General features: G+C 71.6%; 55 protein-coding genes and 1 pseudogene (1 of these 56 only partly in view). 34 read left to right on the top strand and 22 right to left on the bottom strand.

Features of this window, described 5'->3' with window-relative positions; all coding sequences use genetic code 11:
* Positions 1–503 carry the 3' portion of an MFS transporter gene (locus ACWGKQ_RS00765; RefSeq protein WP_453289685.1) on the top strand. It extends 937 nt beyond the left edge of the window, so the window shows 503 of its 1,440 coding nt (coding positions 938–1,440); its start codon lies beyond the left edge, outside the window; the stop codon is at positions 501–503.
* 50 nt (positions 504–553) lie between these two features.
* On the opposite strand, the gene ACWGKQ_RS00760 is transcribed toward ACWGKQ_RS00765, so the two are convergent.
* Genes ACWGKQ_RS00760 through ACWGKQ_RS00750 form a run of 3 tightly spaced genes read right to left on the bottom strand, consistent with a single transcriptional unit; the run spans position 554 to position 2,717 of the window.
* Entirely contained in the window at positions 554–1,243 is a 690-nt protein-coding gene (locus tag ACWGKQ_RS00760; RefSeq protein WP_453289684.1) for a hypothetical protein, read from the bottom strand.
* Entirely contained in the window at positions 1,240–2,271 is a 1,032-nt protein-coding gene (locus tag ACWGKQ_RS00755) for a metallophosphoesterase family protein (RefSeq protein WP_453289683.1), read from the bottom strand. Before ACWGKQ_RS00755 ends, ACWGKQ_RS00760 begins: the two co-directional genes overlap by 4 nt.
* A complete protein-coding gene (locus ACWGKQ_RS00750) occupies positions 2,268–2,717 on the bottom strand; it encodes a cupredoxin domain-containing protein (RefSeq protein WP_453289682.1) in 450 nt (149 codons plus the stop codon). Before ACWGKQ_RS00750 ends, ACWGKQ_RS00755 begins: the two co-directional genes overlap by 4 nt.
* Before the next feature lie 179 nt (positions 2,718–2,896).
* Between ACWGKQ_RS00750 and ACWGKQ_RS00745 the strand changes: the two genes are divergently transcribed.
* From ACWGKQ_RS00745 to ACWGKQ_RS00735, 3 genes are all read left to right on the top strand, one after another.
* A complete protein-coding gene (locus ACWGKQ_RS00745; protein ID WP_453289681.1) occupies positions 2,897–3,499 on the top strand; it encodes a sigma-70 family RNA polymerase sigma factor in 603 nt (200 codons plus the stop codon).
* A 25-nt stretch (positions 3,500–3,524) separates the two neighbouring features.
* Entirely contained in the window at positions 3,525–4,307 is a 783-nt protein-coding gene (locus tag ACWGKQ_RS00740; RefSeq protein ID WP_453289680.1) for a zf-HC2 domain-containing protein, read from the top strand.
* A gap of 178 nt (positions 4,308–4,485) precedes the next feature.
* Positions 4,486–4,908: an ATP-binding protein gene (locus tag ACWGKQ_RS00735; protein WP_453289679.1), complete on the top strand. Its 423-nt coding sequence runs from the start codon at positions 4,486–4,488 to the stop codon at positions 4,906–4,908.
* Between the two features lie 524 nt (positions 4,909–5,432).
* Here the strand turns inward: ACWGKQ_RS00735 and ACWGKQ_RS00730 are convergent.
* Complete coding sequence (locus tag ACWGKQ_RS00730; RefSeq protein WP_453289678.1) at positions 5,433–5,852, bottom strand: DUF3151 domain-containing protein; 420 nt, start codon at positions 5,850–5,852, stop codon at positions 5,433–5,435.
* 97 nt (positions 5,853–5,949) lie between these two features.
* On the opposite strand from ACWGKQ_RS00730, the gene ACWGKQ_RS00725 reads away from it, so the two are divergent.
* The 11 genes from ACWGKQ_RS00725 (at position 5,950) to ACWGKQ_RS00675 (ending at position 18,022) form a co-directional block, all read left to right on the top strand.
* Entirely contained in the window at positions 5,950–7,131 is a 1,182-nt protein-coding gene (locus ACWGKQ_RS00725) for a M23 family metallopeptidase (protein ID WP_453289677.1), read from the top strand.
* Positions 7,132–7,296: 165 nt separating this feature from the next.
* Positions 7,297–8,139, top strand: coding sequence for a tryptophan 2,3-dioxygenase family protein (locus ACWGKQ_RS00720; protein ID WP_453289676.1), 843 nt, complete (start codon positions 7,297–7,299; stop codon positions 8,137–8,139).
* A complete protein-coding gene (gene kynU, locus ACWGKQ_RS00715) occupies positions 8,132–9,331 on the top strand; it encodes a kynureninase (RefSeq protein ID WP_453289675.1) in 1,200 nt (399 codons plus the stop codon). The genes ACWGKQ_RS00720 and kynU overlap by 8 nt, the downstream gene beginning before the upstream one ends.
* A gap of 173 nt (positions 9,332–9,504) precedes the next feature.
* A complete protein-coding gene (locus tag ACWGKQ_RS00710) occupies positions 9,505–10,380 on the top strand; it encodes an alpha/beta hydrolase (protein WP_453289674.1) in 876 nt (291 codons plus the stop codon).
* A gap of 153 nt (positions 10,381–10,533) precedes the next feature.
* The gene (locus ACWGKQ_RS00705; protein ID WP_453289673.1) at positions 10,534–11,547 is read left to right on the top strand and encodes an alpha/beta hydrolase; all 1,014 of its coding nucleotides are present in this window, start codon (positions 10,534–10,536) and stop codon (positions 11,545–11,547) included.
* 7 nt (positions 11,548–11,554) lie between these two features.
* A complete protein-coding gene (locus ACWGKQ_RS00700; protein WP_453290000.1) occupies positions 11,555–12,745 on the top strand; it encodes an acyltransferase family protein in 1,191 nt (396 codons plus the stop codon).
* Positions 12,738–14,147 carry a sensor histidine kinase gene (locus tag ACWGKQ_RS00695; protein ID WP_453289672.1) on the top strand — a complete coding sequence of 470 codons (1,410 nt, stop codon included), beginning with the start codon at positions 12,738–12,740 and terminating at the stop codon, positions 14,145–14,147. The genes ACWGKQ_RS00700 and ACWGKQ_RS00695 overlap by 8 nt, the downstream gene beginning before the upstream one ends.
* The gene (locus ACWGKQ_RS00690) at positions 14,144–14,830 is read left to right on the top strand and encodes a response regulator (protein WP_453289671.1); all 687 of its coding nucleotides are present in this window, start codon (positions 14,144–14,146) and stop codon (positions 14,828–14,830) included. The genes ACWGKQ_RS00695 and ACWGKQ_RS00690 overlap by 4 nt, the downstream gene beginning before the upstream one ends.
* A 116-nt stretch (positions 14,831–14,946) precedes the next feature.
* On the top strand, positions 14,947–16,314 hold the full coding sequence (locus ACWGKQ_RS00685; protein WP_453289670.1) for a sensor histidine kinase: 1,368 nt from the start codon (positions 14,947–14,949) through the stop codon (positions 16,312–16,314).
* A complete protein-coding gene (locus tag ACWGKQ_RS00680) occupies positions 16,311–16,985 on the top strand; it encodes a response regulator (RefSeq protein WP_453289669.1) in 675 nt (224 codons plus the stop codon). The genes ACWGKQ_RS00685 and ACWGKQ_RS00680 overlap by 4 nt, the downstream gene beginning before the upstream one ends.
* A gap of 194 nt (positions 16,986–17,179) precedes the next feature.
* The gene (locus ACWGKQ_RS00675; protein WP_453289668.1) at positions 17,180–18,022 is read left to right on the top strand and encodes an MHYT domain-containing protein; all 843 of its coding nucleotides are present in this window, start codon (positions 17,180–17,182) and stop codon (positions 18,020–18,022) included.
* Positions 18,023–18,200: 178 nt separating this feature from the next.
* Here the strand turns inward: ACWGKQ_RS00675 and ACWGKQ_RS00670 are convergent.
* Both ACWGKQ_RS00670 and ACWGKQ_RS00665 read right to left on the bottom strand, forming a co-directional pair.
* Positions 18,201–19,343 (bottom strand): annotated as a pseudogene (locus ACWGKQ_RS00670) (MFS transporter); the annotation flags it as partial.
* 2 nt (positions 19,344–19,345) lie between these two features.
* The gene (locus tag ACWGKQ_RS00665; RefSeq protein ID WP_453289667.1) at positions 19,346–20,086 is read right to left on the bottom strand and encodes a GntR family transcriptional regulator; all 741 of its coding nucleotides are present in this window, start codon (positions 20,084–20,086) and stop codon (positions 19,346–19,348) included.
* A gap of 340 nt (positions 20,087–20,426) precedes the next feature.
* Between ACWGKQ_RS00665 and ACWGKQ_RS00660 the strand changes: the two genes are divergently transcribed.
* A complete protein-coding gene (locus ACWGKQ_RS00660; protein ID WP_453289666.1) occupies positions 20,427–21,632 on the top strand; it encodes a cytochrome P450 in 1,206 nt (401 codons plus the stop codon).
* On the opposite strand, the gene ACWGKQ_RS00655 is transcribed toward ACWGKQ_RS00660, so the two are convergent.
* From ACWGKQ_RS00655 to ACWGKQ_RS00645, 3 genes are all read right to left on the bottom strand, one after another.
* Positions 21,629–22,318 carry a hypothetical protein gene (locus ACWGKQ_RS00655; RefSeq protein ID WP_453289665.1) on the bottom strand — a complete coding sequence of 230 codons (690 nt, stop codon included), beginning with the start codon at positions 22,316–22,318 and terminating at the stop codon, positions 21,629–21,631. The genes ACWGKQ_RS00660 and ACWGKQ_RS00655 overlap by 4 nt on opposite strands.
* Positions 22,319–22,524: 206 nt before the next feature.
* A complete protein-coding gene (locus ACWGKQ_RS00650) occupies positions 22,525–24,096 on the bottom strand; it encodes an ABC transporter permease (RefSeq protein ID WP_453289664.1) in 1,572 nt (523 codons plus the stop codon).
* Positions 24,093–24,989, bottom strand: coding sequence for an ABC transporter ATP-binding protein (locus ACWGKQ_RS00645; RefSeq protein ID WP_453289663.1), 897 nt, complete (start codon positions 24,987–24,989; stop codon positions 24,093–24,095). The genes ACWGKQ_RS00650 and ACWGKQ_RS00645 overlap by 4 nt, the downstream gene beginning before the upstream one ends.
* A gap of 73 nt (positions 24,990–25,062) precedes the next feature.
* On the opposite strand from ACWGKQ_RS00645, the gene ACWGKQ_RS00640 reads away from it, so the two are divergent.
* From ACWGKQ_RS00640 to ACWGKQ_RS00625, 4 genes are all read left to right on the top strand, one after another.
* A complete protein-coding gene (locus tag ACWGKQ_RS00640; protein WP_453289662.1) occupies positions 25,063–25,563 on the top strand; it encodes a GbsR/MarR family transcriptional regulator in 501 nt (166 codons plus the stop codon).
* A gap of 170 nt (positions 25,564–25,733) precedes the next feature.
* A complete protein-coding gene (locus tag ACWGKQ_RS00635) occupies positions 25,734–26,564 on the top strand; it encodes a peptidoglycan-binding protein (protein WP_453289661.1) in 831 nt (276 codons plus the stop codon).
* A complete protein-coding gene (locus ACWGKQ_RS00630; protein WP_453289660.1) occupies positions 26,561–27,487 on the top strand; it encodes a DUF2690 domain-containing protein in 927 nt (308 codons plus the stop codon). Before ACWGKQ_RS00635 ends, ACWGKQ_RS00630 begins: the two co-directional genes overlap by 4 nt.
* A gap of 219 nt (positions 27,488–27,706) precedes the next feature.
* Complete coding sequence (locus ACWGKQ_RS00625; protein ID WP_453289659.1) at positions 27,707–28,180, top strand: peptidoglycan-binding domain-containing protein; 474 nt, start codon at positions 27,707–27,709, stop codon at positions 28,178–28,180.
* A 161-nt stretch (positions 28,181–28,341) separates the two neighbouring features.
* Here the strand turns inward: ACWGKQ_RS00625 and ACWGKQ_RS00620 are convergent, their stop codons facing one another.
* Positions 28,342–29,865 carry an APC family permease gene (locus ACWGKQ_RS00620; protein ID WP_453289658.1) on the bottom strand — a complete coding sequence of 508 codons (1,524 nt, stop codon included), beginning with the start codon at positions 29,863–29,865 and terminating at the stop codon, positions 28,342–28,344.
* Positions 29,866–30,025: 160 nt separating this feature from the next.
* Between ACWGKQ_RS00620 and ACWGKQ_RS00615 the strand changes: the two genes are divergently transcribed.
* Positions 30,026–31,408, top strand: coding sequence for an ethanolamine ammonia-lyase subunit EutB (locus tag ACWGKQ_RS00615; protein WP_453289657.1), 1,383 nt, complete (start codon positions 30,026–30,028; stop codon positions 31,406–31,408).
* Positions 31,405–32,193: an ethanolamine ammonia-lyase subunit EutC gene (eutC, locus tag ACWGKQ_RS00610; RefSeq protein ID WP_453289656.1), complete on the top strand. Its 789-nt coding sequence runs from the start codon at positions 31,405–31,407 to the stop codon at positions 32,191–32,193. Before ACWGKQ_RS00615 ends, eutC begins: the two co-directional genes overlap by 4 nt.
* On the opposite strand, the gene ACWGKQ_RS00605 is transcribed toward eutC, so the two are convergent.
* On the bottom strand, positions 32,171–33,016 hold the full coding sequence (locus tag ACWGKQ_RS00605) for a diacylglycerol kinase family protein (protein ID WP_453289655.1): 846 nt from the start codon (positions 33,014–33,016) through the stop codon (positions 32,171–32,173). The two genes, eutC and ACWGKQ_RS00605, sit on opposite strands and share 23 nt — an antisense overlap.
* A 197-nt stretch (positions 33,017–33,213) precedes the next feature.
* Here ACWGKQ_RS00605 and ACWGKQ_RS00600 point away from each other — a divergent pair, with 197 nt between their 5' ends.
* The 4 genes from ACWGKQ_RS00600 to ACWGKQ_RS00585 all read left to right on the top strand — a co-directional run bounded on the left by ACWGKQ_RS00600 (position 33,214) and on the right by ACWGKQ_RS00585 (position 39,433).
* Complete coding sequence (locus tag ACWGKQ_RS00600) at positions 33,214–34,497, top strand: adenylosuccinate synthase (RefSeq protein ID WP_453289654.1); 1,284 nt, start codon at positions 33,214–33,216, stop codon at positions 34,495–34,497.
* Between the two features lie 163 nt (positions 34,498–34,660).
* Positions 34,661–36,493 (top strand): bifunctional metallophosphatase/5'-nucleotidase, encoded by a 1,833-nt coding sequence (locus tag ACWGKQ_RS00595; protein WP_453289653.1) that lies wholly within the window; start codon positions 34,661–34,663, stop codon positions 36,491–36,493.
* A 382-nt stretch (positions 36,494–36,875) separates the two neighbouring features.
* Positions 36,876–38,054, top strand: a complete 1,179-nt coding sequence (locus ACWGKQ_RS00590; RefSeq protein WP_453289652.1) for a DUF3500 domain-containing protein — start codon at positions 36,876–36,878, stop codon at positions 38,052–38,054.
* Entirely contained in the window at positions 38,051–39,433 is a 1,383-nt protein-coding gene (locus tag ACWGKQ_RS00585) for a HupE/UreJ family protein (protein WP_453289651.1), read from the top strand. The genes ACWGKQ_RS00590 and ACWGKQ_RS00585 overlap by 4 nt, the downstream gene beginning before the upstream one ends.
* On the opposite strand, the gene ACWGKQ_RS00580 is transcribed toward ACWGKQ_RS00585, so the two are convergent.
* Positions 39,396–40,250: a helix-turn-helix transcriptional regulator gene (locus ACWGKQ_RS00580; protein ID WP_453289650.1), complete on the bottom strand. Its 855-nt coding sequence runs from the start codon at positions 40,248–40,250 to the stop codon at positions 39,396–39,398. The genes ACWGKQ_RS00585 and ACWGKQ_RS00580 overlap by 38 nt on opposite strands.
* Before the next feature lie 146 nt (positions 40,251–40,396).
* On the opposite strand from ACWGKQ_RS00580, the gene ACWGKQ_RS00575 reads away from it, so the two are divergent.
* Entirely contained in the window at positions 40,397–41,032 is a 636-nt protein-coding gene (locus ACWGKQ_RS00575; protein WP_453289649.1) for a YbhB/YbcL family Raf kinase inhibitor-like protein, read from the top strand.
* Between the two features lie 11 nt (positions 41,033–41,043).
* Here ACWGKQ_RS00575 and ACWGKQ_RS00570 read toward each other — a convergent pair whose 3' ends face one another.
* Together ACWGKQ_RS00570 and ACWGKQ_RS00565 are read right to left on the bottom strand one after the other, a co-directional pair.
* Positions 41,044–41,640: a hypothetical protein gene (locus ACWGKQ_RS00570; RefSeq protein ID WP_453289648.1), complete on the bottom strand. Its 597-nt coding sequence runs from the start codon at positions 41,638–41,640 to the stop codon at positions 41,044–41,046.
* Positions 41,641–41,649: 9 nt separating this feature from the next.
* Complete coding sequence (locus ACWGKQ_RS00565; protein ID WP_453289647.1) at positions 41,650–42,102, bottom strand: hypothetical protein; 453 nt, start codon at positions 42,100–42,102, stop codon at positions 41,650–41,652.
* Positions 42,103–42,213: 111 nt separating this feature from the next.
* Between ACWGKQ_RS00565 and ACWGKQ_RS00560 the strand changes: the two genes are divergently transcribed.
* A complete protein-coding gene (locus ACWGKQ_RS00560; protein WP_453289646.1) occupies positions 42,214–42,609 on the top strand; it encodes a hypothetical protein in 396 nt (131 codons plus the stop codon).
* Positions 42,610–42,660: 51 nt separating this feature from the next.
* On the top strand, positions 42,661–43,011 hold the full coding sequence (locus tag ACWGKQ_RS00555; RefSeq protein ID WP_453289645.1) for a hypothetical protein: 351 nt from the start codon (positions 42,661–42,663) through the stop codon (positions 43,009–43,011).
* Here ACWGKQ_RS00555 and ACWGKQ_RS00550 read toward each other — a convergent pair.
* Both ACWGKQ_RS00550 and ACWGKQ_RS00545 read right to left on the bottom strand, forming a co-directional pair.
* Entirely contained in the window at positions 43,008–43,253 is a 246-nt protein-coding gene (locus ACWGKQ_RS00550) for a DUF397 domain-containing protein (protein ID WP_453289644.1), read from the bottom strand. The two genes, ACWGKQ_RS00555 and ACWGKQ_RS00550, sit on opposite strands and share 4 nt — an antisense overlap.
* Positions 43,250–44,101, bottom strand: a complete 852-nt coding sequence (locus tag ACWGKQ_RS00545) for a helix-turn-helix domain-containing protein (protein WP_453289643.1) — start codon at positions 44,099–44,101, stop codon at positions 43,250–43,252. Before ACWGKQ_RS00545 ends, ACWGKQ_RS00550 begins: the two co-directional genes overlap by 4 nt.
* 187 nt (positions 44,102–44,288) lie before the next feature.
* On the opposite strand from ACWGKQ_RS00545, the gene ACWGKQ_RS00540 reads away from it, so the two are divergent.
* The 4 genes from ACWGKQ_RS00540 (at position 44,289) to ACWGKQ_RS00525 (ending at position 45,894) form a co-directional block, all read left to right on the top strand.
* Complete coding sequence (locus ACWGKQ_RS00540; RefSeq protein WP_453289642.1) at positions 44,289–44,624, top strand: hypothetical protein; 336 nt, start codon at positions 44,289–44,291, stop codon at positions 44,622–44,624.
* A gap of 161 nt (positions 44,625–44,785) precedes the next feature.
* Positions 44,786–45,109, top strand: coding sequence for a hypothetical protein (locus tag ACWGKQ_RS00535; RefSeq protein ID WP_453289641.1), 324 nt, complete (start codon positions 44,786–44,788; stop codon positions 45,107–45,109).
* Positions 45,110–45,184: 75 nt separating this feature from the next.
* Positions 45,185–45,451 (top strand): cupin domain-containing protein, encoded by a 267-nt coding sequence (locus tag ACWGKQ_RS00530; protein WP_362326915.1) that lies wholly within the window; start codon positions 45,185–45,187, stop codon positions 45,449–45,451.
* A complete protein-coding gene (locus tag ACWGKQ_RS00525) occupies positions 45,448–45,894 on the top strand; it encodes a hypothetical protein (RefSeq protein WP_453289640.1) in 447 nt (148 codons plus the stop codon). Before ACWGKQ_RS00530 ends, ACWGKQ_RS00525 begins: the two co-directional genes overlap by 4 nt.
* 112 nt (positions 45,895–46,006) lie before the next feature.
* Here the strand turns inward: ACWGKQ_RS00525 and ACWGKQ_RS00520 are convergent, their stop codons facing one another.
* From ACWGKQ_RS00520 to ACWGKQ_RS00500, 5 genes are all read right to left on the bottom strand, one after another.
* A complete protein-coding gene (locus ACWGKQ_RS00520; protein ID WP_453289639.1) occupies positions 46,007–46,270 on the bottom strand; it encodes a hypothetical protein in 264 nt (87 codons plus the stop codon).
* 168 nt (positions 46,271–46,438) lie between these two features.
* Positions 46,439–47,089, bottom strand: a complete 651-nt coding sequence (locus ACWGKQ_RS00515) for a hypothetical protein (protein ID WP_453289638.1) — start codon at positions 47,087–47,089, stop codon at positions 46,439–46,441.
* A 78-nt stretch (positions 47,090–47,167) separates the two neighbouring features.
* On the bottom strand, positions 47,168–49,615 hold the full coding sequence (locus ACWGKQ_RS00510; RefSeq protein WP_453289637.1) for a dolichyl-phosphate beta-glucosyltransferase: 2,448 nt from the start codon (positions 49,613–49,615) through the stop codon (positions 47,168–47,170).
* Entirely contained in the window at positions 49,612–50,313 is a 702-nt protein-coding gene (locus ACWGKQ_RS00505; protein ID WP_453289636.1) for a GntR family transcriptional regulator, read from the bottom strand. The genes ACWGKQ_RS00510 and ACWGKQ_RS00505 overlap by 4 nt, the downstream gene beginning before the upstream one ends.
* A gap of 214 nt (positions 50,314–50,527) precedes the next feature.
* Positions 50,528–51,883 carry an aminotransferase class III-fold pyridoxal phosphate-dependent enzyme gene (locus ACWGKQ_RS00500; RefSeq protein WP_453289635.1) on the bottom strand — a complete coding sequence of 452 codons (1,356 nt, stop codon included), beginning with the start codon at positions 51,881–51,883 and terminating at the stop codon, positions 50,528–50,530.
* A gap of 216 nt (positions 51,884–52,099) precedes the next feature.
* Here ACWGKQ_RS00500 and ACWGKQ_RS00495 point away from each other — a divergent pair, with 216 nt between their 5' ends.
* Positions 52,100–53,920: a serine/threonine-protein kinase gene (locus ACWGKQ_RS00495; RefSeq protein ID WP_453289634.1), complete on the top strand. Its 1,821-nt coding sequence runs from the start codon at positions 52,100–52,102 to the stop codon at positions 53,918–53,920.
* Between the two features lie 20 nt (positions 53,921–53,940).
* Here the strand turns inward: ACWGKQ_RS00495 and ACWGKQ_RS00490 are convergent, their stop codons facing one another.
* Complete coding sequence (locus ACWGKQ_RS00490) at positions 53,941–55,107, bottom strand: Gfo/Idh/MocA family protein (RefSeq protein ID WP_453289633.1); 1,167 nt, start codon at positions 55,105–55,107, stop codon at positions 53,941–53,943.
* Positions 55,108–55,117 lie beyond the last annotated feature (10 nt).

The following is a 55,117-nucleotide window of genomic DNA, read 5'->3' as shown; positions in this document are numbered from 1 at the left end:
CCCGCTCGGGCGCCCTGGCCGACCGCATCGGCCCCCGCATCCCGCTCACGGTGGGCCCGCTGCTCTGTGCCGCCGCGATGCTCCTGATGCTGCGCGTCGGCGAACACGCGGACTACCTGACCGACGTGCTCCCGGCGGTCCTGGTCCAGGGCGTCGGCATGGTCACCCTGGTGGCCCCGCTCACCGCCTCCGTCCTCGCCTCCGTGGACACGGCCCGGGCGGGTATCGCCAGCGGCATCAACAACGCGGCGGCCCGCGCCGCCAGCCTGCTCGCGGTGGCGGCGCTGCCGCTGCTCGCGGGCATGGGCCCGGAGGCCTACCGGTCGGCGACCGCCTTCGACGCGGCGTTCGACCGGGCCATGCCCATCTGCGCCGGCGTCCTGGTGGTCGGTGCGGCCCTGGCCTTCGCCCTGGTCCGCAGGCCGGCACCGGGCTGCGTACGCCCGGAGTGCCGTACCCACGGGAACGTGACGTCGCCGCCGATCGAGGCGGAGGGCCGTTAGGGCCTGTCGTTTGGATCATGCCGGCGTCGACAGGCCCTAGGGGCTGGCGGCTACTGCCGGCGGCGGAGCAGGGCGGTGCGCAGGTCGTGCTCGGTGATCTGGTCGGCGGGGCGGTGGAGTGTCCAGCGGTGGGTCTCGCCGCCGTCCATGGGCAGCACCTCGACGACGGTGTCCAGCGGTGGGCGGCCGAGTGCGTCACAGCCGAGTTGACGGATCACGACGGCGGTGTCGTCGTCCAGGCCGAGCAGGAAGCGCACGGCGTCCCTCAGTTCGCGCAGGTGAGGGCTCGGCCAGGCGCTTCCCGGGCGTGGTTCCGGGCGTGGTTCCGGGCGCGCGGGAGGTCCCTGTTGTCGTCCGGCCACCACCACGGCCGTCTGCCAGGTCGCGAGGAGCAGCAGCGTGCCGGTTTCGGCGAGGAGGGTGAGGGCAGCCTGCGGCGCGGGCTGCAGACCGCGCTCGGTGAACCCGAACACGCCCACCGTGCGGGAGGCTGTGAAGCCGCCGAGGGCGCCGAGCGCGACGCCGGCCGCGGCGGCCCTCAGCAGTGCGGGCGGCGTCCCCACCAGCAGCAGGGCGGCGAGGGCGAGGGAGGCACTGGCCTGGAGGAGGAACAGGGGGCCGATGACGTGGATGAAGCGGTACCCGTCTACGTAGAGCTGGGCGTGGATGTATCCGCCGGCGGCGAGCGTCGCGGCGGTCGCCCACCGCAGGGCGGGGACCGGGAGCCTTCGGATGTTCATGCCAGCCTCTGATCCTTGATGGCCAGTTCGCGGTCGCCTCGGCGGTAGCCGACGCTGCGGATGCCGAGTGCGTCCTTGAGCTGCCGGGCGGGGACGACCTGCGGGGTGGGGGCGGGGGCCCGGCCCGGTCTGGGCAGGGGGTAGGCGGTGGTGGTGGCGGAGTGGAAGGTGATGTTGCCCTCGGTCTTGGTGAACAGCTGGTGGACGTGCCCGTTGAGACAGGTCACGGAGGAGAAGCGGCGCAGCAGGGCGATGACCTTGAGGGCGTCGTCGGTGCTCCAGCCCCACTTCGGGTACATGGCGAACAGCGGGATGTGACTGAAGACCACGATGGGGGTGTCCGAGGACAGTCCGGCCAGGTCCCTGCGAACGAAGGCGATCTGGTCGTTGCCGAGGTGGCCGAGCTTCTCCAGGCTCAGGGTGTTGACCAGGGCGATGAAGTGCACGCCGTGGGTGTCGAAGCTGTACCAGCCGTCGCCGAGCGTGCCCGCGCCGAAGGCCCGCCGGTAGGCGCGGCCCGCGTCGCCGATGGAGTCGTGCTCGCCGGGCACGGTGAAGACCCGGTCCGTCTTCAGTCCCGACAACATCTGCTTGACCTGGTCGAACTGCCCGGCCGTGGACAGGTGGGTCAGGTCGCCGCTGTGCATGACGAAGTCGGGCCTGAATCCGAGCGAGTTGACCTGGTGGACCGCCTCGGTGAACGAGCCGGCCACGTCCGTGTTCGCCGGGCCCTGGAAGCCGATGTGGCTGTCGGAGACCTGCACGAACCGCAGCGTGCCGCTGCCCGCCGCGGCGGCAGCGGGGGCGGCCGCGGCGGCACCGGTGGCGGCCTCGGCGGTGCCGCCCCGGGAGTCGGCGATGTGGCTGATCACCTCTCCGCCGGCCACGGTCAGCACCACCGCGCCGCCGAACCACCCCGCGTGCCGCATGAGTTGGCGACGCGTCATGCCGTGTTCCCGGTCGGGCCGGCCGGCCTCGCCGTCCGCCGCCGCGTCGTGACTGTCGTAGGAGCTGTCGTAGTCGGTCATCGGGTCACCTCGACGGTGGCGGTCATGAACGGATGGATGGTGCAGAGGTAGGCGTAGGTGCCGGGCTTGGTGAACGTGTGGCTGTAGGTGGCGTGGGTGGCCAGGGCGGCGGAACGCAACGGACCGCCCGATCCGGTGCTGGTGACGGTGTGGGCTTCGGTGTCCTGGTTGGTCCAGGTCACCGTCGTGCCCACCGGCACCTTCAGCGCGGCCGGCGCGAAGGCGAAGTTCTTGATCGCGACGGCGGTCCCGCTCACCGGCGTGCCCGTGCCCGGGTGACTCGCGGGCATGTTCATGGCGGGCATCGACGAGGAGTGCGGCGGCGGTCCGCATGAGCTGAGGAGCCCCACCGTGCCGGCGGTGGCGAGGGCGGCGAGGGCCAGCCCGGCCGCGGCGCGGGGGCGGCGGCCTGGTGCGTGGAGGTTCGGGTGGTGTGTCTCGGTCACGTCTGATCCGTCCTTTGCCGTGTGCGTGGGGGAGATGACGAACCGCGCGTAAGTCGGTTCTTGTCCGGCTCCACGGACGGGAAGGGTCATACGGTTCGGCCTATATCCGCATTTGTTGGATTTCTTCACCGCACCGTGCGCTACAGGACAAAGAAGTGCATATGCGCGATGATCGACTTATGCCGCGGAGTTTCCGAAAGCGTGATCCAAAGGTCGATCCGGATCGCTCCGCGCGCCGTGTCTCTGGTAGAGGAACGCTTTCGACCGCGGATGAGGAGCTGCTGCGCACTCTGTACGCCGAGCACGCGGGGCCCCTGTTCCACTACGTGCTGCGACTGACATCGGGAGACCGGCAATGGGCGGAGGATGTGGTGCAGGAGACGCTGCTGCGGGCGTGGCAGCACCCCGCCGCGTTCGAGCCCGCACGCGGCCCGGCCCGGGCATGGCTGTGCACGGTGGCCCGGCATCTGGTCATCGACGCCCACCGGGCCCGGCAGGCCAGGCCGACCGAGGCCGGCGGCGAGGCGCTGGAGCGGGCCGCCCAGCAGACACCGGGCGAGGACGAGATCGAGCAGGCACTGCAGAGCTGGGCGGTTGCCGACGCCCTGCGGGCGCTGTCCCCCGATCACCGTGCGGTGCTGCTGGAGACCTACTACCGGGGGCTGACCATGGCGGAGGCCGCACAGGTGCTGGGCATTCCGCTGGGCACGGTGAAGTCGCGGACGTACTACGCCTTGCACGCGCTGCGGCTGGCGCTCCAGGAGCGGGGGATCGAACCGTGACCGTGGTGTGCGGGAGGTGGCGACCTTGAGTGCGGAGCACGACGACCTCCGGCTGGCGCTGGGCGGATACGTCCTGGGCACGCTGCCTGCGGCGGAGACGGAGCGGATGCGCGTCCACCTCGCGGAATGCGACGAGTGCCGGGCCGAACACATCCGGCTGGCCGGGCTGCCCGCGCTGCTGGCGACGGTGACCGCGGCCGAGGCCGAGGCCGCGGGCCGGGCGATGCCGGCGGCCGACGCCGACCTGGCCGACCGGCTGGTGGCCCAGGCGGCCGAGAGCGCGCAGGTCCCCTCGCCGGAGCCGCCTCGGGTGTCGACACCCCAGGTGGGTGTACTGGAGAGCCTGCTGCAGCGGGCCGCGGCCCGGCGGCGCAGGAGCCGGCGTCTGCAACTGGCCGGGGCCGCCGCCTCCCTGACGTTCGTCGCGGCTGCGGTCGGCGGCACGTGGCTGGCGGCCGTCGGATCCGTGACCAGCGAGGCGACGCCGCCCGGGGCGACCGCGCCGACCGCCTCGCGTACGTTCTCCGGAAGCGATCCGGCCACCGGCGTCTCCGCCTCGGTGAAGGTCTACCCCTCCGCCTGGGGCAGTGTCCTCCAGGTCCACGCCAAGGGGGCGCCGGCCGGAATCACCTGCCGGCTGCAGGCCGTCGGGCCCGGCGGCGCCAGGTCGGACGGCGCCACCTGGCGGGCCGGCGAATACCCTCCCGGCACCACGGTCCCAGGGGCGGTCGCCATGTCCCCGGGGGACATCGAGCACTTCGAGATCCTCGCGGGCGACGGCCAGAAGCTGGTCACCATTCGGGCGTGAGGCCAACCGTCCCGGCCCTCAACCGACTTGGCGCGTGGAAATACCGACAAAAGGTGTGAATGGCTTGAACCGTTGGGTGTGCGTCGTCCGTGGAACTGAATGAGCGCGCCCATGCAGGACCGGTACACCGACCGCCCCGACGTCCGCACCTCCACGGAAGAGCCAGAAGACCATGTTCGTGACCGATTCGCCCCACCCGGGTTCACTGCCCGGCCAGCCCTGCCACTACCAGGCGCTGCTCACCCTGCCCGCGCAGGAGGCACACGTCTCCGCCGCCCGTCACTTCGCGGCGGATCTGCTGGAGACCTGGAGCGTGCCGGCGAGCGAGCGGGACTCCGCCGTTCTCATCGTCGACGAACTCGCCGCCAACGCCGCCCAGTACGGCCGCGAGCGCATGACCCTGTCGCTCGTCCTCGACCACGGCACCCTGCACATCGTGGTCACCGACTCCGGCATGACGGTGCAGCGCCGCCCCCGCGACACGGCTCCCGACGAACACGGCCGCGGCACCGGCATCGTCCAGTACCTCGCCCAGTCGACCGAGGTCCACCAGACAACCAGCGGCCGCGAGGTCCGCGCCTGCCTGAGGTGCTCGGCATGACCGGCCCGCACGAGCCACGACACCGGGACACCGGCCGCCCCCGCGAGTGGCCCTTGGCGACCCACAAGCCGTGCCCCGTCGACGACTGCCCGGGCCCCGCCCACGACACGTCACCGTGCCGCCGCTGCGGCCCCGGCCCCGGCGTACCGGCTCCGCCGCCGGAGGCCGGGCACCGTCCCGGGCCGCAGGCCGGCGTGGGCTGATCGCGCAGTTCCCCGCGCCCCTGACGGGGCGCTGTGGTCGCGCCGGATACATAGCTGCGGGCAGTCGTGTTGCAGGCCGGCGGGGGCTGATCGCGTAGTTCCCCGCGCCCCTGACGGGGCGCTGTGGTCGCGCCGGATACATAGCTGCGGGTAGTCGTGTTGCAGGCCGGCGGGGGCTGATCGCGTAGTTCCCCGCGCTCCTTACGGGGCGCTGTGGTCGCGCCGGATACATAGCTGCGGGCAGGCGTGCCGCAGGGCGGCACGGGTGGGCGCAGCGGCACCCTGCCGGCGCCGGTGAGTGAAACCCCCCGCCCCCGGCCCCTACCCCTTCAGCTCCTCGTACGCCTCCACGCTGCTGTCCCGCAGGAACTGCCAGCACCGCTCGTACTCGTCCTTCTCACCGATCTCCCCGGCGGCCCTGCCCAGCGCAGCGAGACAACGCAGGAAGCCCTGGTTCGCCCGGTGCTCCCACGGCACCGGCCCGTGCCCCTTCCAGCCGGCCCGGCGCAGCGCGTCAAGCCCCCGGTGGTAGCCGGTGCGCGCATACGCGTACGACTCGACGACCGCGCCGCGCCCGAACGCCTCGTCGGCGAGCAACGCCCAGGCCAGGGAGAAGGTCGGGAACTTCGCCGCGACCTCGACGGGAGCCAGCGACTCCTCGTCCAGCAGGCGGTACGCCTCTTCGTTCGCCGGCAGATACGTCGGCTCCGGACCACCGAGCAGGTTCTTGTGCGTCGTCATGGCGCCAGTCTGCCACCGTCGGCAACCGCACCCCGCGCCCCGCCGTCTTCCTGAGCGCAGAGCGCCGACCCGTACGCGACGGCAGGGGGGACCACACGTGCGTGATCCGATGCCCGGCGGCCGGCCGCCGGAGGCCCAGGTCCTGGCCCGGTTCCTCACCGCCGACCCGGAGCAGTGGCCGCGGCTCGCCCCGCGGGTGACGGAGGCGGTCGGGATGGCGACGCTGGAGCGGATCGTGCACGCCACGGCCGCCCGGACCGGCGGGTTCGGCACGGTGACGGACGGTCCGGACGGGCTGATCGTCTCCGGCAGCACGGGCCGGGTGCGGGCCTGGGCCCAGGTGGCCCCCGACGGCGAACTCACCGGACTGCGCATCGAGGGCGCCCCCTACACGCCGCCCAGGCACCGGCTGCCCGTCCACCTCGCCTGGACGGTCTGCCTCGTCCTGGTCGCCGCCTGGAACGTGCTGATCCTCTGGACGGCCGCCGACCGCACCGCATGGGCCGCCGACCTGGCGACCCTCGCCGCGTTCTACGTGGTCGTCGAGGGCTGCGGCGCACCGGCGATGCAGCCCTGGCCGCTCAGACGCGCGGTCGAGGCGGGCGCCGTCGCCGCGCTCGCCTCGGCGTGGCGGCTGCCGGGACTGCCGGCCGGAGACGGCCTGACCGGCCTCGCCGTCGGGCTGGTCCTCCTCACGGGGGCCTGCTGGCTGGTCACCGCCGCCCGGCTGCACCGCCGGCGGGCCGCCCTGTCCCGGCCGCTGCGGTTCCCGCTGGAGGGCGCCTGGTACGTCGTACAGGGCGGCGGCCCGGCGGTGAACCACCACGCCCGGGTGCCCGAGCAGCGCGCCGCCCTCGACCTGGTCGCGCTCGGCCGGTACGGCACCCGCACCCGGCCCGGCCGCGACCTGACCGCGTACGCGGCCTACGGGCGCCCGGTCCTTTCCCCCTGCGACGGCAGGGTGGTCTCCGCGGCCGACGGCGTCGCCGACCAGCGGCCGGGGGAGATCCGCTACCAGCCGCCGTACGGCAACCACGTCTTCCTCGACACCGGCCGGGAGATCGTGAAACTCGCCCATCTGCGCCCCGGCTCGGTGACCGTGGCCGAGGGGGACACGGTCCGGGCGGGCCAGGTGCTCGGCGAGGTCGGCAACAGCGGCAACAGCACCGAGCCCCATCTGCACCTGCACGCGGAACGCGACGGGATCGGCCTCGACCTGGAGTTCGAGGGAGTGTCCGGGCGGCTGTACCGGGGGCGGACGGTCCGCGGCAGGGCCTAGGCGGTGGCCTGGGCGTGGCCCGGGCGGGACCACCGGACGGGGGTCTCCGGCAGGCGGGCCTTGCCGGATCCGGGTTACGTTGCGGAAGATGCCGGTGGGGACCGGGGCCCCCGTGTCGGCATCGGCAGGGGCGGACCGCTACCCGGAGTACAACAGGAGACAGCGATGTCCCAAGAGGCTCTCGAAACGAACGAGCCCGAGACCCCGCATCTCGACTTCGCCGGCACGACCCCCTACGAGGACTACGTCAAGGCGGACGTGCTCACCCATCTCCAGCACACCCTCTCCGACGATCCCGGAGAGATGGTCTTCCTGGTCACCACCCAGGTGATGGAGCTGTGGTTCACCGTCATCGTCCACGAGTGGGAGACGGCCGCGGCGGCGCTGCGCGGCGACGACATCCCCACCGCGGTCGCCGCGCTGAAGCGTTCCACCCGCGAACTGGAGGCGCTGAACGCCTCCTGGAAGCCGCTCGGCCAGCTCACCCCCGCGCAGTTCAACTCCTACCGCTCCGCCCTCGGCGAGGGCTCCGGCTTCCAGTCGGCGATGTACCGGCGGATGGAGTTCCTGCTCGGCGAGAAGTCCGCGTCCATGCTCGTCCCGCACCGCGGCGCGCCCCGCGTCCACGCGGAACTGGAGAAGGCGCTGCACGAGCCGAGTCTGTACGACGAGGTGGTGCGGGTGCTGGGGCGGCGGGGGTATCCGATCCCGGACGCGGTGCTGGTGGAACGTGACATATCACTGCCATATACACCTTCCGACGCCGTCGAGGCCGCCTGGACCGCCGTCTACTCCGGAGCCGAGGACGCCGACCTCGCCCGGCTCGGCGAGGCGCTGACCGACGTCGCCGAGCTCGTCTGGCGCTGGCGCAACGACCACCTGGTCGCCACCCGCCGGGCCATGGGCGCCAAGCCCGGCACCGGCGGCTCGGCCGGGGTCGCCTGGCTGGAGAAGCGGGCCCGCAAGAACGTGTTCCCGGAGCTGTGGACGGCGAGGTCCCATGTCTGAGCTGGCACTGAGGGCGGAGAAGGCGGACGCGTCGGACGAACTGGCCGGCGTGCGCGACCGCTTCGTCCTCGACGAGGTCGTCTACCTCGACGGCAATTCCCTGGGCGCCCTGCCCGCGCACGTCCCCGGCCGGGTCGAGGACGTGGTCCGGCGGCAGTGGGGCGAGCTGCGGATCCGGTCCTGGGACGAGAGCGGCTGGTGGACGGCGCCGGAGCGGATCGGCGACCGGATCGCCCCGCTGGTCGGCGCGGCGGACGGGCAGATCGTGGTCGGCGACTCGACAAGTGTCAACGTCTTCAAGGCACTTGTCGGCGCTGTACGGCTGGCCGGGGCGGGCCGCGACGAGATCCTGGTCGACGCGACGACGTTCCCCACGGACGGCTACATCGCCGAGTCGGCGGCCCGGCTGACGGGCTGCACGCTGCGCCCGCTCACCCCCGCCGAGGTCCCGGCGGCACTCGGCGACCGTACCGCCGCCGTACTGCTCAACCACGTCGACTACCGCACCGGCCGCCTCCACGACCTGCCGTCCCTCACCGCCGCCGTCCGCGCGGCCGGTGCCGTGGCCGTCTGGGACCTGTGCCACAGCGCGGGTGCCCTGCCGGTGGGCCTCGACGAGCACGGGGTCGACCTGGCGGTCGGCTGCACCTACAAGTACCTGAACGGCGGCCCGGGTTCACCGGCGTACCTGTACGTACGACGGGAGTTGCAGGACCGCTTCGACTCCCCGCTGCCCGGCTGGAACTCGCACGCCGAGCCCTTCGGGATGCGGTCGGCGTACGAACCGGCCGCAGGTGCGGTACGCGGCCGCGTCGGCACCCCGGACATCCTCTCCATGCTCGCTCTGGAGGCCGCTCTGGAGGTGTGGGACGGGGTGCCGGTGTCGGCCGTACGCGCCAAGTCGCTGGCCCTGACGGACTTCTTCCTGGAGTGCGTCGAGGCGTATCTGCCGGCGGGCCGCGTGGAGTGCCTGACCCCGGTGGCCCACGAGGAGCGCGGCAGCCAGGTCGCGCTGCGCTGTGCCGACGCCGGGGACGTGATGAAGCGGCTGATCGAGCGGGGTGTGGTCGGGGATTTCCGGCACCCGGACGTGCTCCGCTTCGGCTTCACCCCGCTGTACGTCGGTTTCGCGGACGTGGAGCGGGCGGCGCGGGTGCTGGGGGAGGTGGCGGGAGGGGCCTCCGCCTGGTGACATGACGACATAGCGATCCCCGGGCAGGGACCGGGACGGTACAGAACCGAGCAATCCTCACCGTGCGTGACATCCGCGTGTCCCCGCACGTCATCGGGCTGATACCGTCCCGGCCAGCGGCCGAATTCCCCACCTGGTCCGCCAAACTCATTACGCCGCTGAGAGGTTGGAGCATGCCGGACGACGACGCAGCAGCCCGGGCCGCGGCCGAGGAGGAGTCGGCCTTCTCGCACCCGCACGTCGCGCCCGACATCACGGCCGCGTACGGTGACCATCCCGACCAGGTGATCGACTTCTACGCCCCGCGTGCCGACGATCCTCTGGTCCCGCTGGTGGTGGTCCTGCACGGGGGCGCGTGGCGGGCGCCGTACGACCGCGGCCACATCACCCCGTTCGCCGACTACCTGGCCCGGCGCGGGTTCGCGGTGGCCAACGTCGAGTACCGGCGCGGTGCCGCGCTCCCCGCGCAGGGCGGTACGGCCCCGGTGGCGGGCCGCTGGCCGGACACCTTCGACGACGTGGCGGCCGCGCTGGACGCCCTGCCGGCCCTGGTCCGCGAGGCGGTGCCGCGGGCGGACCTGCGCCGCACGGTCCTCACCGGCCACTCGGCGGGCGGTCACCTGGCGCTGTGGGCGGCGGCACGGCACGTCCTCCCGGCGGACGCCGGGTGGCGCACCTCCGGTCCGGCGCCGCTGCGGGGTGTCGTGGCCCTGGCCCCGATCGCGGACTTCGCGATGGCCGAGAAGCTGGACGTCTGCGGCAACGCGGCGCTTCAACTCCTGGGCGGGGAGGAGAAGTTCACCGACCGCCAGCGCTACGCCGACCCGGCGCTGCTGCTCCCGACCGGCATCGCGACCACCCTGGTCCAGGGCCGTACGGACGTGGTCGTCCCGCAGGCGGTCGCCGAGTCCTACGCGGAGGCGGCGGCGAAGGCGGGCGAGGTGGTGGGCCTGACGCTCCTGGAGGACGTCGGCCACTTCCCCCTCATCGACCCGGCCGCGGACGCCTGCGCGGTGGTGGCGGAGGAGATCGCCCAACTGGCCTGGTGACAGCCCACCCCCGAGCCTCCCCCGCATACCCGTAGTACCTGAGAGCTACCTCCCAGGTTCGCTCCCGGGCGGGACGCGAACGACACGGCCCGCTCCGTAATTTCCCGATCAGACAAGCCCGACGGCCGGGCGGACTGAGCGGGGGGACCGACCATGACGGCGGCGACGGGGGAGCGGCAGAAGCAGGACCGGGCGTACTGGCGAGGGAGGCTGCGCCGCACCCTTCTCGCCACTCTCCTCACCGTCGCCGTGGTCCTCCCCCTCTCCGCGGCCACCCGGCCCCAGATCCCCGCCCCACCCCCGGCCACCCTCACCACCCCCCTCACCCCGGCCACCCTCACCACCGCCTACCAGGCCAACCGCGACAACGCCGCCGAAGCCGCCCGCATGGCCGCCGCCGACGGAGACGTCTCCCGCGCCGCCGCCGACCGCGCCCTCGCGTCCCCCTCCCGTCACCTCCTCCGCTTCGACGCCCGAGGCACCGGCCAGGCCACCGAGGTCTTCGGCGACCTGGCGCACGCGACCCGCGTCGCCGTCCTCGTCCCCGGCTCGGACACCACCCTCGACACCTACGCCCGCTTCCACACCATGGCGGCGTCCCTGTACCGACGCCTCACCCAGGAGCGCCCCCGGACCAGAACCGCCGTCATCGCCTGGCTCGGCTACCGGACCCCCGCCACGATCAGCACCACGGTCCTCACCCCGGGCCGAGCCGACCAGGCGGCCCCGCACCTGCGCGAGTTCATCCGCGAGCTCCGCACCCTCACCGCCCCCGGGCCGGCGGCCTTCGCCCTCCTCTGCCACTCCTACGGCACGGCGGTCTGCGCCCGTGCCGCCCCCACCCTCACCGGCCTCGGCGTCACCGACATCGCCCTGGTCGGCAGCCCCGGTACCGGCGCCGACTCGGCCGCGGACCTGCACACCTCCGCCCGGATCTGGGCGGCCAGAGGAGCCGGCGACTGGATAGCCGAGGTCCCGCACCTCCATGTCGATCTCTTCGGCACGACCGTCGGCTTCGGCACCGACCCCGTGTCCCCGTCCTTCGGCGCCCGCGTCTTCGCGGCGGGCCCCGGCGGCCACAGCGACTACTTCACCCCGGGCTCGGCCTCCCTGGCCAACCTCGCCCGGATCGTCCTCGGCGAGACAACGGAGGTCACCCGTGCGTAAGCCGCCGATGCCCCGGCTCCCGAACCGCATACGACACCTCGCCCACCGCATCGACACCGCCACCCCACCCGACCGCGACCGCGCCGTGGACGCCCTCCGCGCGGTCGCCGTCCTCGGCGTGGTCCTGGGCCACTGGCTGGTCACGGCACTGGTGGCGGACGGCGGCGAACTGCACACCGGCAGCCCCCTCCAGCACCTGCCGTGGCTGGCCCCGATCTCCTGGCTCTTCCAGACCCTCGCCGTGTTCTTCCTGGTCGGCGGCCACGTCGCCACGCGCAGCTACGCCACCGCCCAGGCCAAGGGCACCCCCTACCACCGCTGGCTGACGGCCCGCCTGTCCCGGCTCTTCACACCGGTGGCCGCGCTCCTCGCCCTCTGGACGATCGCGACCACCGCCCTCCTCCTGTCCGGCACCGACGTCACCACCGTCCACACCCTGGCCAAACTCGCCCTGTCCCCGCTCTGGTTCCTCGTCGTCTTCGCGGCCCTGACGGCGGCGACTCCCCTCGTCACCCGGCTCAACCCCCTGTGGCCGCTGGCCGTCGTCCTCCACGTGGACCTGCTCCGCTTCGGCTTCGGCGCCCCGCCCGGCGTCGGCTGGGTGAACCTGGCGGCGGGCTGGCTGGTGCCGTACTCCCTGGGCGCCGCCTGGACCCGCGGCGAACTGGACCGCCCGCGTGCAGGCTGGGTGCTGCTCGTCGGCGGTACGGCGGCGACGGCCGGTCTCGTCGCCTGGGCGGGCTACCCGGCGTCGATGGTCGGCGTCCCCGGCGCGTCCGTCTCCAACCTGGACCCGCCCACCCTGGCCGCCGTCACCTTCGGCCTGGCGCAGTGCGGCCTCGCCCTGCTCCTGCGCGAGCGGCTGCGCCGTGCGATGCGCCGCCCGCTCGCCTGGGCGGCGGTGGCCTTCGTGAACCTCTCCGCGATGACGATCTTCCTCTGGCACCAGACGGCCCTGATGGCGACCACGGCCACCGGCCTCCTGCTCGGCCGCCTTCCCGGCCTCCACACACCCCCCGACGACCTCACCTGGGTCGCGGCCCGCCTGCTCTGGCTGCCGGTCTTCGCCCTGACGCTCGGTATCTGCTGGGCGGCGTTCCACACCTACGAGCGCGGCCGCCCCCGGACCCGCTCGCGCGTCGTCCGGACCCGCTCCTCGTCCGATCGGGCGACCCCGGCGGAAGCCCGCCATGTCTAGGCTGACCGCTGTGACGGAGACGGGGGCCCGGCGGCCGGAGTGGATCGGGATCGGCCGCGTGCTGCGCTGGCTGCGGACACTCCGCGACGACCTGTGCACCGCCCGCCTCGACCCGCTGCCCCCCTCCGTATGGCTGCGCTGGCTGCCGCACGGCGTGCTGTGCCTGGCGGCGTTCGGCATCACGGTCGGCGGCATCGCACAGCTCTCGGACAACGGGCACCTGGGTCCCGGTCTCGCCTCTCTGCTCGGATTCGCGCCGGGCGGCGCAGTGGTCCTCGCGATGTGGCGGCCCGTCCCGGCATGGTGGTTGTCGACGGCGGCCACGCTGGTCGGTGCCGTCATGCTGCACGGCCGGCTGGGCATGACGGCGCAGGTCCCCTTCACCTGGCCCTGGACCGTGGCCGGGATGATCGCGCACCTGCTGGTCCTGCTCCTGCTCACGCTGCGGGTCCGCGCCCGGGTGGCCGTCGAGGCCCTGGCCGTGACCGTGGTGGTCACCTGGCTCCTCGACGGTGTCTGGGGTGCGCCGCCGCACCAGTCCACCTCGGTGGTGACCGTCGTCCTGTCTGCGATCGTCGTGGCGCTCGGCACGGCGCTGCGGGGCCGCCGCGAGGCACGCGCGGAACTCGGCCGCCAGGCCTCGCTCACCGAGGAGGAGCGGGCCCGGCGCACCCTGCTGGAGGAGCGCAGCCGGATCGCGCGCGAGCTGCACGACGTGGTCGCCCACCACATGTCGGTCATCTCCATCCAGGCCCAGGTCGCTCCACACCTTGTGGAAAACCCTTCGGACGAGCTCCGGGAGAACCTCGACGGCATCCGGCAGAACGCGCTGGAGGCACTGACGGAACTGCGCAGAGTGCTGGGCGTCCTGCGCTCGGAGAGCCCCGACGAGGACGCGCCCGACGGCTCCGGGACCGGCCTGCACAGCCCGCAGCCCACCCTGGACCGGCTGGACACGCTGGTCGAGAACACCAGGGCGGCCGGTCTGGCCGTCACCGCCCGGATCAACGGCGAGCGGCGTCCGATGCAGTCGGGCGTGGAGCTGTCGGCGTACCGGATCGTGCAGGAGGCGCTGAGCAATGTGCTGCGGCACGCGCCGGGGGCGACCGCCCATGTCGAGATCGAGTACATCCCCTACGGACTCCTGGTGTCCGTGGCGAACTCCCGGCCGACCCGGCCCGCGCCGCCGTCGCCGGGCGCCGGGCACGGACTGCTCGGCATGCGGGAGCGGGCCGCGATGCTCGGCGGTTCGCTGACGGCGGGCCCCGGGCCGGGCGGCGGCTACCGGGTCTTCGCGGAGCTCCCGGCCGCCGCTCCCGGCGCCCGACCGGTGCCCGGCCCCACCCCGGAACCCACCAGCGGCACGACCCGTGCCCCCGAACCGAAGGACGACCGCGCATGACGAGCAGCAGTGGCAACCCCATCCGGGTGGTCATCGCCGACGACCAGCAGATGGTCCGGCAGGGCTTCACCGTGCTGCTGAACGCCCAGCCCGGCATCGAGGTGGTCGGCCAGGCGGTGGACGGCCTGGACGCGGTGGCCAAGGTCGCCGAGCTCACCCCGGACGTCGTTCTCATGGACATCCGGATGCCCGAGCTCGGCGGCATCGAGGCCACCCGCCGGATCACCCGTGAACTCCCGCACATCAGGGTGCTGGTGCTCACCACCTTCGACCTGGACGAGTACGTGTACGAGGCGTTGCGGGCGGGCGCGTCCGGGTTCCTGCTCAAGGACGCGTCCGCGGACAAACTGGCGGAGGCGGTGCGGGTGGTGGCGGCCGGCGACGCACTGCTCGCGCCCGGCGTCACCCGGCGGCTGATCGCCCAGTTCTCCCAGCTGGACGGGGGCGGGGTACGGGCCCCGCTGAAGACGCGCGTCGGTGATCTGACCGAGCGGGAGACGGAGGTCCTCGCGCTGATCGCGCAGGGCCTGTCGAACGCGGAGATCGCCGAGCGGCTGGTGGTCGCCGAGCAGACCGTGAAGACGCATGTGGGCCGCATCCTGGTGAAGCTGGGCCTCAGGGACCGCACCCAGGCCGCGGTGTTCGCCTACGAGTCCGGGCTGGTACGGCCCTCCGGTTACTGACCGGCACCGGCTTCCCGCTGCTCCGCGTAGGACCTGAGTAGTACCTGAGAAGGATGCCCGAGGACCCACCTCACTGGTGACGACGGCTACCCCCGCCTCCGCCTACGGTCGTGTACGTGACCGAGACGACCCACACGCAGCCGCTGCCGCCGGAGCAGCCGGACGGCGCGTTCGAACCGTACAAGCCGCGCAGCCCGGAGGTCCGGGCGGCGCTGGATGCCCTGCGCAGGCTGCGCCAGGACCTGTTCCAGGACGCCTTCGCGTACCGGCCGCTGCCCCCGATGAGCATGGACCGCCCGTTCATCCGCCACCTCCCCGTCCGGTGGCGGGAGTACGCGGTCTGGACCCCGCACCTGGTGGTGGCCGCGGCCGGCGCGGTGGCGCTGCTGGCGTCCGTCACGGACCGTCCGCAGGGGGAGTTCGGGGCCCTGGTGTCGGGACTGTTCGCGCTGGGGCCGGTGCTGCTCACGCTGGCGCGCCCGGTCGCCGCGTTCTGGCTGTCCCTGCTCGGGACCTGGGTCAGCGCCGTGCTGGGCAGCGCCTGGGACGAGTGGCCCTGGGCGCCGGGCAACTTCTTCTCCCACCTGGTGGTGCTCACGGTGGTCGCCGTCCGCACCCGGCCGCGGACGGCGGCCTGGATGTGGGTGATCACCGGGCTCTTCGGCTTCACGGCCGTCTCGGTCTTCGGCTCGGGCCACTACGGCAACAACGTCGCCCCGATGCTGGTCGCCTCCGCGATATCCATGCTCGTCGCCACCGTCCGGCAGATCCGCCGGGAGGCCGAGCAGACGGTGACCGCGCAGCAGACGGAGACCGCGCACGAGCGGTCCCGGCGCACCCTGCTGGAGGAGCGCAGCACGATCGCCCGCGAGCTGCACGACGTGGTCGCCCACCACATGTCGGTGGTCGCCATCCAGGCGGAGGCCGCTCCCTACCGCGTCGAGAACCCGCCGCCGGAGCTGGAGAAGGCGTTCGCCACGATCCGGGAGAACGCGGTGGCCGCGCTCACCGAACTGCGCCGCGTCCTCGGCGTGGTCCGCGCCGAGGACTACGAGGCGCCGGACGCCCCGCAGCCCACCCTCGCCGACCTGGACGCGCTGCTCGCCAATGTGCGGGAGGCGGGCCTGGGCGTCGACAAGACGGTGACGGGCGCGGTCCGTGAACTCCCGCAGGGGGTGGAGCTGTCGGCGTACCGCATCGTCCAGGAGGCGCTGAGCAACACCCTGCGGCATGCGCCGGGGGCGGGCGCCCGCGTGGAGATCGGTTATGTCATCGGCGGCCTGGGCCTGCGCGTCGTCAACGGCCCGCCGCCGCAGCCCGCCCTCGTCAAACCGTCCCCCGGCGCCGGCCACGGCATCACGGGCATGCGGGAGCGGGTCGCCATGCTGAACGGCGAGATGACGGCGGCCGCCACGTCCGAGGGGGGCTACGAGGTGACGGTGTTCCTTCCGGTCGCCGCCGGCACCGGCGAAGGTGACGCATGACCGTCGGCACCATCCGCGTACTGATCGCGGACGACCAGATGATGGTGCGTGAGGGCTTCTCGGTCCTGCTGAACGCGATGCCGGACATCGAGGTCGTCGGCGAGGCGGTCAACGGCCGGGAGGCGGTGGACCGGGTCCGTGAACTCGCCCCCGACGTGGTCCTGATGGACATCCGCATGCCCGAGCTGAACGGCATCGAGGCGACCCGCGAGATAGTCGCCGCCGACACCACGGCGAAGGTCCTGGTCCTGACCACCTTCGACCTCGACGAGTACGTCTACCAGGCCCTGCGCGCCGGAGCCTCCGGCTTTCTCCTCAAGGACGCCTCGGCCCGCCAGCTCGCCGACGGCGTGCGGGTGGTGGCCGCCGGCGAGGCCCTGCTGGCCCCCTCGGTCACCAAGCGCCTGATCACGGAGTTCTCGAAACTCTCCGGCCCCTCGCGGCTGATGCCCACGGCCCAGGCGGCCTACGGCGACCTCACCGACCGGGAGACGGAGGTCCTGGTCCTCATCGCCCAGGGCCTGTCCAACGCGGAGATGGCCGAACGGCTGGTGGTGGCCGAGTCGACCGTGAAGACCCACGTCAGCCGGATCCTGGTGAAGCTGGGCCTGCGGGACCGTACCCAGGCGGCGGTGTTCGCGTACGAGGCGCGGCTGGTGACGCCGGGCTAGGGCACATGCCACGTGCACGGTCATCGAGCACGGTCGTTGTTGCGATTCGATCGCGGGTGGTATTGCTGTGGACACGGTGTGATCCAGTTGTGTTTGAATGGTGAAGGAATCGGCCAGGTGGCTGATTCCAGCCGCCCGTTGCCACGGCCGACACCCCCCTCCCCGTCCCGTTTCGCGCGAAGAAAGTTGCCGCGATGACCGCTGACGTGTCCGAGTTCCACTACGGCCTGATAACTCCGATAGCCGCCTACCTGATGGCGTTCCTGGGCTCCGTGCTGGCCCTGCGCTGCACGACCCGCTCGCTCGCCCGCAGGCGAGGTGAGAAGAGGATGGGCTGGCTGGCCCTGGGCGCGGTCGCCCTCGGCTGCGGCATCTGGACCATGCACTTCGTCGCGATGATCGGCTTCAGCGTGGGCGGCACGGCGGTGAGTTACGACGCGGGCAGGACGCTGCTGAGCCTCTTCGTCGCCATCGCGGTGGTCGCCGTCGGCGTCTTCCTGGTCGGCTACCGCGGCTCGGACCCCGTCACCCTGGGAACCGCGGGTTTCATCACCGGTGTCGGGGTGGCGGCGATGCACTACCTCGGCATGAGCGCGATGCACACCGGTGGCACCACGCAGTACGACACCACGGTCGTCGTCCTCTCCGTGGTGATCGCCGTGGTCGCCGCGACCGCCGCGCTCTGGGCGGCGGTGTCGATCAGAACGGTGTGGGCGACCGTCGGGGCCGCCCTGGTGATGGGCGCGGCCGTGTCGACCATGCACTACACCGGAATGGCCGCGGTGAGCGTCCACCTGACCCAGATGCAGGCGAACACCGAGTCGTCGACCAGCCTGCTGTCCTTCCTGCTGGTCATGCTGGCCGGCCCGGTGGCGGCCCTGGTCCTGGCGGCGGCGGTCGTCATGTTCGACCCCGAGGTCGTCGGCGGCCAACGCGACTGGACCGACCCCACCCCCGCCACCGCCCTCCCGGCCCCGCCCCTCTGGCCCCCCACCAACCACCAGCCGGAGACCCTGGGGGACCGGCGTTACATGTGACGTCGGATCTGTCACGCCGCGGCAAGTTCGCACCACACGTACTCGCCCCGGTCGCCGAACCCCGACAGCGGCTGCCCGGCCAGAGGCCGGAGCAGGCCCGCCGGTGACCCCGCTCTGTCACGCGGCTGAAGGGCAGGGCGCTCAGGGTCATCCCGGCCGCACCGATCCACAGCGTGGCCGCCGGGCCGAACGTGGAGCCCGAGGCGCCGCCCAGGAGGCCGCCCAGGGGGATGCCGGCCCAGGAGACGAAGCGGGCCGTCGCGTTCGTCCGGCCCAGGAGGCGGTCCGGGGTGAGGGTCTGGAGGAGGCTCGACTGGGCCACCACGCGGATGACTCCGCCGAGGGAGAGGGCCGCGAGCCCGGCCGCGGCCACGTACAGGCTCCAGCCCGGCCGGGCCGGCGCCATCAGCGCCGTCGGCGGGCAGGTCAGCAGCGGGGCGAGCCAGATGACCGGCCGTTGGCCGACCCGGCGCGCGGTCTCGGCCGCCAGCAGCGCGCCCAGCAGCGCACCGCACCCCATCCCCGACAGGATCAGGCCGACGCCGAAGGACGAGAGCCCGATCGCCCGCTCCAGGTGGACCAGCAGCATGGCCTGGTACATGACCAGGAAGAGGTTGAACATCGCGTCCCCGAGGACGATGGCGCGCAGGGCGGGATGCCCGAGGACGAACCGCAGGCCGGCACCGATGTCCCGGCCCAGCCGCGGGCGTTCGGCCTTCTCCGGGCGCTCCTCCCGCCCGCGGATCCCGGTCGCGAGCAGACCCGACAGGGCCATCCCCAGCGCACTCGCCAGCAGCGTCGCCGGCGCGCCGACCCCGCCGACCAGTGGTCCCGCGACCGCCGGGCCGCCGATGGAGGTCACCGAGCGGACCGCCGAGATTCTCGCGTTCCCCTCGACGAGGCGGGGCCGGCCCACCAGGCCCGGCAGGTAGCTGACGTAGGCGACGTCGAAGAAGACGGTCAGTACGCCATGGGCCAGTGCGACGGCGCAGAGCCACCAGAACGTGAGCCGGCCCGCCCACCAGGCCGCCGGCACGGTCAGCAGCATCAGCGCCCGCGCGAGATCGGTGCCGATCAGCACCGGCCGTTTCCGTATCCGGTCCAGCCACGCGCCCGCCGGCAGCCCCACGAGCAGCGAGCCGGCCGTGGTCAGCGCGGTCAGCAGTCCGACCTGGAACGCGGTGGCGTCCAGGGCCGTGATCGCGACCAGTGGCAGCGCCAGGAAGAGGACGCGGTCACCGAGTTGACCGAGGGCGGTGGCGGCGAGGAGGCGGCGGAAGTCGGGGTCGCGCAGGAGGCCGCCGGAACCGGGGCTGTCCATCTCTACCGGTCCACCGCGAACTCGTAGACGACCTCACGGCGGACGTCCGGGATGACGATGTCGGCGGTCTCCACCGGCCGCCCGCCGGTGTCGTAGATGGTCCGCTCGATCGCGAGCACGAGGTCTCCGGCGGCGATCCCGAGCAGGTTCGCCTGTGCCTGGGTGGCACGGGCCGGGCGCGGCAGTTCGACCACCGTCTCGACGGTCACGCCGATGGACCGCATCCGTTCGACCACGCCCCGGCCCGCGAGCGGGCCGCGCTCGGGCAGGACGACCGGGGTGCCGCCCGTGAGGGCCAGCGGCTCCCAGGACTCGGAGAGCTGCACGGGCACGCCGTCGGCGAGGAACTCGTAGTGCGTGCGTACACAGGGGTCACCGGCGGACACGGCGAGCCGCTCGGCGATGTCCTCGGGGGCCGGGACCCGTACCTCGCTGTGCGCGTCCCAGGTGCCCGCCCGGCCCCGCTCCGTCAGGGCGGCGAGCGAGCGGTCGGGGCGCCGGGAGCGGACCATCCGCAGCCGCTCGCGAGGCACCCGCACGTACGTCCCCGACCCGGCCCGCCCGTCCAGGAGCCCGTCGGCGATCAGCAGGTCCACCGCGCGCTGTACGACGTTGCGCCCGACCCCGTACTCCTCGGCGAGCCGCGCCCGGGACGGCAGCCGGTCCCCGATCCGCCACTCGCCCGCGACGATGCGTACCCGCACCGCCTCGGCGACGGCCAGGTAGGGCGCTTCCCGGGGCATCTGCGGCCCTCCACTCTGTCGTTGCGGACGGAGTCGGCAAGCTACTGCCCCCGCCGGAAGCTGCTGGAGCAGGATCACGTTCCGTCGATCACTTCGGGCCCGGTGAAACCGCTCCGCCATTCGGGTGAAGGCCCAGCTCGCAGCCTGTTGGCGGACCGCACGCCCCCCGCTACACCAAAGATCATGATCAAGCACCTGGAGCGCGGCTGTGACCCGAGCGAACACGCGGGCATCAACTTCCGCGACTGGCCCGTACGCCTGGCAGTACTGGAACCTGCCCGGCGCCTGAGCGCTGAGACACCCCTGGTCAGGAGGGGGACCGGCGGTCTAACGTCCGTCCATGGCAGCCTTCGACCCCTGGGACCCGGACTTCCTGGCCGACCCGTACCCCTCCTACGCCGAGCTCCGAGCCCGGGGCCGTGTGCAGTACTTCGAGCCCACCGACCAGTGGCTGGTTCCGCGGCACGCCGACGTCTCGGCGCTGCTGCGGGACCGGCGGCTGGGGCGGACGTACCAGCACCGGTTCACGCACGACGACTTCGGGCGGACCGCGCCCGCGCCGGAGCACGAGCCGTTCCACACGCTCAACGACCACGGCATGCTCGACCTCGAACCGCCGGACCACACCCGCATCCGCCGCCTGGTGTCGAAGGCGTTCACCCCGCGCACGGTCGAGCGGCTCAGGCCGTACGTGGCCCGGCTCGCCGGAGAGCTCGTCGACGGGCTGGTCCGGGACGGCGGCGGCGACCTGCTCGCCGATGTCGCCGAGCCGCTCCCCGTCGCCGTCATCGCCGAGATGCTGGGCATCCCGGAGGCGGACCGCGCCCCGCTGCGCCCCTGGTCGGCGGACATCTGCGGGATGTACGAGCTGAACCCGTCCGAGGAGACGGCGGCGAGGGCGGTCCGGGCCTCGGTCGAGTTCTCCGACTACCTGCGGGAGCTCATCGCCGAGCGGCGCAAGGAGCCCGGCGACGACCTGATCTCCGGGCTCATCGAGGCGCATGACGAGGGCGACCGGCTCACCGAGCAGGAGATGATCTCCACCGCCGTCCTGCTCCTCAACGCCGGTCACGAGGCGACCGTCAACGCCACGGTCAACGGCTGGTACGCCCTCTTCCGTAACCCCGCCCAGCTCGCTGCCCTCCGCGCCGACCACTCCCTGGTCCCCACCGCGATCGAGGAGCTGATGCGCTACGACACCCCGCTCCAGCTCTTCGAACGCTGGGTGCTGGACGAGATCGAGATCGACGGGACCACGATCCCGCGCGGCGCCGAGATCGCCATGCTCTTCGGCTCCGCCAACCACGACCCCGACGTCTTCCAGAACCCCGACCGCCTCGACCTGACCCGCCGCGACAACCCGCACATCTCCTTCAGCGCCGGCATCCACTACTGCATCGGAGCACCGCTGGCCCGCATCGAACTGGCCGCCTCCATGACGGCCCTGCTGGACCGCGCGCCGACCCTGACCCTGGCGGCGGAACCGGACCGGAAGCCGAACTTCGTGATCCGGGGGCTGGAGGGGCTGCGGGTGACGGTGGGCTAGCCGGCGAGGCGGGAGAGCTGGGCGGAGGCCCAGATCCCGCTCCCCCCGAAGGCGGCGATGGTCCCGCCGCCGACCACTCGGTCAAAGGCGTCCCCCGACGTGTTCAGCGCGACGAGTGGTCCGAGAACGAGCAGGGCAAGACCGCCGAGCAGGGTTACGAGCATGCCGGCGGTCAGGACGATCGTCGCCTGGCCCGGTGTCAGGCCCGAACGGCCCTCTTCGAGGAGAAGACCGGCGGTCAAACCGATCAGGAACACGGCGGCGGCAAGTGCGATCAGCGCCAGCCAGGGGTGACCCGTCACGGCACTGACGACGGCTCCGGCAAGGCAGATGGCGCCGACGCCGACTCCGCCGAGGCCGTAGGGCAGTGGACTGTCCTCGGCAAGTTCGGAGACGAGTGCCACCAGCAGGACCAGCCCCCGCAGGACCGCCAGGATCAGGGCACCCCCGGCGCAGAGGACCACATACCAGAAGGCGGCGACGAGGGAGAGGAGCGCGATCGCCGCCCCGATTGTCAACAACCCGCACCAGAGCCACACCAGCCACGCGTGATCGCTGTCCGAGGAGTCGTCACCGACGATGAACCCCGAGACCGTCACCACCAGGCCCACCACGAACAGCGCCAAGGCCACGACACCGTGCGCTGTCGACGCCGACGAGTCCTGCACCGAGGCGGCGACGAGCATGCCGGCTGACCGTGCCTTCACAGAACCCCCCGCATGACGAGGAAGAGCACCGCCCCGAACCCTCCGACGGCCGCGCCCACCAACAGCGTGTCCCGCGTATCGCGCGTCAGACGCATGTCACGCAGTAGACCACCGCTTGCCGCCAACTGCCCTGCCCTGGACGGCTTTTGTGCCGTGCTGCGAACGGTTGCACCCCCATCCGCCCCTCAGCCCGTGAGGTCCCGCCTCCGCAGCCCCGCCAGCCCCCCGCCCGCCAGCACCGCTGCCAGCCCGAGCAGGATCGCCACCGGCCCCCACTCCATCCCCCCGCCCGGCAGCTTCGGCAGGTGGCCGAAGGGGGAGAGGTCCAGGACGAGTTGCGGGGCGTCCAGGGCCGGGCCCACCCAGCCGATGAGGAGGACTGCCACGGCGACTCCCCAGGACGCGGGGGCACAGACCCGGGGTGCCACGCCGTACAGGAGCAGCGCCAGGCCGCCGATCAGCCACACGGCCGGGAGCTGCACCAGGCAGGCTCCCAGGATCGGGCCCACCTGCTTCCCGTAGCCGACGGCGAGACCCGCCCCCGCGAGGAGCATGATCAGGGCCGCGCCGCCGAAGGCGATCGTCAGGTGGCCGGCCGCCCAGCGCAGGCGGCTCACCGGGCAGGCGAGGAGGGGTTCGGCGCGGCCCGAGGTTTCCTCCGCGTTCAGGCGGAGGACGGACCCGACCACGTACAGCGCGGCGACCAGGCCCAGCATCCCGGTCATCGAGGCGAGGAACGCGTCCGTCAGCCCGCTGCGGCCGCCCATCCGCTCGACGATCTGACGGGCGTTGTCGTTGTCGCCGACCAGGTCGGCCGCCCCCTGGGTCAGGCCGCCGAAGACCACGCCGGCCAGGAAGAAGCCCAGCGACCAGCCGAGCACCGTGCCCCGCTGGAGCCGCCGGGCGAGCGCGGCGGCGGAGCCGAGGCGGCCGGTGGCCGGGCCGGGGCGGGTGGGGAAGAAGCTCATGCCGAGGTCCCGGCGGCCGGCCAGCACGTACGCGAGGAGGCCTTGCAGCAGTACCGCGGCCGTGAACAGCACCAGTACCCACCAGCGTTCGGCGGCGAAGGGGCGCAGGTTCTCCAGCCAGCCCAGGGGGGAGACCCACGTCCACGGCGAGGAGCCGTCGCCGGTCGCCGAGTCGCCCGCCGCACGGAGCACGAAGGCCGCGCCCAGGACGGCGGACGTGAGGCCCCGCGCCAGGCGGGCGCTCTCCGTCAGCTGGGCGGCGATCGCCGCCGTCGTCGCGAAGACCATGCCGGTCGCGGCCAGGCCGAGGCCGAGGGACAGCGCTCCGGCCGTGCCCTGCCCCGCCAGGCCGACGGTGATGAGCAGGGCCAGCACCGCGTTGGCGACCGCCGCCGCCAGCAGGGCCGCGGTCAGGGATGCCCGGCGGCCCACCGCTCCCGACGCCACGAGTTCCGCGCGGCCGCTCTCCTCCTCGTCGCGGGTGTGGCGGACGACGACGAGCAGGCTGGTCACGGCCGCGAGGAGACCGGCGTACAGGCCCACCCGCCATGCCGTCAGGCCGCCGAGCGAGGTGTCGTGGAGCTGGCCGATCAGCGCGCGGAAGGCGGCGTTGGTCTGCAACTGGCGGACCAGGTCGGTGCGTTCGGCGTCCGTGCCGTACAGGCTCTGCAGCGTGTTCGGCATGGAGAGGACCATCAGGGCGTTGACCGCGATCCAGACGGGAGTCGTCACGCGGTCGCGGCGGAGCGCGAAGCGCAGCAGGGTGCCGGTGCCGGTGAGGGTGCTCATCGCGCGGCCGCCTCGTCCTGGTAGTGGCGCAGGAAGAGTTCCTCCAGGGTCGGGGGCGTGGAGGTGAGGGAGCGGACGCCGGTCTCGGAGAGCGAGCGGAGTACGGCGGTGAGCTGGTCGGTGTCGACCTGGAGACGGATGCGCCGGCCCTGGACGTCGAGGTCGTGGACGCCGGGGAGATGCGCCAGCCCGTTGGGCGGGCCCGCGAGTTCGGCGCTCACGCTGGTGCGGGTGAGGTGGCGCAGGTCGGCGAGGGAGCCGGACTCGACGGTCCGGCCGTCCCGGATGATGCTGACCCGGTCGCAGAGCTCCTCGACCTCGCTGAGGATGTGCGAGGAGAGCAGGACCGTACGGCCCCGGTCGCGCTCCTCCTCCACACAGCGCTGGAAGACCTCCTCCATCAGGGGGTCGAGGCCGGAGGTCGGTTCGTCGAGGATCAGCAGGTCGACGTCGGAGGCGAAGGCGGCCACCAGGGCGACCTTCTGCCGGTTGCCCTTCGAGTAGGTACGGCCCTTTTTCGTCGGGTCGAGTTCGAAGCGGTCGATCAGGTCGGCGCGGCGCCGGGCGTCGAGGCCGCCGTGCAGCCGGCCGTAGAGGTCGATGACCTCACCGCCGGAGAGGTTGCGCCACAGGGTCACGTCTCCGGGGACGTAGGCGATCCGGCGGTGCACCTCCACGGCGTCCGTCCAGGGGTCGCGGCCGAGGATCTGCGCGGCGCCCGAGTCGGCGCGCAGCAGGCCGAGCAGGACCCGGATCGTGGTCGACTTCCCGGCGCCGTTGGGGCCGAGGAAACCGTGCACCTCACCGGTCTCGACGGCCAGGTCGAGGCCGGTCAGGGCACGGGTGCGGCCGAAGGACTTGTGGAGTCCGGCGACCGTGATTGCCTTCGTCATGGTTCAGAACGTACGCTTCTTTCAGAAATTTGTGAAGTTAAGGAATCGTCTGAAGCTCGGATAGGGTGAGCCCATGACGGAAACAGCCGGTGGCCGGGACGCGGAGGCCGTGTCGAAGTTCGTCGAGTCCTTCGCGGCGCAGCTTGTCGAGGCCGGGATGCAGCGGATGCCGGCCCGTATCTTCGCGGCCCTGCTGTCCTCCGACTCGGGCACCCTGACCTCGGCGGAACTGGGGGAGCAGCTCCAGGTCAGCCCGGCGGCGGTGTCCGGCGGGGTGCGCTACCTGGCGCAGCAGCACATGGTCGCGCGCGAGCGCGAGCCGGGCTCGCGGCGGGAGCGGTACCGGGTGCACAGCGACCAGTGGTACGAGGCGCTCACGAACAGGGAAGCCGTGATCAAGCGCTGGGAGGGCGCCCTGCGGGAGGGGGTGAGCAGCCTCGGTGCCGAGTCCCCGGCGGGGCGGCGGCTGAGCGAGACGCTCGCGTTCTTCGAGTTCGTGGACGCGGAGATCGCGGCGATGATGGATCGCTGGCGGGCGTACAGAGAAGAACGGTTCGGCAGTGCACCCCTCTAGGGGCGCCGGGAACCGCGCGACCGGCCACGATGCTCCCGCGGTCCCCTGATCGCCCCAACCGGCGCGACAGGCCCACGCGTTGAAGCTGTTCGCAGAAGGGAGAACGGCGACATTACTATCCCTTCCGGGGCGCGGGGGCGCCCCACGCGGCTTCGAAACAAGGGGCGGACGTGGCGCGTTGGAAAGCGTTGCCGGCCGGGCTGGACCCGGCGGTCGTGGAATTCGTCGCGGAACTGCGGCGGTTGAAGGACGCATCCGGACTCAGCCTGCGGGACCTCGCCACCGGCACGGGCTACAGCTCCTCGTCGTGGGAGCGTTATCTCGGCGGTCGGCTGCTGCCGTCGCGCGAGGCGGTGGAGTCGATGGCCACGCTGGTGGCGGCGGATTCGGCCCGGCTGCTCGCGCGGTACGAGAGGGCGAGAGACGCATGGCGTCGTGACCAGCTCGCCGGCTCCGGGGCGGACGAGGAGCCGGAGCGGGGGCGGACGGATGACCCACCCGGGGCACCTGACGTCTTCGTGGCCTCGGGGGAGTTTGGCGAGGGCCCGCGCGACGGTGCCGCGGACGTCGGGAAGGACGCCCGTTCCCGGGCCCGGAGCCTGCTGCGGCAACTGGCCACGGTCGGCGTCTCGGCCGCGGCGGGGGCGCTGATCGCGGTGCTGGTGATGGCACCGGGCCACCGCGCGGCCGCGGCCGCGGCACCCCGCACCACCGCGACGGCGGCCAAACCGGTCCCGTACACCTGCCACTTCGTCCGCAAGGCGGGGCTGTGGTACGCGGGCAACAGCGCGACCCGCACCGGCCACCTCCAGGTCGACATGTGGGGACCCGAGGTCGCCGAACTCCAGTGTCTGCTGCAGCACGCGGGGGAGTCGCCGGGCGGCGTCGACGGCAACTTCGGCCCGCTCACCGAGAGCGCGGTGATCAGCGCGCAGAAGGCGTTCCACCTGGACGTCGACGGCCAGGTGGGACCGCAGACGTGGGAGGCGCTGAGACGATGACCCGGACACCGCCGGAGTGCGCCCGCCTCGCCGCGGAACTGTGCCAGCTGCGGGAGCGCTCAGGACTGAGCCTGTCCGCGCTGGCCGTCGAGTCGGCGTACAGCAAGTCGTCCTGGCAGCGGTACCTGACGGGCCGTGCGCTGCCGCCGTGGCTCGCCGTGCGCGCGCTGTGCATCCTCGCGGACGAGCCCGAGCCGCGCCTGCGGGCCCTGTGGGAGCTGGCCGAGTCCACCTGGAGCCGACGCGGCTCGATCGCGACGGCGGAGCCCGCCGCCGTCGCGGGCGCGGCGCCCGTGCCACAGCCGCCCGTGCCACAGCCACCTGTGCCCGAGCCGCCTGTGTCACAGCCGCCTGTGCCCGAGCCGCCTGTGTCACAGCCGCCTGTGCCCGAGGCACCTGTACCGGGCCCGGGAAGGTCACCGCGATGGCGTGCCGGTGTGGCCGCCGGTGTGGCCGTGCTGCTGCTCGCCGCGCTCGTGGCGCTCACCGGTCGCCCGTGGACCGACTACGGAGCGTCCGCCGCGCTGTCCGTGCCCTCGACCGCGGCTTCGACCGAGGCCTTCCACGTCGGCTGCACGGGAAGCGCCTGCGACGGGCTCGACCCGGGAGTGGAGAAGTGCGGTGTGGAGCCGGAGACGCTGCTCCACACCCAGATCCCGTCCGGCTTCGGCCTGGAGATCCGCTACAGCCCGATGTGCCGTGCCGCCTGGGCCAGGGTCTGGAACACCGCCGTCGGGGACACCCTCAGCTTCACGGTTCCCGGCCGGCCGAGGCAGAGCGTCACCGTCGCCCGCCGCAGCGACGCCGCCGGGTTCGTCTACACGGATCTGGCCGCCGTCACCGGCCGCGCCTCCCGGCTCACGGCCTGCCTGAGTGCCGGATCGGCTTACCCTCCGAAGTGCTACTCCACGCCGTCGCCCTGACCCCTCGGGGCGACCCGCGAATCCCTCATCCTGCGCAGAGAACCTCCAGTTCAGAGCCGGTACGGTTCCGCTGTTCCGGCAGATTCCCCGGAGCCGTCGACACCCGGAGCCGGCGCACCGCAGCATCGTCGGCGGCGGGGGAGGTCCCCGGTCCGGTGTGCCGGATCGGGGACCACGTCCGCCGCTCCGATGTGCTCCACGACTTGAGGAGGAGATGACGTGCGACCGATTACCGTGCCGAGGACTTTCGCGGCTCTCGCCACCGCTGTCGCGATCGCCGCCGGGACCCTGGCGGGCGCGAGCACCAGCTTCGCCGCGACGACGGCGTCCACGCAGGTCTCGACGCAGGCGGTGAGCTCCAGGACCGTCGCTCCGCGTGCCACGGTGAACCTCGGCCTGAGCACGACCCAGGCCAAGTACGTCCAGTGCTGGCTGCGGAACTACTGGGGCTACACCGACGGGATCGACGGGCAGCTCGGCACCGACAGCTGGAAGGCGTTCCAGCGCAACCTGAAGGAGTACTGGGGTTACACCGGCGCGATCGACGGGGACGTCGGCGGCGGCACGGTCTCGGCGTTGCAGCGCCTCCTCCAGGCGTTCTGGGGCTACGACAGCAGCATCGACGGAGTCGCCGGACCGGAGACCCAGGCCGCGTTCAAGCGGTTCGCCGACAACCGCAGCGGTGAGTGCTGAGCGGTTCGGCCAGGCGCCCCGACAGGGGCGCGGGGAACTGCGCGACCAGCCCACCACCGGCCCGCAGGTGAGTGCGTACCTGCGGGAGCGTCGTGGCCGAGCGCGCAGTTCCTACCCCCAGCCTTCGGCTGGGGGTACCCCCAGCGCCCCGCAAGGGGCGCTCAGCGCTCCCTCGTCTCCTCCAGGACCGTCCGCCCCAGCAGCGCGTACCGCTCCGGTGCCCGGTGCTTGAGGTACTGCGCGTAGCCGATGCCCGTCGCCGCCACCAGCGCCACCAGCCACGGCGTCGCCTTCAGCAGCAGCGAGCCGGACTCGGTGCCGGCCGCGACGCCCATGTTGGACACCAGCAGGACGACCACGGCGAGCATCGCGACACCGCCGATGAGCGGGGCGGCGAAGGTCCTGAACCAGTGCCGGCTCTCGGGGTGGTTCTTGCGGAAGTAGACCAGTACCGCGAACGAGCAGACCGCCTGCACGACCAGGATCGCCATGGTGCCGAGGATGGCGAGCAGGACGTACAGGGCGTTGTACGGGTCCTTGCCCGCGATCCAGAACGCGGCGATCAGCACGGCGGAGATCACCGTCTGCACCAGGCCCGCGATGTGCGGGGAGCCGTGCCGGGCGTGGGTGCGGCCGACCGTGCGCTGGAGCGAGGGCAGGACGCCCTCCCGGCCCAGTGCGTACATGTAGCGGGCGGCGCAGTTGTGGAAGGCCATGCCGCAGGCAAGGGAGCCGGTGATCATCAGCCACTGCATGAGGACGACCGCCCAGTGGCCGACGTAGTGCTCGGTCGGGTTGAAGAAGAGCGCGAGCGGGTTCGCGGAGGAGGCGGCCTTCACGGCCTCCGTCTCGCCGTTGCCGGTGATGGCCATCCAGGAGACGAAGACGTAGAAGACGCCGACGCCGAGGACCGAGATCATCGTCGCCTTGGGGATGATCTTCTTCGGGTCGCGGGACTCCTCGCCGTACATCGCCGTCGACTCGAAGCCGACCCAGGACCAGAAGGCGAAGAAGAGGCCGAGGCCGGCCGAGGTGCCCTTGAAGGCGTTGACCGGGTTGACCGGGCCGAAGGTGAAGCCGTGCGGGCCGCCGCCGTGCAGGGCGACCGAGATCGCCATCGCCGCGAGGACGGTCACCTCGGTGCCGAGCAGGACGACGAGCAGCTTCTCGGCGACGCTGACGCCGAACCAGGTGCCGGTCGCGTTGATGGCCAGCATCAGGATCGCGAACGCCCACCACGGGACGTCGAGTCCGGTCTGGTCCTTGAGGGTGGTGTTGGCGAAGACCGAGAAGATACCGATCAGCGCCGGTTCGAAGACGACGTACGCGAAGGTGGCGAGCAGCCCCGACGCCAGCCCCGCGGTGCGGCCGAGCCCGTAGGAGATGAAGCCGTAGAAGGCGCCCGTCGAGGTGATGTGCTTCGCCATCGACGTGAAGCCGACGGAAAAGATTGCCAGGACGACCATTGCGACGAGGTAGCTCGCCGGGGCGCCGATGCCGTTGCCCGACGACACCATGAAGGGCACGTTGCCGGTCATCGCGGTGATCGGCGCGGCGGTCGCGACGGCCATGAAGACCACCCCGAGCAGACCGATCGCGTTGGGCTTCAGCCGGTGGACCGTGCCCTCGCCGTCGGCGCCTCCGCCTGATTCCGTCGCCGGGGCGACTCCCTCGTCCACTGCCATCGGGGTGGCCCCTCTCCTGCTGTTCGTCGGCTGTACCGAACCGGAACTCTGTAGGCCGAATGAGTCCGCCGAGGGTCTCGGCGCGTTAAATGTTTGTCAACCAGACCTTTAGAAATCTGGCGCAATCTGTCGGCAACACCCGGCTCGTACGGTCGCCGCCATGAGCACGTACACGGCCACCCTCGGCGGCGAACGCCACCGCTTCGACTCCCTGGCCCGCCTGCTGGCCGCCGCGAGCCCGGAACGCTCCGGCGACCGGCTGGCCGGCCTCGCCGCCGCGAGCGCGCGGGAGCGGGTCGCGGCGCGCTGGGCGCTGGCGGAGGTGCCGCTGGCGACCTTCCTGACCGAGCCGGTGATCCCGTACGAGGACGACGACGTGACCCGGCTGATCCTGGACACGCACGACGCGGCCGCCTTCGCACCCGTCGCCGGACTGACGGTCGGCGAGTTCCGGGAGTGGCTGCTGACGGCGGACACCGGGGCCCTGGCCGCGGTGGCGCCCGGGATCACGCCGGAGATGGCCGCCGCGGTCTCCAAGCTGATGGGGAACGCGGACCTGGTGGCCGTCGCCCGCAAGGTGCGGGTGGTCACCGCGTTCCGCTCGACGATCGGCCTGCCGGGGCGGCTCGCCACCCGCCTCCAGCCCAACCACCCCACCGACGACCCCGCGGGCGTGGCGGCCGCCCTCCTGGACGGCCTCCTGCTCGGCTCCGGCGACGCGGTGATCGGCATCAACCCGGCGACCGACAGTCCGAAGGCGGTCCGTGACCTGCTGGAACTCCTGGCCCAAGTGATCGACCGCCACGCCATCCCCACCCAGTCCTGCGTGCTGTGCCACGTCACCACCAGCGTGGACCTGATGGAGCGCGGCGCCCCGGTCGACCTGGTCTTCCAGTCCGTCGCCGGCACCCAGGCCGCGAACGCCTCCTTCGGCGTGACGCTGGGTCTCCTGGACGAGGCGTACGAGGCGGCGCGCGGGCTGCGCCGGGGGACCGTCGGCGACAACGTCATGTACTTCGAGACCGGGCAGGGCAGCGCCCTGTCGGCGGATGCGCACCACGGCGTGGACCAGCAGACGGTGGAGGCACGGGCGTACGCGGTGGCCCGCCGCTATCGCCCCCTCCTGGTGAACACCGTCGTCGGCTTCATCGGGCCGGAGTACCTCTACGACGGCCGGCAGATCCTCCGGGCCGCCCTGGAGGACCACTTCTGCGGCAAGCTCCTCGGCCTGCCCATGGGCCTGGACATCTGCTACACCAACCACGCCGACGCCGATGACGACGACATCGCCACCATGCTGACGATGCTCGCGGTGGCGGGCGCGTCCTTCGTGATCTGCACGCCGGGCGGCGACGACATCATGCTCAACTACCAGTCGGCCTCCTACCACGACGCGCTGTACCTGCGGGAGGTGCTGGGCCTGCGCCCGGCCCCGGAGTTCGAGGCGTGGCTGGGGTCGATCGGCCTCCTGGACGAGGACGGCGGCGTGCGCGAGGTCGGCGGCCACCCGCTGACGGCGATCGGAAGGGAACTGGCCGCATGACCGGGACGGCTGTCAGGAACGACGAACTGTGGCCGCTGCTGCGCCGCCACACCCAGGCCAGGATCGGCCTCGGCCGGTCCGGCTCCGCCCTGCCCACCCGGCACCGCCTCGACCTCCAGGCCGCCCACGCGGCGGCCCGGGACGCGGTGCACTCGCCGTTCGAGCCGGACGTGGTCGCGGCGGGGCTGGCGGGCCTGCCGACGGTACGGGTCCGCAGCGCGGCCGGCGATCGGTCGACGTACCTCCAGCGCCCCGACCTGGGCCGCCGCCTGGACCCCCTGGACCGCGCCCACCTCCCGGCCGGCGACTGGGACGTGGTGTTCGTCGTCGCCGACGGGCTGTCCAGCCGGGCCGTGCACGAACACGCGGCGGCGGTGCTGCGGGCGACCGCGGCCCGCCTCCCCGGCCGGCGCATCGCCCCGGTCGTGCTCGCCGAACAGGCCCGGGTGGCCCTCGGCGACGACATCGCCCACGCGATGGGCACGGCTCTGGTGGTCGTCCTGATCGGCGAACGGCCCGGGATGTCGGCGGCGGACTCCCTGGGCGCGTACCTGACCTACCGGCCGGTCCCCGGTGTGACGACGGACGCCGACCGCAACTGCCTCAGCAACATCCGCCCGCCACGGGGCCTGGCGTACGAGACGGCGGCGGAGAAACTGGCGGGCCTGATGGAGAGGGCACGGGAGCTGGGGCGGACGGGGGTGGAGCTGAAGGACGAAAGCACCCCGAACGGCTCGGGCCCGCTCCCTACGACGTCACCCGCTACGAATCCCCTGGCACCGTGAGCCCCCAAGCCCCCTCCACCACCCGCCATGTCCGGCGGCGTACCGGGCCCGACACCCCCGCGTCGGCCCGGTAGCGGAAGTCCGCGCCCGTCACCGTCACCGTCCGTCCGGTGGCCCGCAGCGGGGTCGCCTCCGCGCCCACCGACAGCGGGCGTACCTCCACCTCGGCGAGGCCGGCGCAGTTGCCAGGGGTGACCGAGATGCCCTCCACCGGCTGGTCCAGGTCCACCACCGTCGTCCCGTCGACCTCGACCCGCAGCCGCGCGGGCCCGGGGCGGGGCACCGCAGGCAGCGGGCGGCCGGCCGACAGGGAGCGCACGAGGTGCTGGTACGGCCGCAGCCATCCGCGCGCCGCCGGTACCGGCTCCGGGGTCTCGGCCGCGGCCGTCAGCGGCGGGATCCGCAGTGCGCCCAGCACCACCCCGTCGCTGTCGTCGACGAGGAGGTCCATCCGGCGTTCCACCCCGTCCAGGACCGCCCGGGCCGCCGCCACCGTACCGGTGGGCACCCCCAGCGTGTGCGCGACGCTCAGCGCGCCGCCCACCGGGACCATGGACAGCACGCATCCGGTCAGCTCGCGCCGCCGGTGCAGCAGGGTCACCGCACGGACCAGCGCGCCGTCGTCGCCGACGACCACCGGCCGCCGCGAGCCCCGGCGGGCCAGCACGCGGGCGAATTCCTCCGGGCCGTCCGGCATGCACACCTTCGCGGCCGCACCCGCGCTGAGCACGTCTTTCGCGATCCGGACGGACTCACCGTCCGTCTGCCGTGCCGCCGGATCGATGATCACCAGCAGCTGATCGGACGTCGCGAATGTCGCCACCTCGGTCGTGCCTCGCTTCCTCGGGTAGCATCACTGTGCAAGAGCCCCTTGCGCTATTGCGCCAGGGGCTTCGTCTATTCCGGGGCATCCGGTCCGACGGTTGTGCGGCCAACGACGGTCGCGGTGCTACGCGGCGACGAACCTTACGCGTACGCCCCTGACCTTGGACATGCCCCGCCCGGAAGGGGTGTACGCGCGTGCCCGCACTTGTGCTGCTCGGTGCTCAGTGGGGTGACGAAGGCAAGGGAAAGGCGACGGACCTGCTAGGCGGTTCCGTCGACTATGTGGTGCGCTACCAGGGCGGCAACAACGCCGGTCACACGGTCGTCGTCGGCGACCAGAAGTATGCGCTCCACCTGCTCCCTTCCGGAATCCTCTCGCCCACGTGTGTCCCGGTCATCGGCAACGGTGTCGTCGTCGACCCGTCGGTCCTGCTCTCCGAGCTGAGCGGTCTGAACGAGCGTGGCGTCGACACGTCCAAGCTCCTGATCAGCGGTAACGCGCACATCATCACGCCGTACCACGTGACCGTCGACAAGGTGACGGAACGCTTCCTCGGAAAGCGGAAGATCGGTACGACGGGGCGCGGCATCGGCCCGACCTACGCCGACAAGATCAACCGGGTCGGCATCCGGGTCCAGGACCTCTACGACGAGTCGATCCTGACCCAGAAGGTCGAGGCGGCCCTCGACGTCAAGAACCAGATGCTGACCAAGCTCTACAACCGCCGCGCGATCGCGATCGAGCAGGTCGTCGAGGAGCTGCTGGGCTACGCGGAGAAGCTCGCTCCGTACGTCGCCGACACGGTCCTGGTCCTCAACCAGGCGCTGGAGGACGACAAGGTCGTCCTCTTCGAGGGCGGCCAGGGTACGCTCCTCGACATCGACCACGGCACGTATCCGTTCGTCACGTCCTCGAACCCGACCGCGGGCGGTGCCTGCACCGGCTCCGGTGTCGGCCCGACGAAGATCAGCCGGGTCATCGGCATCCTGAAGGCGTACACGACCCGCGTCGGCGCCGGCCCGTTCCCGACCGAGCTCTTCGACGCGGACGGTGACGCGCTGCGCCGGATCGGCGGCGAGCGCGGTGTGACGACGGGCCGGGACCGCCGCTGCGGCTGGTTCGACGCCGTCATCGCCCGCTACGCGACCCGCGTGAACGGCCTGACCGACTTCTTCCTCACCAAGCTCGACGTGCTGACCGGCTGGGAGCAGATCCCGGTCTGCGTGGCGTACGAGATCGACGGCAAGCGCGTCGAGGAACTCCCGTACTCCCAGACCGACTTCCACCACGCGAAGCCGGTCTACGAGACGCTGCCCGGCTGGTCCGAGGACATCACCAAGGCCAAGTCCTTCGCGGACCTGCCGAAGAACGCGCAGAACTACGTGAAGGCGCTGGAGGAGATGTCCGGCGCCCCGATCTCCGCGATCGGCGTGGGTCCGGGCCGCGACGAGACGATCGAGATCAACTCGTTCCTCTAAGTCATGTGTACGCACGTCCACTTGGGCCGGTCTTGGGAATCCTTGACCGGCCCTTGGGGTATCCGTGGTTACGCCGGTAACGGGCGGGGGTCAGCATCTACGCGGGTAGCCCGCCGCGGCCCGCACGTCTCACCCGTCCTCTGTGCCTTTCCAGGAGTCCTGAATGCCCGTCAATCCCATGAACCGTCGTGAGTTCGTGCAGAAGTCGGCCGTCACCGGCGCCGCCGTGGCCGTCGCGGGAACCGTCGGTACCGGCACCGCCCAGGCCGCCGAGCTCGGCCACGGCCGGCCCAAGCCGCCGAAGGCGCCCAAGACCTGGAGCTTCTCCATCCTGGGCACCACCGACCTGCACAGCCACGTCTTCAACTGGGACTACTACACCAACGCGGCGCCCGTGGACTCCAAGGGCAACACCTACGGCATCGCCCGTATCGCCACCCTGGTGAAGAACATCCGCAAGGAGAAGGGCGCCGACCGCGTCCTCCTCGTCGACGCCGGCGACATCATCCAGGGCACCTCGCTCGCCTCCTACTACGCGAGCGTCGACCCCATCACCGGCAAGAACGGCAAGCGCGGCCCCAAGCACCCCATGGCGATAGCCATGAACGAGATGCGCTACGACGCGGCCGCCCTCGGCAACCACGAGTTCAACTACGGCATCGAGATGGTCCGCACCTTCGAGAAGCAGTGCGACTTCCCGCTGCTCGGTGCCAACGCCCTGGACGCCAAGACGCTCAAGCCCGCCTTCCGGCCCTACACCGTCAAGCACATCAAGGTCCCGCACGGCCCGGACATCAAGGTCGGCATCCTCGGCCTCACCAACCCGGGCATCGCCCTGTGGGACAAGGACAACGTCTCCGGGAAGATGGCCTTCACGGGCCTGGTCGAGCAGGCGAAGAAGTACGTGCCGCGGCTGCGCGCCCTCGGCTGCGACGTCGTCTTCCTCACCGACCACTCGGGCCTGGACGGCTCGACGTCGTGGGGCGACGAACTCCCCTACGTGGAGAACGCGTCGAACCTGGTCGCCGAGCAGGTGCCCGGCATCGACGCGATCCTCGTCGGCCACACCCACGTCGACGTCCCCACGTACACGGTGAAGAACGACGAGACGGGCGAGGAGGTCCTCCTCTCCGAGCCGTACTGCTACGGCTACCGCCTCTCCGTCTTCGACTTCGAGCTGGAGCACGTGCACGGCTCCTGGAAGGTCACCAAGAAGACCGCCACCACCCTGAACAGCAACACGGTCGCCGAGGACCCGCGGATCACCGAGCTCCTCACCGCCGACCACAACCTGGTGGTCAAGTACGTCAACACCGCGATCGGCACCTGCACCGCGGCGATGACGACGGCGGAGGCCTGCTGGAAGGACGTCCCCGCCATCGACTTCATCCAGCAGGTCCAGATGGACGCGGTGAAGGCGGGCCTGTCGGCGGCGGACGCCGCGCTCCCGCTGATCTCGGTGGCCGCGTGCTTCAGCCGTACGGCCACCATCCCGGCCGGTGACGTGACGATCCGCGACGTCGCGGGCCTCTACGTCTACGAGAACACCCTCTACGGCAAGAAGCTCACCGGCGCCCAGCTCAAGGACTACCTGGAGTACGCGGCGAAGTACTACCACCAGGTCCCGTCCGGCACCGCGGTGGACACCGCCACCCTCACCAACGCCAACAGCTTCTGGGACTACATGTACGACATGGCGGCCGGCGTCGACTACGAGATCGACATCGCGGCGGCCGAGGGCTCCCGCATCAAGAACCTCTCCTACAACGGCACCGCGGTCGCCGACGACCAGGTCTTCGTCGTCGCCGTGAACAACTACCGCGCCAACGGCGGCTCCGGCTACCCGCACATCGCCGCCGCGGAGATCGCCTACAGCTCCACCAACCAGGTCCGCGACCTGATGGTCGCCTACGCCACGGCCAAGGGCACCATCGACCCGTCGGCCTTCGCGGCCACCAACTGGAAGCTGACGCAGGGCGGCACGCCCGTCTTCTAGCGCGTCCGCGGATCCAGCCTGCGGTGCCCCCACCCCTCGGGTGGGGGCACCGCTTTTTCTTTTTCCCGGACAAGAGAGACCTGTCGATTTCATTTGTGGATTCCGTTGTTTCTGTGAATCCTGAAAATCTTGTCCAGGCCGTAATTCAACACAGTTATTCGGCCGGGTTTTCGCATTGAGTGTCAACAATGTTGTTGGTAGCGTCCGCGGTGCGTTCCCCTGATCTCCCGACCAGCCAACGGGTCCATCCGTATGGCTAGTTCGGCATGCCGAAGGAGTATTTGTGAGCAAAGAGAGAACCCGCCTCGTCCGCTCCAGGCGGACTCGACGGGTCGTAGTCGGAGCCGCCACAGCCCTGGTTCTTGTCGGCGGCGGATTCGCCGTGGCAAATGCGGCCACGGCAGGCAGTGAGAAATCGGCCGCGGGCGTCCAGCGTCCGGTCGACAAGCACGCCAAGGGCACCGAGGCCGTGGTCAGCGCGGCCAACGCCTTCCTGAACACCCTGACCTCCGACCAGCAGGCCTCGACCCTGCTGGACTTCTCCCAGGCGAACGCGACCGCCTGGTCGAACCTGCCCTGCGGCGGGACCTGCCGCCCCGGCATCCAGTTCAGCACCCTGTCGGACGACCAGCTGGCCGCCGCCGAGGCCCTGCTGAAGACGGCCCTGGGCACCGGCAAGGACACCGGCTACGAGCACGTCCTGCAGACCCTCAAGGCCGACGACGTGCTCGCCTCGGCCGAGAGCACCAGCTCCGCCTCCGCCGCCCCGACGGACGCGCCGACGGCGACCGACTCGGCATCGGCCGACCCCTCCGCCACCGCCACCGACTCGGCCTCCGCGGCGCCCACCGACGTGCCGACCGGCGCCCCGCCCTCCGGCGGTGCCGGCGGCGGGGGCGGCTTCTCGTACGGCAGCGGCTACTACTACCTGGCGTTGCTCGGCACTCCGTCCAGGACCGGCACCTGGCAGCTGCACTTCGGCGGCCACCACCTCGCCGTGAACATCACCTACAAGGACGGCAAGGTCTCCGGCGCCAGCCCCTTCTTCACCGGCGTGGAGCCGACCAGCTGGACCGCGGACGACGGCACCACGTACGCGCCGCTGGCGAAGTTCCGCAACGGCCTGCTGAAGCTGACCGGCAGCCTGAGCACCTCGCAGCTGGCCGAGGCCAAGCTGTCGGAGTCGTTCAGCGACGTACTGCTCGGTCCCGGCAAGGACGGCGACTTCCCGGAGACCAAGGAGGGCATCAAGGTCAGCGAGCTGTCGCCGAAGCAGAAGAAGCTGGTCCTGGCGGCGATCCGGCCCTGGATCGCGGACGTGGACGACGCCACCGCCGCGCGGCTGATGAAGACGTACGCGAAGGAACTCGACCAGACCTACGTCTCCTACTCCGGCGGCACCGGCCTGGACACCCAGGGCGACTACGTGCGCATCGACGGTCCCAGCGTGTGGGTCGAGTTCGTGGTGCAGAACGGCATCGTGTTCCAGAGCCAGGTCCACTACCACACCGTGTACCGCGACCACTCCCGCGACTACGGGAACGAGTTCTCCTTCTCATGACCGGACCGCGAAACTGGCTGACCACCGTCCTGACACGCCTGGTGGCCGGGATCGCGATCGTGGTACCGGCGGCGCTCCTGCTCGGGGCGTCGCCGGCCGCCGCGCATCCGATGCCGCACTCGGTGGTGCAACTGGACGTGTACAGGTCCTCGGTGTCCGCCCGCCTGGAGCTGCCGGTCTCCGACTTCTCCCGGGCCAGCGGCATCGACCTGGACGACGTCACCGGCAGGGCCGTACCGGCCGCGCGGGCGAAGGCGATCCGCACCTACCTCGCCCGGCACATCCACCCGACCACCACCGGCGGCACGGCGTGGCGGGTCGGCATCGGCGCGATGCACCTGAGCGCCACCCGGCAGACGTCCACCGGCCCCTACCGCGAACTGACCGTCGCCGCGGTCCTCACCCCGCCGGCCGGCGCCGACGTACGCCACTTCACCTTCCGCTACGACGTCATCGTGCACCAGGTCGTCACCCACGTGACGCTCGTGACGGTCCGCCAGGACTGGGCGAACGGCCGGGTCGACGGCAAGGGCACCACCCAGGTCGGCACCATCGAGCTCGACATCCGGCACATGAAGGTCCCGGCCCTCGAGGTCGACCTCGGCCCCGGCAGCGCCTGGCGCGGCTTCGTCGCGATGGTCGAACTCGGCGGCAACCACATCCTCACCGGCACCGACCACCTGCTCTTCCTGCTGATCCTGCTCCTGCCGGCGCCCCTGGCCGCGACCGGCGGCCGCTGGACCGGCCTGGTGGGCCCCCGCAAGGCGCTGTCCCGCATCGGCGGCATCACCCTCGCCTTCACGGCCGGCCACTCGGTCGCCCTGGCCGCCACCGCCCTGGGCCGCCTGCAGATCCCGTCCTGGCCGGTGGAGGCGTTCATCGCCGCGAGCATCCTGGTCGGCGCGATCCACGCGATCCGCCCCCTCTTCCCCGGCCGGGAGGCGATCGTGGCAGGCGTCTTCGGCCTGGGCCACGGCATGGCGTTCTCCTTCGTGTTGGCCGAGATGCACCTGTCCACCGGCCAGCTGGTCACCAGCCTGCTCGGCTTCAACCTGGGCATCGAGCTCGTCCAGCTGCTGCTGGTCTGCCTCGCCCTGCCCTCGCTCCTGGTGCTGGCCCGGCTGCGCGTCCAGCCCGTGCTCCGGCTGACCGGCGCGGTGCTCACCGGGGTGGCGGCCCTCGGCTGGCTGGTCGACCGCCTCGGCCTGCCCAACCCCGTCGCCCGCGCGGCCGACAGCGCCGGCTCCCACACCACGCTGCTGCTGGTCACCCTCACGCTGGCCGCGCTCACCAGCGCCGGGTGGGCCCTGGCCACCCGCCCGCGCGGCACCCCGCCGGGGCTCAGGCTCCGATGGCGTGCAGACCCGGGCCGGTCATGAGCCTGCGCAGGGCCGCCTCGGCCGCCGGGTCCGCCGGGGTTACGGCGATCAGGCACTGGTCCGAGTCGTCGAGGGTGGCCAGTGTGTCGTAGCAGACGGCCAGTTCGCCGACGACCGGATGCCGGAGGCGTTTGCGGCCGTGGGCGCGTTGCTTCACCGTGTGGTCGTCCCACCAGACGGTGAACTCCGCGCTGCGCTCCCGCAGTTCGGCGATCACTTCACGCAGCCGGGGATCGTCCGGGTGGCGGGCCAGGTTCGCCCGCAGGTTGCCGACCGTCTCCCGCGCCACCCGCGCCCAGTCCAGCTGGACCTCGCGCATCCCCGGCTCCAGGAACAGCACGCGTGCGGTGTTGCCGCCGATCCCCGAGCCTCCGAAGTCCGGCCCGAACAGGGCCGTCGCGGCCGCGTTGTGCGCCAGCACGTCGAAACGGAAGTCCACGACATAGGCGGGGATCATCGGCATCCCCGCCAGCAGCACGCGCAGTGAGTCGCCGACCGGGACGGACGGGCGCCGGGTCACCGGGGTCTCGTCCCGCGCGATGAGATGCAGGTGGTGCCGCTCGGCGGGCGACAGCCGCAGCGCCTGGGCCACCGCGTCCAGCACGGCGGCGCCCGGCGTGCCGACCCGGCCCTGCTCAAGGCGGATGTACCAGTCGATGCTGACGGCGGCGAGCTGGGCCACCTCCTGCCGCCGCAGCCCCGGCGTCCGGCGCCGGCCCAGGTCCGGCAGCCCGACGTCCTCGGGCCGCAGCCGCGCCCGCATGGCACGCAGGAACTCACCCAGTTCCGCCCGCCTCGGTGCCCGGTCCCTCGCCATGGCCTCCATGTTCCTGACCCGGCCCGTGCCCTGTCGACCCCGGATCCTGGCATCCCGAATGCCAGGATCCCGAGCGCCTTCCTCCGGCCGCCCCGCGCCCTTGATCGTGGACGCACCGACAGGCAGCACCCACCCAGGAGGGCACGATGAGAGCACCGATCCGGGCCGCCGCCGCACTGGCCGCGGTCGCCGCCGCCGTCACCACCGGCGTGACCACGGCCAACGCCGACACCCACACCCACGCGGGCCGCGCCGACGACGGAGGGTACGGCTACACCAAGGTCCGCACCAACGTCCCCGACTCCGCCGCCCGCTTCCAGGTCACCAGCCCGGACATCCGCGACGGCGGCACCATCCCCGCCGACTCCTACGCGGGCGCCGCCTTCGGCTGCTCCGGCGACAACAAGCAGATACGGCTGTCCTGGCACGGCGCCCCGAAGGACACCCGCAGTTACGCGGTCACCATGTTCGACCCCGACGCCCCCACCGGCTCCGGCCTGTGGCACTGGCTGACCTGGGACATCCCCGCCACGGACACCCAGCTGGGCACCGCCCTGCCGACCGGTGCGGTGGCCGGCACCAACGGCGCCGGCCAGACCGGCTACCTGGGCCCCTGCCCGCCTGTCGGCGACATCACCCACCACTACCGGATCACGGTCTACGCCCTGGACACCCCGAGCCTGCAACTGCCCGCGGCGACCCCGGCCACCATCACCACGTTCACCATGTCGAGCCACGTGATCGGCACGGCCACCATCACGGCGACGGCCCGCAGGCCCTAAGGGCTGTCCGGCTACCGCGCCCAGCGTGCCATGGCCGGCGCGGTGCCGATCAGGCACTCGATGCCGGTGGGGAAGCCGGCGAGGGCGTAGGCGGTCAGGCGCAGGTGGCCCTCCAGGCAGACCAGGTCGTCCTGCCGTTCGCCGACGAGGATGAGCGGCGCGAACCGCTCGCCTCGGCCGAGCGCGTGGGCCGCGTCGAGGAACCGTTCGTTGGGCACGTCGAACGCCCTCAGCCCTGCCCGGATGCGTACGGCCGCGTCGGCCGGCCGACGGCTGCCACCCGACAGTTCGACCCAGTACGAGTAGTCGATGTAGCGCACGCGGGCCATCTCGTCGGGGGTCAGGAGTGCCCGGGTCCAGGTGACGTGCGCGGGGAAGTTCTCGAACAGGTCGCGGTCCTCGCCGTACCCGCGCGTCGCGGCGAGCAGGGCACGGCGTGCGGAGTTCGCCCCGGCGTCGGTGACGTCCGGATGCGTCAGCAGCCGTTCCGTCCGCCCGGCCGCCGCCAGGTGGGACCGGAGGTTCGGCCCGAACCTCGGGCTCGTCAGCTCGCCGCCCAGGAAGCAGGCGACCATCTCGTCCTCGCTGCTCATGCCGAGTATCCGCATGCCGTCAGCTTAGGAGCGGCCGCACCAGGACCTGGTCGCGTTCACCCAGGGGGCCAGGGCCTTCCGGAAGGTGGCGAGGGACGGGCTGAGCCACTGCGTCCTGGTCTTGGGGTCGCCCTGGAAGAAGTAGTTCTGGGCCGGGCACGTGTAGGTGCCGTCCCCCGGGACCGTCGTACTGCCGACCTTCCTGGCGATCTTCGCCTCGTACCCGGTGAGGGTGTAGATGCCGCGCCTGTAGTACCGGACGTAGTCGTCGGCGTACTGGCAGGTCCTCACCAGCGGCCCCTTGTTCTGGTGTGCCTTGCCGGGGTCGGGGCGGTAGGTGTCGTAGGCCGGGGCGGTCGCGCCCGAACCGGGGGACGGGGACGGCGGGCGTTCGGTGGCCGAGCCGTCCGTGGCCTCGACCCACCACCCTCCCCGTCCAACGGCGTTTCGATCAAGCCCAGTTGCCGACAGCTCCACAGTCTCCGCACAGCCGAGGGCTGTTCCCCGGGCACCGCGTGCCGATCCCGGCCGGGAAACCGAGTAGCCGTACTCAGGCGGGGACGCGCCGACGGCGGTGAGATGGGGGACATGAGCTTTCCGCCGCCCCCTTACCCGCCCCTGCCGTCGTACGGCCCCGGGTTCCCGTCGCCGCGTCCCGCGCCGGGCGGCCCGCTCAGGGTGGTCTTCGCCGTGGTGGCCGGGCTGCTGCTCGCGGTCGCCGTCGCGGTCAACGGGCTGTTGCTCTTCGGCATGGCCTTCGCCGGGGACAGCTGCGGTACGTCGGCCGGCACCCAGCGGTTCTGCGACGACTCCGGCGTGTGGATGCTGGTGGCGATGTTCGGGCCGTGGGTCGCGCTGGCCGCCGCGGTGGTCACGGTCGTGCTCGGGGCGGTGCTGGTGCGGAGGCCGTGGACCGCGCTGGCGGTGGGCGTGCTCGTCTACGCGGCCGGGCCCGCGCTCGCCCTGTTCACCGTCTTCGGTTAGTGCGGTGACCGCTCCATATCCTGTGTCGGCAACTTCGGGGAGGGCATGTTCATGCAGTACACCAAGCGAGCGGCGGGCGTTGTCGTTGCCGCCGTCCTGATGAGCGGTTGTTCGTCGGGCGATCCGGCGCAGGCCAAGGAGTGGCAGGGGGAGTACTGCACCAGGCTGGGGTCCTGGCAGGATGCGGCGCACGCCACGACCCCCGGCGACAACACCGAATGGGCAGGGCACGAGGCCATCGAGGCCGCAAAGAGGCTTGACCGGGCCGGACTGGAACACGGCGGCACCCACATCCTCGACGACACCGTCAACGCGGTTCGCGGCGACCGCGGGGCCGAGGGGCGTGCGGTGGCCTACTGCGACAGCGCCGGTTTCGAGACCTCGGTCGACTGGGCCGGCTAGCGGACCGAGGCGCCGCCCTCCAGGAAGGCGGCCCAGGAGGCCGGGGAGACGGTGAGGTGAGGGCCGTCGGGGCCGGTCTTGGAGTCGCGGATGTGGATGGTGTGGGGGCAGGGGGATATTTCGAGGCAGTCGCCGCCGCTGTCGTTGCTGTAGGAGGACTTGCGCCAGGTGTAGGCGGTTTCGACGCACTGTCCGCCGCTGCTGTCGCTGTAGCTCGACTTGAACCACCGCAGGGTCGTCATGTCCGCTCTTCTCCTGCCAACTTTCGGATGAGGCTCAGCGAGTCGTCCGAGCTCAGCGCCTGGGTTCGGATCTTCGCATATCGGTGGGTGAGGCGAGCGACCTTTGCGGCATCGCTGACCAGCACACTTTCGTCCTCGATCTCCATGTAGACCAGGCGGTGGTGCTCTTTGGTCTCCACCAGCTTCATGTCTCCGCGTGCGCCCGCGTGTCCGGCCCTCAACCCCCGGTCAATGGGCAGCACTTGGACACTCACATTGTCCCTCTCCGCGTCCTCCGCAAGCGACCGCAATTGGCCGTGCATCACCTCCCAGCTGCCGAACGGCCGCCGGAGTACCGACTCTTCCAGGATCACCTCGATCATGGCGGACGGATCCACCCGGTCGAACAACGCCCGCCGCGCCACCCGAGCCTCGACCAGTTCCTCCACCTTCTCCTCCGGCAGCTTCGGAAAGCCGCCGCCGATCAGCGCACGCGCGTACTCCGGTGTCTGGAACAGACCGTCGACCACGAACGTCTGGTACGACGACAGCGTCACCGCCTCCTGCTCCACCAGCGCGAAGTTCTTGAACTGCGGCGGATACTTGTCCAGCAGTACGAACCTGCGTGCCTTCTCGAAGATCCCCAGCCCGCCGCCGATCGCCTCCTCCAGCTTGGCGAGCATCTTGTCGCTGGCGGGCTGCGCTCCCGTCTCCATCGCGCTGATCGCGGACCCGGTGTAGCCGATGCGCTTCCCCAACTCCTCCTGTGTCAACTCCTGTTGCTCGCGGAAGGCCTTCGCGAGGGCGGCCAGGAGCTGTGCCGTGCTGCCCGCCTCCGCCTTGTTCTCAGCCCGCGCCATTGCGGTCACCCCCGAACTCAACCGGACTCAAACGGTCACAACCACCGGACCCCGAATTCCCAGAGTTTGCAGCTCTTGACTCTGAGTTATGGCGACGGTAGTCGCAGGTGCCGAAACTGATCCCATGAATACGCAAATTGATCCCTTAAACCTGGGCTGGCTACCCACCTCCGGCGTTCAACTCCGCAAAGCCGGTGTGCAGTTCGATGCCGTGCGGGTGGACGACGGGGAGCTGGGGCGGCGGCTCGCCGACCGGCTCGCGGAGCTGACCGGGGGAGACCCCGGACCCGTCATCGAGGTCGCCAGTGGGCGGCGGTGCGTGTACTTCCTGGTCCCGGCCGGGAGTACGGACTACCTGCCCTGGCCTGCGGAGGTGACCAGACTGACCGCCGTTCCGGCCCGGGTGTCGTACATCCCGGTTCCGGCGCTGGACGACATGACGTGGCCGTTGTCGTGGCGCTACCGGCCGACTCGTCCCGACCGGTTCGTGCACACGCGATTGCTGCGCTCCGCGCTTCACTCCCCGGAGTGAAAAACGTCAACACGGGGCCGGGAAAAAGGGATTGTGGCTTGCGTCCGGCGCTTTGCGGGGCCCTAGAGTCACGATCAACAGATTGCCCCCGCGGTGCGCCAACACCCGGGGGCTCGACACCGGGAGCTACCACTCCGATGCGCGTTCATCGTATGGCGCCCATGCGCGCCTTCGCAGCCCTTGCCCGCTCCCGTTTCGGGGACCGACGCCTGTCCTGGGGCGCGGCAGGCGTACTGGCGTACCTCCTGGGGCTGCCGAACGGCGCCTGGATAACGGAGCGCATCCTCGCCGAGCAACGGCGGGAAGGGTGTATGTCGATCGTCGCCTCCCTGCGTGAGCTGGAGGAACGGCGTTATCTGCGGCGGGTGGTGTCGCGGGACCCGGTGACCCGGCAGTACTCGACGGTCTGCGAGGTATTCGACAGGCCGTACGAATCAGCGGCACCGACGGGTGAAATGCAAAAAGTTCGCCTCGTGGCGGCTTAGGAAGTAGCGAAGGGAACGTCGTTGACTGTCACACTCGTACGTCCTGAGGTGGTATACCGCAAGTATACTGTGCTCATGGCTGACACCACGATCAAGGTCGACCCCGCCGTCCGTGACCGTCTCCAGGAGCTCGCCCGGGAACGCGGGATGAGCATGCGGGACCTCGTGGCGGAGCTGGCCGGGGCCACCCCCACCAAGGAAGAGCTGCGCAAGCGGTACGAGGAGACCAGGGCCTATGTCGAGGAGCACTTCCTCGGCAGGCCCTACACGGAAGAGGACGAGAAGGCCGGCGAAGAACTGTGGGCCGACATCGAGTCCGGGCGTATCGGGGAGGTCCAGTGACCGAGGGGGAGCGGTACCCGCTGCCGCGTGCCGTCATCTTCGACGACACGGCGGCTCTGGCGCTCGGCGCCGGTAACGGCATGGCCTCCCGGCTGGTCGTCGAGGCGGAGAAGGATGCCGCGTTGCGGGTCTACATCCCCGCGGTGAGCCTGGCTGCAGCAGAACGGGAGCGGGCCGGAGTCGCGGAGCACGTCGGTGCGTTGCCGTCCGTCAACATCGAAGGACTCGACTTCGCGGCGGCCACTGCTGTGGGCAAGCGGCTGCGGGCCGCGAACGGCGAGTCGGAGGACGGGAAGGACGAGCCGGACTGGAGCGGAGCCCATGTGCTGCACCTCGCCCTGCCGACCGTCGAGTGGCCGCGTGGCCGTCCCGTCCTGACCAGGACCCCGATGCGGTACCGGGGCACGGGAATCCGTACCATCCGGATCGTCGAGCAGGGCTGACCGAGGTCCCGAAGACGCACCCCAAGGCTCCGGACCGAGGACGGTCCGGAGCCTTTTTCACTCACACAGAGATGAATACGCGGCTCACGGCCGGTTCAGTGGTGCGTGCCGCCTACCAGCCGCCGCGGCCGCAGTCGGAACCCAGGTCGGTGAACTGCGCGCCCGGGCTGCCTTCACCGTTGATGAGGTTGCCGGCAAGCCCGTTGGCGATGCCCACGTTGCCGAGGATGTCGAGGTTCAGGTCGTGGGACCGGCAGCCACCGCCGCCGCCACCGCCGTACCCGTGCTGCGGGGCCGCGGTGGCCGGGGCGGCGCCCATGAAGCCGATGCCGCCGATGATGGCGATCGCGGCGGCTGCCTTGTGAAGCTTGCGCATGGTCTCCTCCTTGAGCTGATGGGAGCGCGCGGACATATGAACTGATAAGCGCTCATTTCGGAGACTAGATCGACTTCTGGTGGCGCGCTCTTCGGGGGAGCCATACGGGGACGCGGGGCATCCGGGTGACCCGGCGTCAGCGTGATCGACCGTCAGCGTGATCCGGTGTCAGCTGAAGACGATCATCGAACCCTGGGCCAGGCTGCGGGTCGCCGCCGCGTGCAGGCCCAGCCAGACGTGCCGTTCCCGCGCGAAGGGGCTCGGGTCGTAGGGCGCCGGGACCGCCGGTTCCTCCAAGTCGGTGGGGGCGGCCGGGGGTTGCGGCGGGGCCGGGGGGTTCGCCGGGTCGATGCCGATCGACGGGGCGACGTACTCCAGCTCGCGCAGCAGGGCGTGGGAGGAGCCCAGCGGGCCGCCGCTGGCGAGGAGTTCGTCGCTGGAGAGCGGGCTCGGGAAGTCGACCGGGACATAGGCGCCCGCGTGGTCGTAGTGCCAGACCAGGTGCGACTGCTGGGCCGTCGACTCGAACATCTCCAGGAGCTGCTCGTAATCGCCGCCGAGGGCGTCCACGGGGGAGACGGGCAGTCCGCAGACCTGGAGGAGATAGGCACGGCGGAGGAAGTGGAGCGCGTCGTAGTCGAAGCCGGCCACGGGTGCGACCTCGCCGGACAGGCCCGGCATGTACTGGTACACCGGCACCGGAGGCAGCCCGGCCTCGGCGAGAACCTTGTTGTACTGCGCGAGTTCCTCGGCGAACGGATTGTCGGGGGTGTGGCACAACACGTCCACGAGCGGTACCAGCCAGAGGTCACAGGCCAAAGAGGGCTCCTAGTATCAGCGCGTTCACAGCAAGTGCTCAGCCAGGTGGTCAGGGAAGAGTAATCCGTGCGGCGCCGGTCAGCTCCCCCCGTGCAGGTCCCATACCCAGACCCCACCGGTCCACTTACCGGGTTTTCCGGTCAGGGCCTCCACCGCCTGTCGTAGTTTCTCGTCATTGGGTTGCGGGGCGACCACCAGGACCCCCGCCTTCCAGTACGCGAAGTCCTTCTTGGCCTGCCCCCGCCAGTTCTTGCCGATCACCGGCACCTTCCCGGTGTAGCGCACGTCCCGCAGCATGTCGGAGGTGTAGCGCGGGACGGCGCCGTAGATGCCGATGCGGTCGTCGCCGTAGGGGCCGTTGAAGTATCCGCCGGGGAGCTTGAAGCCGAGACCGGTGCTGGTCTGCCAGTGCAGGGCCTCGGCGTAGCCGGGGTCCGGGAGCGGCAGGGGGACCAGGGACTCGCCCTTGCCCACGTACGACTTCCACATCCCGCTCGTGATGAACTCCGGGACCGCCTCCCGCTGTTCGGACTTGAGCGGGGCGGGGACGATCGGGAGCAGCGCGAGGGCGACGGTGAGCAGGCCGAAGTACTGGGCGCCGAGGCGGCGGGCGGCCAGGACCCTCTCCAGGGCCAGGGCGAGCAGCACGCCCAGCGCGGGGGCGCAGATCATCGCGACCCGGCCCTCGATGACCGACTCGAAGAGCGGGAACTTCCGCACCAGCGCCCAGGGCCCCGGATACACCGTCTCCGTCAGCGGGATGCGGATCTTCGGGCCCATGGACAGCACGGCCGCGGCCACCGACGTGAACGCCAGCGCCTTGACCACCGGCCGCGCCCACAGTCGTACGACGATCCCGAAGGCGACCAGGACCAGCGGCCAGCCGTAGAAGGCGTTCTGCTCGGTGGGGTTGAGGGAGAGCTCGTTGGCGCGCCCCGCGTTGCCGTACAGCAGCGAGCGTTCGGAGAAGGCGAGCAGGGAGAGCGGGCTGTTTCCGGCGTTGTCGCCGTGCAGGACGCTGTGATAGCTCTGCGGGCCCGTGAACTGCCAGTACAGCGGGAAGGCGACCAGGGGCAGGCAGACCGCCCCGGCGATCAGCAGGCCCTTGCCCAGCGGACGCCAGGCCTCCTTCGCCACCTGCGGCCGTACGACGGCGTACGCGAGGGCGAACAGGGTCATCCCCAGCGCCGCCAGCAGGAACGGCTCCTCGCCCAGGAACACCTGGTACGCCGCCATCAGCCCGAGCACGATCCCGTCCCGCCGGACCCGCTCGCCGCCGGCGAGGCGCAGGGCGCGGTCGATGATCAGCGGGATCATGAACAGGATCACGAAGTTGGGGTGCGCGTTGGCGTGGCTGACCATCGGCGGCGCGAAGGCCGCGAGGGCCGCGCCGACGAAGGCCGCGCCCCGGTGCCGTACCACCCGCTTCACGATCAGCCAGTACCAGGCGACGGCGGTCGCGGCGAGGCCCAGCGCCATGCAGACGGAGAGCGAGACGGCCGGACCGGCTATCAGGGTCAGCGGGGCGAAGGGGACGGAGACGCCCAGCATGACCGTGTTGGCCATGAGGTTGACGCCGTCGGGGAAGTTCTGGAAGTCGGAGAAGAGCGGGTTGCGGAGGTGCGCGAGGTTGTCCGCGGTCACCGCGAAGAACCACTCCCACTGGTTCTGGTCCTGGAGGGAGTCGGTGAGGTAGCGGTGGTCCGGGTCGAAGAACCGGCCCGAGTAGAGGGCCACCGACAGAGCCAGGAAGAGGAACGTGACCAGCAGGTCCGCCGGGCGCAGCCGGCGGATCCGCAGCCGGGCCAGGTCGGCGAGGACCCTCGGGTAGGCCAGCGGGCCCACCTTGGAGCCGGGCTGGTGGCTCCAGCGGACCGGGACCTCGGCGATCGGGTGGCCGACGCGGTGCAGGTGCTGGAGGACCTCGACGTCGATGCCCCAGCCGTCCAGCCGGGAGCCGGCGAAGGCCTCGCGGGCCAGGTCGCCGTCGAAGAGCTTGAACCCGCACTGGGTGTCCCTGATCCCGGGCACCGCGGACGCACGTATCACCAGGTTCCCCGCCCGGCCGAGCAGCTCGCGCAGCCAGTGCTGGTGGGCGGCTATCTCCGAGCCCGGCACCGCACGCGAGCCGATCGCCGCCGCGCTGCCCTCGCTGAGCGCCTTGTCCAGCCGCTCCAGCTCCTCGATCGGCGCCGCGAGATCGGCGTCCGTGACCAGCACCCGGCTGCCGCCGGTCGCGGCGACGCCGAGGCGCAGGGCGTTGCCCTTGCCCCGGTTGCGGTCCGCGGCGACCAGCCGGACGTGCGGGTGCTTTAAGGCGGCGACCTCGCGCGTCCCGTCGGTCGAGCCGTCGTCGGAGACGATCACTTCCCAGGAGCCGAAGCGGCTCTCGTTGTCCGCGAGATAACGGGTGACGGCGTCGAGCGTCGGGCCGAGCCGCTCCTCCTCGTTGTACGCCGGGATGACGACGGAAAGGTCGACGCTCCCCCTGTGCTCGTCCTCCGTGGTCCCGGTGGGCGCGGTCATCCGTTCTTCTCCGCCAGTCGCTCGATCAGGGCGAGGGAGTGGGTGTTGTACGCGGCGACGATCCCCCGGGCCGCCTCCGTGTCCCGGTGGGACAGCGCGTCGACCAACTCGGTGTGCCGGGACCACAGATACCCGCGTAGATCGGGCAGCCGGCGCAGATGCTGTACCGCGCACACCCAGGACTGCACGCGCAGCCGGTGCAGGAAGTCGCCGAGGTAGGGATTGCCGAACAGGGTCGACAGCTCCCGCCAGAAGCGCAGGTCGTAGCCGATGAGGACGGTCAGCTCACCGGCGGTCGCGGCGCGCTGCGCCTCCTCGCCGCGTCGCCGGACGGCGGCCAGGGCGGCGGCGACCCGCGGTTCCTCGGGGTCCTTGAAGGCGGGGTGGAGGCCGCCGGCGAGAGCCTGGAACATGCCGTCGGTGACCAGGCTGCGGGCCTCGATCATGCCCCGGTAGTCGGCGAGCGTGTACTCCGGCACCCGGAAGCCGCGGTGCTGGTCGGCGTCGAGGATGCCCTGCGCGGACAGGTCGACCAGCGCCTCGCGGACCGGCGTGGCGGACACCCCGTACTGCTCGGCGATCTCCTTGACCGTGAACTCCCGGCCCGGCTGCAGCCGCCCGGCGAGCACCTCGTCACGGAGCGCGTCCGCGATCTGCTGGCGCAGGGTACTGCGGGTCACAGCGCCGTTGCCGGGCATCGTCGGGTGCCTCTCCTCACGCGTACGGGTGACGTGCTCGCTCACAGATACATGTACGAGCACGCCACCTTACGCGTTCGGGTTCCGGGTGTACTCCTTCTGTACCCGCGAAGCTACCCGTGGGTCGCGCCCCCGAAGGGGCGCGGGGCTGTATCGGCTGCCGCCGCGTGGGCGCGACCAGCCCCCACCGGCCCGCAGCCGAAAACGGCGCCCCCTACACCGTGTACTCGTCGGCCACACTCAGCGCCGCGTCCAGCGCAGCGAACCCTTCCTTCAGCTCGGCCTCACTCACGTTGCACGGCGGCACCACATGCGTCCGGTTCATGTTCACGAACGGCCACAGCCCCTGCTTCTTCGCCGCACCGCCGAAGGCGGTCATCGCCGCGTTGGCCTCCCCGGCCGCGTTGTACGGCACCAGCGGCTCCCGGGTCTCACGGTTCCTCACCAGGTCGAGCGCCCAGAACATGCCGACCCCGCGGACCTCGCCCACACTCGGGTGCCGCTCGGCGAGCGCCGCGAGCGCGGGTCCGACGACCTCCGCCCCCAGCCGCTTCGCGTTCTCGACGACTCCCTCCTCCGCCATCACGTTGATCGTCGCGACGGCGGCCGCACAGGCCAGCGGATGCCCGGAGTACGTCAGCCCGCCCGGGTAGGGCCGCCTGGCGAAGGTCTCGGCGATCTTCTGTCCGATGGCGACCCCGCCCAGCGGCACATACCCGCTGTTCACGCCCTTGGCGAAGGTCATCAGGTCGGGTACGACCCCGAACAGGTCGGCGGCGAACCACTCCCCGGTCCGCCCGAACCCGGCCATGACCTCGTCCAGGACGAAGACGATCCCGTACTTGTCGCAGATCTCCCGGACCCCCGCCAGATACCCGGCAGGCGGCACCATGATCCCCGCGGTCCCGGGGATGGTCTCCAGCACGATCGCCGCGACCGTCCCCGGCCCCTCGAACGCGATCGTGGTCTCCAGGTGCTCCAGCGCCCGCGCGGTCTCCTGCTCCTCGGTCTCGGCGTAGAAACGGGAGCGGTAGAGGAACGGCGCCCAGAAGTGCACGACCCCGGCGGCGGCGCCGTCGGAGGCCCAGCGGCGCGGGTCACCGGTGATGTTGATCGCCTGCTGGGTGCCGCCGTGGTACGAGCGGTAGGCGGACAGCACCTTCGGGCGCCCGGTGTGCAGCCGGGCCATCCGCACGGCGTGCTCGACGGCGTCGGCGCCGCCGTTGGTGAAGAAGATCTTGTCCAGGTCGCCGGGCGTGCGCTCGGCGATCAGCCGGGCCGCCTCCGACCGGGCCTCGACGGCGAAGGCGGGCGCGAAGGTGGTCATCTTCGCGGCCTGTTCCTGGACGGCGGCGACGACCTTCGGGTGCTGGTACCCGATGTTGGTGAAGACGAGCCCGCTGGTGAAGTCCAGGTAGCGCCGGCCGTCGTAGTCCCAGAAGTACGACCCTTCGGCGCCCGCCACGGCGAGCGGGTCGATGAGGTCCTGCGCGGACCAGGAGTGGAAGACGTGCGCACGATCGGCCGCCTTCACGGCGGCTCCGGCCTGGGGATTGGGCTGAGGGGTCATGGCCGGGAGCGTAGGAGTGCTCGGCGGGGGAGCGATATCGGCGACATGTTCCGTGGTCAGGGGGATTCCGCGACAGGTTGTCCACAGCCTGGGGACACGGTTGGCCGAACGGCACCGGCGCCTGTTACGTAACCGTAGACATAGCGCGGCACGATCCCCGGAACGGCCGCATTATTCTCGGCTCGATCACAAGTGTGAGCAAGGAGCGGATCTGCCATGGAGAAGCTGGGGCCGGGGGATCCGCAGCACATCGGGCGCTACCGGCTGTTGGCACGGCTGGGTGCGGGCGGAATGGGGCACGTGTACCTCGCCCGGTCGGAGCGCGGCCGTACGGTCGCCGTGAAGCTGGTCCGGGCGGAGCTCGCCGAGCACGAGGAGTTCCGCGAGCGGTTCCGGCAGGAGGTCCGCAACGCCCAGCGGGTCGGCGGGTTCTGGACCGCGCCCGTCCTGGACGCCGACACCGAGGCCGCGGTGCCCTGGGTGGCCACCGGCTATGTGGCCGGGCCGAGCCTCCAGCGGGTCGTCGAGCACGAACACGGGCCACTGCCCGAGCGGTCGGTGCGCATCCTCGCCGCCGGTCTTGCGCATGCGCTGGGCAACATCCACGCGGCCGGGATCGTCCACCGTGACCTGAAGCCGTCCAACGTGATGCTCACCATAGAAGGACCCCGGGTCATCGACTTCGGCATCGCGCGGGCACTGGAGACGCTGCCGGGCGAACGGCTCACCCAGACCGGCTCCCTCCTCGGCTCGCCCGGCTTCATGGCCCCCGAGCAGGTGCGCGGCGACCGGATCACCCCGGCCTGCGACATCTTCTGCCTCGGCTCGGTGCTCGCCTACGCGGCCACCGGCCGGCTCCCCTTCGGCTCCACCGAGGGCGGCGCGCACTCCCTGATGTTCCGGATCGCCCAGGAGGACCCCGACCTCTCCGGTCTCCCCGAGGGCATCGCCGACGTGGTCCGCGACTGCCTGCGCAAGGACCCGGAGGCACGACCGTCGCTGGAGGCGATCCTGTCCCGCACCGGAGCGGGCGCCACGGTCTGGGAGGGCCGCTCCCGGGACCCCTGGCTCCCGGGCTCCCTGGTGGCCCAACTCGGCCGCCATGCGGTGGAGTTGCTGGAGGTGGAGGACCCGACGGTTTACGGGGCGCTAGTGGGTCCCGAACGAGGGTCGGCGGACCAGCGGGCGCAAGGGCCAACCCCCCAAGGGGCGCGGGGCGGTGTCGAATCTGCGGCTGCCGTCGCGGGGGCGCGACCGGCCACGAACCACCCGCAGCCGACACCCGACACCTCGTCCCCCGAACACGCCTCCGCCCACCAGGCCTACGGCTACCAGAACCAGCCTCACCAGCACCCCCAGCCGTACAACCCGTACACCACCGCAACCACCCCTGACCCCACCCCCGACTCCACCCGGATGTACCCCCCTGTCCCCCCGCTTCCCCTCTACGACCCCGACCCCACCCCCGCCGACGAGCCCCGCCGCACCCCCCGCTCCACCGCCCTCCTCGTCACCGTCGCGCTGATCGTGATACTGGCCGCGGGCGGCTCGGTGTACGCGCTCATGAACAGCGGCGGCGACAGCACGGACGACAAGGCGGCCGGCAAGGTCACCGCCACCCCGTCGGCCACCGCCCCCACCGCCTCCGACGAGGCGACGCCCACGAAGTCGCCCTCTTCCTCGGCGGCTTCGAAAAGCACCGTTCCCAGCGGCTTCCTCGGCACCTGGGACACGTCGATAGACAATGACACCGGCCACAACACCCGCGAACTGACCATCCGTCAGGGCGCCGTGGGCGACACAGTCCTCACCCTGGTGGCGGACGGCCCCGGCTACCACTGCGAGTTCACGGCGAAGCTGGCCGGGAAGCCGGGCGCCGGCGGCCCGTTGGAGATCGGCCCGTCCAAGGTCACGAGCGGCAAGCCGCGTACGTCGTGCAGCGCCGGAGAGGCCACCGAGGTGACCCTGCTGTCGGGCGGCAAGCTGAAGCGCGTGACGAAGGACGGCGAGGAGAGCCTGACCTACAGCAAGGAGTGAACAGAACAAGGGGCGGCCCCTTACGGGGCGCTGCCCAGGCTCACCCAGGTGCCCTGCTCGGCCGAGCGGCTCATCGCGTCGAGGGCGGTGGCGCTGTGCACGGCGTCGTCGAGGGTCGGGCCGTGGGGCGTGCCGTCGGCGATCGACCGCAGGAAGTTGCAGGCCTCGATCACCTTCAGGTCGTCGTAGCCCATCGCGTTGGCCGCGCCGGGCTGGAAGGCGGCGTACTCGCCGTGGCCGGGGCCGACGAACACCGTGCTGACGGGCTGGTCCTGGTACGCCGTGCCGCGGCTGACACCCAGCTCGCCCATCCGCCGGTAGTCCCAGAAGACGGCGCCCTTGGTGCCGTGCACCTCGAAGCCGTAGTTGTTCTGCTCGCCGACCGAGACCCGGGAGGCCTCCAGGACACCCCGGGCGCCGGAGGCGAAGCGCAGCAGGCAGTTGACGTAGTCCTCGTTCTCGACGGGGCCGAGTTCGCCGCCGGTGGCGAGGGTGTGGCCGGCGGTGGCGCCGGTGGGCCGGGCCCGCTCCGGGATGAACACGGCCGTGTCGGCGGCCAGCGACTCGATGTCGCCGAGCAGGAAACGGGCCAGGTCGACGCCGTGCGAGGCCAGGTCGCCGAGGACACCGCCGCCACCGCGCGCCCGCTCGTACCGCCAGGTCAGGGCGCCGTCCGGGTGCGCCGCGTAGTCACTGAAGAGGCGGATGCGGACATGCGTCACGGTTCCGAGCTCACCGGAGGCGATCAGCTCACGGGCGTAGGCGACGGCGGGCGCGTTGCGGTAGTTGAACCCGACGGTGCCCCGCACCCCGGCCTTGGCCACCGCCTCCGACACCGCCCGCGCGTCCTGCGCGGTCAGCCCGACCGGCTTCTCGATCCAGATGTGCTTGCCGGCCTCGGCCATCGCGACGCCGATCTCGCGGTGCAGGAAGTTCGGCGCGGTGATGCTGACGGCGTGGACCCGGGGGTCGGCGACCACGTCCCGCCAGTCCCGGGTGGTGCTCCGGAACCCGAACTGCGCGGCAGCCTCCTCGGCCCGCCCCGGCACCTCCTCGGCGACGGTCACCAGCTCGGCACGCACGGGCAGCTGCGGGAAGTGGTGAGGAACCCGCTGGTAGGCCTGGCTGTGCACCCGCCCCATCCAGCCGAATCCGACGACGGCGACGCCGAGTGTTCTCACGTCCATTGGCTGCCCT

The sequence above is a fragment of the Streptomyces sp. NPDC054770 genome (genome assembly GCF_053611985.1).
The sequence above is the reverse complement of the archived record's forward strand: the minus strand, read 5'-3'. Positions and strand labels throughout refer to the sequence as shown.

Coding starts and splice junctions, on each gene's coding strand:
- ACWGKQ_RS00760 (WP_453289684.1), bottom strand. CDS start 1,243: ATGAACATCCGAAGGCTCCCGGTCCCCGCCCTGCGGTGGGCGACCGCC.
- ACWGKQ_RS00755 (WP_453289683.1), bottom strand. CDS start 2,271: ATGACCGACTACGACAGCTCCTACGACAGTCACGACGCGGCGGCGGAC.
- ACWGKQ_RS00745 (WP_453289681.1), top strand. CDS start 2,897: ATGCCGCGGAGTTTCCGAAAGCGTGATCCAAAGGTCGATCCGGATCGC.
- ACWGKQ_RS00730 (WP_453289678.1), bottom strand. CDS start 5,852: ATGACGACGCACAAGAACCTGCTCGGTGGTCCGGAGCCGACGTATCTG.
- ACWGKQ_RS00720 (WP_453289676.1), top strand. CDS start 7,297: ATGTCCCAAGAGGCTCTCGAAACGAACGAGCCCGAGACCCCGCATCTC.
- kynU (WP_453289675.1), top strand. CDS start 8,132: ATGTCTGAGCTGGCACTGAGGGCGGAGAAGGCGGACGCGTCGGACGAA.
- ACWGKQ_RS00710 (WP_453289674.1), top strand. CDS start 9,505: ATGCCGGACGACGACGCAGCAGCCCGGGCCGCGGCCGAGGAGGAGTCG.
- ACWGKQ_RS00705 (WP_453289673.1), top strand. CDS start 10,534: ATGACGGCGGCGACGGGGGAGCGGCAGAAGCAGGACCGGGCGTACTGG.
- ACWGKQ_RS00700 (WP_453290000.1), top strand. CDS start 11,555: ATGCCCCGGCTCCCGAACCGCATACGACACCTCGCCCACCGCATCGAC.
- ACWGKQ_RS00695 (WP_453289672.1), top strand. CDS start 12,738: ATGTCTAGGCTGACCGCTGTGACGGAGACGGGGGCCCGGCGGCCGGAG.
- ACWGKQ_RS00690 (WP_453289671.1), top strand. CDS start 14,144: ATGACGAGCAGCAGTGGCAACCCCATCCGGGTGGTCATCGCCGACGAC.
- ACWGKQ_RS00680 (WP_453289669.1), top strand. CDS start 16,311: ATGACCGTCGGCACCATCCGCGTACTGATCGCGGACGACCAGATGATG.
- ACWGKQ_RS00675 (WP_453289668.1), top strand. CDS start 17,180: ATGACCGCTGACGTGTCCGAGTTCCACTACGGCCTGATAACTCCGATA.
- ACWGKQ_RS00665 (WP_453289667.1), bottom strand. CDS start 20,086: ATGCCCCGGGAAGCGCCCTACCTGGCCGTCGCCGAGGCGGTGCGGGTA.
- ACWGKQ_RS00660 (WP_453289666.1), top strand. CDS start 20,427: ATGGCAGCCTTCGACCCCTGGGACCCGGACTTCCTGGCCGACCCGTAC.
- ACWGKQ_RS00655 (WP_453289665.1), bottom strand. CDS start 22,318: ATGCTCGTCGCCGCCTCGGTGCAGGACTCGTCGGCGTCGACAGCGCAC.
- ACWGKQ_RS00650 (WP_453289664.1), bottom strand. CDS start 24,096: ATGAGCACCCTCACCGGCACCGGCACCCTGCTGCGCTTCGCGCTCCGC.
- ACWGKQ_RS00645 (WP_453289663.1), bottom strand. CDS start 24,989: ATGACGAAGGCAATCACGGTCGCCGGACTCCACAAGTCCTTCGGCCGC.
- ACWGKQ_RS00640 (WP_453289662.1), top strand. CDS start 25,063: ATGACGGAAACAGCCGGTGGCCGGGACGCGGAGGCCGTGTCGAAGTTC.
- ACWGKQ_RS00630 (WP_453289660.1), top strand. CDS start 26,561: ATGACCCGGACACCGCCGGAGTGCGCCCGCCTCGCCGCGGAACTGTGC.
- ACWGKQ_RS00620 (WP_453289658.1), bottom strand. CDS start 29,865: ATGGCAGTGGACGAGGGAGTCGCCCCGGCGACGGAATCAGGCGGAGGC.
- ACWGKQ_RS00615 (WP_453289657.1), top strand. CDS start 30,026: ATGAGCACGTACACGGCCACCCTCGGCGGCGAACGCCACCGCTTCGAC.
- eutC (WP_453289656.1), top strand. CDS start 31,405: ATGACCGGGACGGCTGTCAGGAACGACGAACTGTGGCCGCTGCTGCGC.
- ACWGKQ_RS00595 (WP_453289653.1), top strand. CDS start 34,661: ATGCCCGTCAATCCCATGAACCGTCGTGAGTTCGTGCAGAAGTCGGCC.
- ACWGKQ_RS00585 (WP_453289651.1), top strand. CDS start 38,051: ATGACCGGACCGCGAAACTGGCTGACCACCGTCCTGACACGCCTGGTG.
- ACWGKQ_RS00580 (WP_453289650.1), bottom strand. CDS start 40,250: ATGGCGAGGGACCGGGCACCGAGGCGGGCGGAACTGGGTGAGTTCCTG.
- ACWGKQ_RS00575 (WP_453289649.1), top strand. CDS start 40,397: ATGAGAGCACCGATCCGGGCCGCCGCCGCACTGGCCGCGGTCGCCGCC.
- ACWGKQ_RS00570 (WP_453289648.1), bottom strand. CDS start 41,640: ATGCGGATACTCGGCATGAGCAGCGAGGACGAGATGGTCGCCTGCTTC.
- ACWGKQ_RS00560 (WP_453289646.1), top strand. CDS start 42,214: ATGAGCTTTCCGCCGCCCCCTTACCCGCCCCTGCCGTCGTACGGCCCC.
- ACWGKQ_RS00555 (WP_453289645.1), top strand. CDS start 42,661: ATGCAGTACACCAAGCGAGCGGCGGGCGTTGTCGTTGCCGCCGTCCTG.
- ACWGKQ_RS00550 (WP_453289644.1), bottom strand. CDS start 43,253: ATGACGACCCTGCGGTGGTTCAAGTCGAGCTACAGCGACAGCAGCGGC.
- ACWGKQ_RS00535 (WP_453289641.1), top strand. CDS start 44,786: ATGCGCGCCTTCGCAGCCCTTGCCCGCTCCCGTTTCGGGGACCGACGC.
- ACWGKQ_RS00530 (WP_362326915.1), top strand. CDS start 45,185: ATGGCTGACACCACGATCAAGGTCGACCCCGCCGTCCGTGACCGTCTC.
- ACWGKQ_RS00520 (WP_453289639.1), bottom strand. CDS start 46,270: ATGCGCAAGCTTCACAAGGCAGCCGCCGCGATCGCCATCATCGGCGGC.
- ACWGKQ_RS00510 (WP_453289637.1), bottom strand. CDS start 49,615: ATGACCGCGCCCACCGGGACCACGGAGGACGAGCACAGGGGGAGCGTC.
- ACWGKQ_RS00505 (WP_453289636.1), bottom strand. CDS start 50,313: ATGCCCGGCAACGGCGCTGTGACCCGCAGTACCCTGCGCCAGCAGATC.
- ACWGKQ_RS00500 (WP_453289635.1), bottom strand. CDS start 51,883: ATGACCCCTCAGCCCAATCCCCAGGCCGGAGCCGCCGTGAAGGCGGCC.
- ACWGKQ_RS00495 (WP_453289634.1), top strand. CDS start 52,100: ATGGAGAAGCTGGGGCCGGGGGATCCGCAGCACATCGGGCGCTACCGG.
- ACWGKQ_RS00490 (WP_453289633.1), bottom strand. CDS start 55,107: ATGGACGTGAGAACACTCGGCGTCGCCGTCGTCGGATTCGGCTGGATG.